The sequence below is a fragment of the Pseudomonas putida genome, from assembly GCF_002741075.1.
In the GTDB taxonomy this organism is placed as follows: Bacteria; Pseudomonadota; Gammaproteobacteria; order Pseudomonadales; family Pseudomonadaceae; genus Aquipseudomonas; species Aquipseudomonas putida_T.
Genome location: NZ_CP016634.1, coordinates 4,043,064 through 4,099,305 on the forward strand (window position 1 = coordinate 4,043,064; position 56,242 = coordinate 4,099,305).

Consider the following 56,242-nt stretch of genomic DNA (forward strand, 5'->3'; position numbering starts at 1 on the left):
ACATGGGAGTCCTTCGAGCGCAGCACGATCAACGTCAGGGCCAGGGCGAACGTACCGCCCTGCCCCAGCCCGAGCACGACGGCCCAGCCCCACAACCCCGAAATCGGTGCATACAGGCAACCGAACAACCCTGCCAGGGTGACCAGCATGACGATGACGATAGCCAGGCGCTGGTCCTTGCCGCGCGTGGCCAGCCAAGGCGCGCTAAGAGAGCTGACCAGTTGCACGATCACCGACCCGGACAACACCAGCCCTGCCTCAGTAGGACTCAGCCCACGCCCGATGAGAATCGAAGGGAGCCAGCCGAACACGATGTACGCCAGTGAAGACTGCAAGCCCATGTACAGCGTGACCTGCCAGGCCAGCGGATCGCGCCACAGGCCGCGAACCTTGTAGGCCACCTTGTGCAGGCCGTGCCCCTGGCGCGCTTGGGGCAACCACACCAGCATCGCGATCAGCGCAGGCACCAGCCAAAAGCCCAGGCCCAGGGCCCAGCTGTCATCGAAGTGGCGCGCCAGGGGTACCGTGGCACCGGCGGCCAGGGCCGCCCCCAGGCACAAGGCCATGGTATAGACACCGGTCAAGGTACCGGCATGCTGTGGGAAGTCTCGCTTGACGATGCCTGGAAGCAGTACACCGATGATGCCGATGCTCGCGCCAGCCATGACACTGCCCAGAAACACGCCTGCCACACCCAGGACACTGCGCAGCAGAATACCCAGCGCCAAGGTCAGCAAGATGCCCAGCACCACCCGTTCACTGCCAAAGCGTCGAGCCAAGACCGGTGCCAACGGAGCGAACAGGCCAAGGCACAGCACCGGCAAGGTCGTCAGCAAGCCCGCTTGGGAAGCGTTCAGCCCCAGCCCCTCGGATACCTGGCCCAGTACCGGCGCCATGCTTGACAGCGCTGGACGTAAGTTCAATGCCACCAGGACCAGACCCAGCAGCAACAGCCAGGGCCGCTGCAGCATCACCGGTTGCTGCTGGACCTGTTCGTCGTCGGCTTCGGCGTCGATCAGCAGCTCTTCGAATTCCCGCTGCTGGGGAGTGGCTTCGTGGGTCGTGGGGTCGGCCATGGGCGTCTCGTTATCAGGATTCGATGAGGGTCCGGCTCAGGTGCTTGGCACGCTCCGGATCACGTTGTTCGATGGCATCCACGATCTGCCCATGCAGGTCGAAGACCGTTTGGCAGCGCGGGGCACTGGTCATATTGAGTTCCAGCGCGTTCGCCACCACGCCGGAAAAATAGCGATAGAGCTCGCTCAACGCCGGGTTGTGGGCGGCGTCGACCAATTGCTGGTGAAAGACCAGGTCGCATTCGACGTAGGTTTTTACATCGCCATGGAAGTGCGCGGCGCTGTTCTGCAGGGCTTGGCGCAGGTCGCGCAGATCCGCGTCGGTGCGGCGCTGGGCGGCCAGGCCGATGGCTTCGGTTTCGAGGATACGGCGGGTTTCGCGGGCCTGATCCGGCGAGCAGCGCGTCATGGCCTGGACGGCCTGTAATGGGTCCTGGGCGGTGCGCAGGTAGCTGCCATCGCCTTGGCGGATCTCGACCAGGCCGCTGAAGGCGAGTACGCGCATGGCTTCGCGGACGGTGTTACGGCTGATGCCCAGCTCTTGGGCGAGTTCAGGTTCTGTGGGCAGGCGTTGGCCGATGGACCAGGTGCCGCTGGTGATGCGGGTGCGCAGTTGGTCGACGGCTTGCTCTACTAGGGAGCGTTTGATGAGTAGGGTCATGGGTAGATCCGGTCATCGGATGAATTTGGGGTAACGATAGCCGGGAAGTTGGGGGTAAGGCAAGGGTTGGGCTTGGGCCTTCAGATCATGTGAATATCCGGTGTTGGTGGGGGCGCCACCGGCGCTTTTCGCCTTTACGGCGACCTACTTTTGCTCTTGGGCAAAAGTAGGCATGGTTACTTTTGGCCAAGACCAAAAGTGACCCGCCGTAAGGGCGGAAAGGTGACTAACCGTCGCTAAATCAAACGGATAAGCCCACAAACCTCAAAACCAACAACCAACAACCAACAAAAGAGCGGAAAGGTGAATCAGCGTCAGCACATCAAACGGACAAGTCCATGCCCGTCGAACCACTAACCCCCATCCACCTACTCACTCACAGCGCATCAAGCAACGCCTGGTTCTGCTCCGGCGTGCCGATGGTAATCCGCAAGAACTGCGCAATCCGCTCTTGCTTGAAGTGTCGCACGATCACCCCCTGCTCGCGCAGGCGCGCTGCCACCTCGGCAGCATCACGCTCAGGGTGTCGGGCAAAGATGAAGTTGGCCGCCGAAGGCAATACATCAAACCCACGGGCCATCAACTGCTCGACCAACGCCTCACGACTTTCGATCACCTTGCGGCAGGTGTCGTCAAAATAGGCACGGTCATCGAATGCCGCGGCCGCACCAACGATCGCCATGCGATCGAGCGGGTAGGAGTTGAAGCTGTTCTTGATCCGCTCCAACGCCTCGATCAACGCTGGATGCCCCACCGCCAAGCCCACCCGCAGGCCGGCCAGGGAGCGCGATTTGGACAGCGTCTGGGTCACGAGCAGGTTGTCGTAGCGGTCCACCAGACTGATGGCCGTCTCACCGCCAAAGTCGATATAGGCCTCATCCACCACCACCACCGAGTCTCGGTTGGCCTGCAGCAACTGCTCGATCGCTTGCAGCGGCAACAGGCAACCGGTCGGAGCATTGGGGTTGGGGAAGATGATCCCGGCGTTGGGCTTTTTATAGTCCTCGATGCGGATCTGGAACTGCTCATCCAGTGGCACCTGCTCGAACGCGATGCCGTACAAGCCGCAGTAAACCGGGTAGAAGCTGTAGCTGATGTCCGGGAACAACAGCGGCGCATCGTGCTGGAACAGGCCGTGGAAGATGTGCGCCAGCACTTCATCCGAGCCGTTGCCGACGAACACTTGCTGGGCTGTGACGCCGTAATAGTCGGCCACCGCCTGCTTGAGCCGGTCCCCATTCGGGTCCGGGTACAGGCGCAGGTTGTCGTTCAACTCGCCCTGCATGGCCGCGAGCGCCTTGGGCGACGGGCCGTAGGGGTTCTCGTTGGTGTTCAGCTTGACCAGGCGGGTCAGCTTGGGTTGCTCACCCGGTACGTAAGGCACCAGGTCCTTGACGAAGGGGCTCCAGAAACGGCTCATGTTCAGTTCCCCTTGGTCTGGGTGAGGATGCGGTATTCAGCACTGCGGGCGTGAGCGGTCAGCGATTCGCCACGGGCCAGAACCGATGCGGTGTGCCCAAGCTCCGAGGCCGCCTGCTCGGAGCAGAAGATGATCGAGGAACGCTTCTGGAAGTCATACACCCCCAGCGGCGAAGAGAAACGCGCGGTGCCGGAGGTCGGCAGCACGTGGTTGGGGCCAGCGCAATAGTCGCCCAAGGCTTCGCTGGTGTGACGGCCCATGAAGATCGCGCCCGCATGACGGATCTGCGGCAGCCACGCCTGCGGATCGGCGACCGACAACTCCAGGTGCTCGGGAGCAATGCGGTTGGCGACGTCCATCGCCTGCTGCATGTCGCGCACTTGGATCAGCGCACCACGGCCATTGATGGATTTCTCGATGATTTCGGCACGCTCCATGGTCGGCAGCAGCTTGGCGATACTGGCGGCGACGCGATCGAGGAAGGCGGCATCAGGGCTGACGAGGATCGCCTGGGCATCCTCGTCGTGCTCGGCCTGGGAGAACAGGTCCATGGCAATCCAGTCCGGGTCGGTCTGGCCGTCGCAGACGACGAGGATTTCCGAGGGGCCGGCGATCATGTCGATACCGACCTGGCCGAACACATGGCGCTTGGCAGTGGCGACGTAGATGTTGCCCGGGCCGACGATCTTGTCCACCTGGGGCACGCTCTCGGTCCCGTAGGCCAAGGCGGCAACGGCTTGGGCGCCACCGATGGTGAAGACGCGATCGACGCCGGCGATGCACGCAGCGGCCAGCACCAGTTCGTTGACCTCACCGCGCGGGGTCGGCACCACCATCACCACTTCGGACACACCGGCGACTTTGGCCGGGATGGCGTTCATCAGCACGGACGAAGGGTACGAGGCCTTGCCGCCCGGCACATAAAGGCCGGCACGGTCCAGCGGCGTGACCTTCTGGCCCAGCACGGTGCCATCCGCCTCGGTGTATTGCCAGGAATCCTGCTTCTGCCGCTCGTGGTAGCTGCGCACGCGGCTGGCGGCCGTCTCCAACGCTTCGCGCTGGGTGGCGGTGATACGGGTCAGGGCCAGTTCCAGGCGTTCGCGTCCCAGGATCAGGTCATCGATGCTCTTGGCCTCGACGCCATCGAAACGCTGGGTGAACTCAACCAACGCAGCATCGCCTCGCTCGCGGATAGCCTTGATGATGTCGAGCACGCGCTGATTGACCGCGTCATCGGACACGCTTTCCCAGCTCAGCAGATGATCCAGATGTCGGGCGAAATCCGGATCAGCGGCGTTGAGACGGGCAATTGCAGTGGACACGGTCATGACGAGGGCCTCGTTTTATTAGCGAATGCTCAGGCGCCCTAGGCTACCAGTCCATCCGCGCGGGCACCCGAGAAAAATGGCTATGACGCGGATAGACGGGCGCGACAGAAAGTCGCGCGCAGAGGTCAGCCGCGGTGTCGCGATTCGACGGCCTGACGCAGGGTGTCGATCAGGCTCTGGATGCGGGCGTGCTGCATTTTCATGGAGGCTTTGTTGACCACCAGACGCGAACTGATGGTCGCGATCAGTTCCTGCGGCTCCAGACCATTGGCACGCAGGGTGTTGCCGGTGTCGACCACGTCGATGATCTTGTCGGCCAGACCGATCAGGGGGGCCAGCTCCATGGAGCCGTACAGCTTGATGATGTCGACCTGACGGCCCTGCTCGGCGTAATAGCGTTTGGCTACGTTGACGAACTTGGTGGCCACACGCAGACGCCCCTTGGGCTCCGGCGCACCGACCGCGCCAGCGGTCATCAGCTTGCAGCGGGCGATCTGCAGGTCCAGCGGCTCGTACAGCCCCTGGCCGCCGTACTCCATCAACACGTCCTTACCGGCCACACCGAGGTCAGCGGCACCATGCTCGACATAGGTCGGCACGTCAGTGGCGCGCACGATCAGCAGGCGCACATCGTCCTGGGTCGTGGGGATGATCAGCTTGCGGCTCTTGTCCGGATTCTCGGTCGGCACGATACCGGCCTCGGCCAGCAATGGCAGGGTATCGTCGAGGATTCGGCCCTTGGATAGCGCGATGGTCAACATGGGAAACGTCGGTCCTTAAGCGGCTACAGCCGACCGGGCAAACGCCCGGCCGCATGGAATTCGGTGGGCGCATCCTTGCGCCGAACAGACTAGCCCGGTACGCGGCGGATCTTCGCCCCGAGCATCTGCAGTTTTTCCTCGATGCACTCGTAACCACGGTCGATGTGGTAGATGCGGTCGATCAGGGTATCGCCATCGGCGACCAGGGCCGACAGCACCAGGCTGGCCGAAGCCCGCAGGTCGGTAGCCATGACCGGCGCACCCTTGAGCGCCTTGACCCCGGTCACGATGGCGGTGTTGCCTTCAACCTGGATCTGCGCACCCATGCGGTGCATTTCATAGACGTGCATGAAGCGGTTTTCGAAGATGGTCTCGATCACTGCGCCAGTGCCTTCGGCGATGGCGTTGAGCGAGATGAACTGCGCCTGCATGTCGGTCGGGAAGGCCGGGTACGGGGCGGTACGCAGGTTGACGGCCTTGGGCCGCTTGCCGTGCATGTCCAGCTCGATCCAGTCTTCGCCGGCGGTGACTTCGGCACCAGCTTCCTTGAGTTTTTCCAGTACCGCTTCAAGGATGGTCGGATCGGTGTCCTTGACCTTCACGCGACCGCCGGTGACGGCAGCGGCGACCAGGTAGGTACCGGTCTCGATACGGTCGGGCATCACGCGGTAGGTGGCCGAATGCAGGCGCTCGACGCCATCGATGGTGATGGTGTCGGTGCCGGCGCCCTGGATCTTGGCACCCATGGCGATCAGGAAGTTGGCCAGGTCGACCACTTCAGGCTCGCGAGCGGCGTTCTGCAGCACGCTACGACCCTTGGCCAGGGCAGCGGCCATCATGATGTTCTCGGTACCGGTCACGCTGACGGTATCGAAGAAGAAATGCGCACCACGCAGGCCGCCTTCTGGGGCCTTGGCCTTGATGTAGCCGCCTTCGACTTCGATCTTCGCCCCCATGGCCTCGAGGCCGCGGATGTGCAGGTCGACAGGACGCGAACCGATGGCGCAACCACCAGGCAGCGCGACTTCGGCTTCGCCGAAACGGGCGACCATCGGGCCGAGCACGAGGATCGAAGCACGCATGGTCTTGACCAGCTCGTACGGCGCGACCAGGGTCTTGATGGTGCGCGGGTCGATCTCCACCGAGAGCTTCTCGTCGATCACAGGCTCGATGCCCATGCGACCGAACAGCTCGATCATGGTGGTGATGTCGTGCAGGTGTGGCAGGTTGCCCACGGTGACCGGGCCGTCAGCCAGCAGGGTCGCCGAGAGAATCGGCAGGGCGGCGTTCTTCGCCCCGGAAATGCGGATCTCGCCATCGAGACGCGCGCCGCCAGTGATAATCAGTTTGTCCATTGCAATCTCGCCGCCAACGTTGGCTCAGGTGCGCTCAGCCCAGGCTGCGCTGCTGAAAAATTTCATGGTTACCGCATGGATGCTGCCATCGGCGATCCACGGATTCAGGTGAGCATAGATCGCCTGCTGGCGCTTGACCGGGCTCTGGCCGGCCAGCTCGTCGCTGATCACGTTCAACTGGAAGTTGCAGCCTTCGCCTTCAACTTCGACCCGGGTTCCCGGCAATTTCTCTTCAAGGAAGCTTTTAACTTCTACGGCCTGCATGCTCAACCTCAATCGGCGCCCAGTGCGCGCGGGTCGGCCATCATACAAAAAAGCCCCTCGCCTGCGAAGCCCATGGAGGGGCGCGCTGACCGAGGGGCTATCCCAGGGTGGCGAACCATCAGCCCGCCAGCACTTCATCGAGGTCATAGACCCCGGCGATATCGCGCATGTCATCGGGCATGCCCCGCAACTCCCAGCCCTTGCCTGCGGCCTGGGCATCACGGATGAAGCCCAGCAGCAGGGAGAGACCGACGCTGCTGGACTTGGCCACGGACGAGCAATCGAGCACCAGCTTCGACTCACGACAAGCCGCGATCAGAGCCTTGCCTTCCTTGCGCAGAGCCGGACCGCTGCGGTAATCCAGCACACCGGCCAGGCGCAGGACGCCCGGCTCGGCCATGCTCACGCCAGCTTCGCTCATTTCACTTCCTTGTCTGGCGAATTGTCGGCCGCTTCTTTGGCCTTGGCCACTTCGCCAGCCCAACCATCGATGGTCTTGTCCAGGTTGTTGCCGTTACGCTGCATGGCGTCGGCGAACTGATCGCGGAACAGCTTGCCGATGTTGATGCCGTTGACGATCACGTTACGCACTTTCCACTCGTCGCCGAGCTTCTGCATGGTGTACTGGACCGGATAGACCGCACCGTTGTTGCCGGTGACCTTCATGCCGACACTGGCGCGATCGCCATTTTCAGCTTTGGCCGGATCCACGGTGATGCCCTGGTTGTTGTACTCCAGCAGTGCATTGCCATAGAACTGCATCAGGCTGCGCTTGAAGTTTTCCTGGAAGCGCTGCATCTGCTCAGGCGTTGCCTTGCGCGAGTACTTCACGGTCATGATGCTCTTGGAGATGCCATCGGCATCGACCACGGGGCCGAGAATACGGTTGAGCGCATCATAGAAAGCCTGTGGATTGGTCTTGTACTGCTCCTTATTGGCCTTGAGGTCGCTCAACAGGGCATCGGTGGTGCCTTGCACCACGTCACGCGGGGCTTGCCCAGGCACCGCCAGGGCAAACAGTGGGAAGGCCGCCAAAAGGACCAGCAGGCCGCGTCGCAGGATCGAAATCATGGAAACTCCTTAATTAGCGGGTTGGGCTTCTTTGGGTTCCTTGCCCACGGAATTGAGCAGGAACTTGCCAATCAGATCTTCCAGCACCAGCGCCGACTGGGTGTCATGGATGGTAGAGCCATCCTTGAGCATGTCTTCTTCACCACCCACGCTGATGCCGATGTACTTCTCGCCGAGCAATCCGGCGGTCAGGATCGAGGCAGTGGAGTCGGTCGGCAGGTTGTCGACGCTCTTGTCCAGCTGCAGGGTCACCCGACCGGTATAGGAGTCGCGATCCAGATCGATGGCCGTGACCTTGCCGATGGTCACACCGGCCATGGTCACCTTAGCTCTGACCGTCAAACCAGCGATATTGTCGAAGTACGCATAAACTTTATAGGTGTCGCTGCTGGGGCTCGCGGACAAGCCGCTGACGCGCAGGGCCAGCAGCAGCAACGCCAGAATCCCGGCCAGCAGGAACAGGCCGACACCGATTTCCAGGGTGCGGTTTTGCATCAGAAATCTCCAAACATCAAGGCGGTCAGAATAAAGTCCAGACCCAGGACTGCCAACGAGGCGTAGACCACGGTCTTGGTAGTGGCACGGCTGATCCCTTCCGAGGTGGGTTCGCAGTCATACCCCTGGAACACGGCGATCCAGGTCACGACGAAGGCGAACACAACGCTTTTGATCAACCCGTTGAGCACGTCGTCGGTGAAGGAAACACTGTTTTGCATGTTGGCCCAGAAGGAGCCCTCGTAGACGCCCAGCCAGTCCACGGCCACCCAGGATCCACCCCAGATGCCGACCACGCTGAAGATCAGCGCCAGCATCGGCAGCGAGATGAAGCCCGCCCATAGACGTGGGGCGACGATGTACTTGAGAGGGTCGACGCCGATCATCTCCAGGCTGGACAGCTGCTCGGTCGACTTCATGTTGCCGATCTCGGCGGTCAAGGCCGAGCCCGCGCGCCCGGCGAACAGCAAGGCCGTCACGACCGGCCCCAGCTCACGCAGCAAGGTCAGGGCGATCATCTGGCCCACGGCCTGCTCCGAACCGTACTTGGTGAGAATGCTGTAGCCCTGCAGCGACAGCACCATGCCGATGAACACGCCAGAAACCACGATGATCGCCAGCGACAGCACGCCCACCGAATAGAGCTGTTTGACCAGTAACTGGAAGCCGCCACCGATGCCGCCGCGTCCACCCATGGCGTGCCCGAGGAACAGACAGGAGCGGCCGAGCACAGCCAGAACGTCGATGGCCGAGCGGCCGAACAGACGAATGCGTTCGAGTATGGATTTTCTGCGCATCACCGCGCCCCCAGCAGATCGGCGCGATAGTCAGGCGCGGGAAAATGAAATGGCACCGGGCCATCTGGATCACCCTTCATGAACTGACGGATACGCGGATTGTCCGACCCCATCAGTTCGTCGGGCGTGCCCTGCCCCAGCACCTGGCCATCGCCGACCACGTAGATATAGTCGGCGATGCTCGCGGTCTCGGCCAGGTCATGGGAAACGACGATGCTGGTAATCCCCAGGGCGTCGTTGAGCAGCCGGATCAGGCGCACGAGCACCCCCATGGCGATGGGGTCCTGGCCGACGAAAGGCTCGTCGTACATGAGGATCTGTGGATCCAGCGCGATCGCCCGGGCCAGCGCCACCCGGCGCTTCATGCCACCGGACAGCTCGTCCGGCATCAGGTCGATGGCACCCCGCAGGCCCACGGCCTGCAGTTTCATCAGGACGATGTCACGGATCATCTCGTCCGACAGTTGGGTATGCACCCGCAACGGGAAGGCGACGTTCTCGAACACGTCGAGATCGGTGAACAAGGCACCGCTCTGGAACAGAACGCCCATCTGCTTGCGCGCATCGAACAGGTCGCTGCGCGACAGGCTCGGCAGGTTCTGCCCGGCGACCCATACCTCGCCGCTGGAGGGGCGCAACTGCGCGCCCATCAGGCGCAACAGGGTTGTCTTGCCGCACCCGGAAGGTCCCATGATGCCGGTGACCTTGCCCCGAGGGATGCGTATGTCGACATTGCTGAAAATGCTGCGCGAACCGCGCTTGAAGGTAACCCCCTTCAACTCGACCGCGTAGGCGCTATCCACACTCATCTAGACTCCTTGCGATGCAGCCTCGTCTGCAATGGACGCCTACCCTCTTCATGAAGGCACACGCATCCCTGCCGGGCTGAATAGCGGCGAACTATAGCACCGCAGCAACGCCGCCCCCAAGGCCATTGCAGGGGCTGTTCAGCCCTGCGACAGCAACCCAGACAAACGAAAGATGAGGCTTTTGCACATTGCCGTTATAATCGGCACCTTTTTTACCAGACATGCTTTCCGACATGAGCCAATCCAGCGAGCTGATCCAATCCGCCCAGCGCACCCTGCGCCTGGAACTCGAAGCTGTAGAGGGCCTTTTGCCCCGTATCGACGGCAATTTCGTCAAGGCTTGTGAGCTGATTCTGAACAGCAAAGGCCGAGTCGTCGTGCTCGGCATGGGCAAGTCGGGCCATATCGGCAACAAGATTGCCGCCACCCTTGCCAGCACCGGCACCCCAGCCTTTTTCGTGCACCCGGCCGAGGCCAGCCACGGCGACATGGGCATGATCACCCGTGACGATGTCATCCTGGCCCTGTCCAACTCCGGCAGCACCGCCGAAATCGTCACCCTGCTGCCGCTGATCAAGCGTCTGGGCATCCAGATGATCAGCCTCACCGGCAACCCGGACTCCCCCCTGGCCCAGGCCGCCGAGGTCAACCTCGACGCCAGCGTCGCCCAGGAGGCCTGCCCACTCAACCTTGCACCCACCTCCTCCACCACCGCTGCGCTGGTACTGGGTGATGCCCTGGCCATCGCCCTGCTCGAAGCACGCGGCTTCACGGCCGAGGATTTCGCCTTCTCCCATCCGGGTGGCGCGCTGGGTCGTCGCCTGCTGCTGAAGGTGGAAAACGTCATGCACACCGGCGAAGCCCTGCCAATCGTGCAGCGCGGCACCCTGCTCAAGGACGCCTTGGTAGAGATGTCGCGCAAGAGCCTGGTAGGCATGACCGTGGTCCTGGAGGCCGACGGCCGCCTGGCCGGTGTGTTCACCGACGGCGACCTGCGTCGTGCGCTGGAGCGTAACATCGATGTGCACAAGACCATCATCGACCAGGTGATGACCGTTCATGGCAAGACCGCCCGCGCCGAGATGCTCGCCGCAGAGGCCTTGCGCATCATGGAAGACAACAAGATCAACGCGCTGGTGGTGGTCGACCAGAACGACCGCCCCACCGGGGCCTTGAACATGCACGACCTGCTGCGCGCAGGGGTGATGTGATGGAGTGCAATGCAATGAACCCGGATCTTCTGCAACGCGGCAAGGCCATCAAGCTGGCCGTGTTCGATGTCGACGGCGTACTGACCGACGGCCGCCTGTATTTCCTCGAGGACGGCAGCGAGTTCAAGACCTTCAACACCCTGGACGGCCACGGCATCAAGATGCTCATGGCGTCTGGCGTGACCACGGCGATCATCAGCGGGCGCAAGACCCCGGTGGTCGAACGCCGCGCGAAGAACCTCGGCATCCCGCACCTGTTCCAGGGCCGCGAGGACAAACTGGTGGTGCTCGACGGCCTGCTCGCCGAACTGGGCCTAAGCTATGAACAGGTCGCCTACCTGGGCGACGACCTGCCAGACCTGCCGGTAATCCGCCGGGTGGGCCTTGGCATGGCGGTGGCCAGCGCCGCCCCGTTCGTTCGACAGCACGCCCATGGCGTGACCCAGGCCCGCGGAGGCGATGGTGCCGCACGCGAGTTCTGTGAACTGATCATGCAGGCCCAGGGCACCCTGGACGCTGCCAACGCCAACTACCTCTAAGGCCAGACATGTTCAGCAAGAAAGCCAGAAATATCGTGCTACTCGGTGCGATCGCCGCACTGCTGGTGGCCGTCGGCTATTGGAACATCAGCCCCGAGAGCTTCCTCGAAAAGCCGGTGGCCCAGGTCGATGAAAACGCCATCGACTACTATGCGATCAACGCCCACAGCGTGCAGTACCTGCCTGATGGCAAGGTGCAATACGAAATGACCGCCGACAAGGTCGAGCACCTCAAGGCCAGCGAGATCACCTTGGTGACCACGCCGGACCTGCAGATGTACCGGGGCACCCAGTACCCCTGGCACGTGCAGAGCGTGCGCGCCGAGGTCAACCCGGACGGCAGCGAGGTCGAGCTGATCGACAAGGTCCGGGTCGCCCGCACCGATGAAAAACAGCGCGAAACGATCATCACCACCACCCGCATGACCGTCTTCCCGCAGAAGCAATATGCGCAGACCGAGCAAGCCGTTAGAATCGACGGCGCCGGTGGGACGACTACGGGCAAAGGAATGAAAGCGTATTTGAAAGACGGCAGGATGGACCTGCTGTCCAACGTAAGAGGACAGTATGAGGCTCGTTAACACCCTCCCCTTTTTGCTCAGCCTGAGCGCGGCACTGGGAAGCGCGAGCGCCTTGGCCCTGCCGAACGATCGTGACCAGCCTATCCGCATCCAGGCTGACAACGCTCACCTGGACGACAAGCAAGGCGTCGCCACCTATACCGGCGACGTGATCATCACCCAGGGCTCGATGATGATCAAAGGCAACACCGTCACCATTACCCGTGCCGCCTCCGGCGACATCGACGTGGTCACCTCGGTGGGCAACCTGGCCTATTTCGAGCAGCAGCAGAGCGCAGCCAAGCCCGACAAGATGAAGGGCTGGGGCGTGACCATCCAGTACCAGGCGCAGAAAGACATGGTGATCCTCACCGATCGCGCCAAGGTCGAAAACGAAGGCAACACCACCGAAGGCGAGAAAATCGTCTACAACACCAAGACCCAGGTGGCCACCGCCGGTCGTGGTGGCAATGTGACTTCGCCACGTCAGCGTATCGACATGGTGATCCAGCCGAAGAAGAAGGCCGAGTAAATGGCAACCCTCAAAGCCCAGCACTTGGCCAAGAGCTACAAGAGCCGCCAGGTTGTCCGCGACGTCAGCCTGTCGATCGACAGCGGTCAGATCGTCGGCCTGCTCGGCCCCAACGGCGCCGGCAAGACCACCTGCTTCTATATGATCGTAGGCCTGGTCCGTGCCGACCAGGGACGCGTGCTGATCGACAACCTCGACGTCAGCCACCAGCCCATGCACGGCCGCGCCCGCGCCGGCATCGGTTACCTGCCCCAGGAAGCTTCGATCTTCCGCAAGCTGTCGGTAGCCGACAACATCATGGCGATCCTCGAGACCCGCAAGGAACTCGATCGTGACGGCCGCAGAAAGGAGCTGGAAAGCCTGCTGCAGGAATTCCACATCAGCCACATCCGCGACAACCTCGGCATGAGCCTCTCCGGTGGCGAACGTCGCCGTGTCGAGATCGCCCGCGCCCTGGCCACTGCACCGAAGTTCATCCTGCTGGACGAACCCTTCGCCGGTGTCGACCCGATCTCCGTGGGTGACATCAAGCAGATCATTCACCACCTCAAGGCCAAGGGCATCGGTGTACTGATCACCGACCACAACGTCCGCGAAACCCTTGATATCTGTGAAACCGCCTACATCGTCAATGATGGTCAGCTGATCGCCGAGGGCGATGCCGAGACCATCCTGGCCAACGATCTGGTCAAGGAGGTTTACCTGGGCCACGAGTTCCGACTCTAAAGCCCGGAGTCTGCCTGGGGCACTGAAGGAAGTGATACAGTGCTCTAGGCAAACGCTACAGTTTCAGGCATATAACTTGCTTAAAATTGGCGCCTCGGCGCCCTACGTGTAGTGGATGGCGCATGCGCGCCGGCGAACAAGGTATTAAGCCCCAGCCATGAAACCATCGCTCGTCCTAAAAATGGGCCAGCAACTGACGATGACCCCGCAGTTGCAACAGGCCATCCGTCTGCTCCAGCTCTCCACCCTGGACCTGCAACAGGAAATCCAGGAAGCGCTGGAGTCCAATCCGATGCTCGAACGTCAGGAAGACGGCGACGACTTCGACAACAGCGACCCGATGGCCGACAACGCCGAAAGCAAGCCCGTTGCCGAAACCCAGGAGAGCAGCTTCCAGGAGAGCGCCAGCAGTGCCGAGAACCTGGAGGAAGGCGAATGGAACGAGCGCATCCCCAACGAGCTGCCCGTGGACACGGCCTGGGAAGACATCTACCAGACCAGCGCCAGCAACCTGCCTGCCAGCGATGATGACGAGTGGGACTTCACCACCCGTACCTCCGTCGGCGAGAGCTTGCAGAGCCATCTTCTATGGCAACTCAACCTGGCGCCGATGTCCGACACCGACCGGCTGATCGCCGTGACCTTGATCGACAGCATCAACGAACAGGGTTACCTGGAGGACAGCCTCGAGGAAATCTGCGCAGGCTTCGATCCCGAACTGGATATCGAGCTCGACGAAGTCGAAGCGGTACTGCACCGCATCCAGCAGTTCGAACCCGCCGGCATCGGTGCACGCAGCCTTGGCGAATGCCTCTTGCTGCAACTGCGCCAGTTACCCGCGAACACCCCATGGATGGCCGAGGCCCAGCGCCTGGTCACCGACTTCATCGACCTGCTCGGCAGCCGCGACTACAGCCAGCTGATGCGCCGCATGAAGATCAAGGAAGACGAACTTCGCCAGGTCATCGAACTGGTGCAAAGCCTCAACCCACGCCCCGGCTCGCAGATCGAATCCAGCGAGCCTGAATACGTGGTGCCGGATGTCATCGTGCGTAAGGACAGCGACCGCTGGCTGGTCGAGCTGAACCAGGAAGCGATACCACGCCTGCGGGTCAACCCACAGTACGCCGGTTTCGTGCGCCGCGCCGACACCAGTGCCGACAACACCTTCATGCGCAACCAGTTGCAAGAGGCACGTTGGTTCATCAAGAGCCTGCAAAGCCGCAACGAGACGCTGATGAAAGTCGCCACCCAGATCGTCGAGCACCAGCGAGGCTTCCTGGACCATGGTGACGAGGCGATGAAACCACTGGTGCTACACGACATCGCCGAAGCGGTGGGCATGCACGAGTCGACCATTTCCCGGGTCACCACGCAGAAATACATGCACACCCCACGTGGCATCTACGAACTGAAATACTTTTTCTCGAGCCACGTGAGCACCTCCGAAGGCGGTGAATGCTCGTCTACGGCGATCCGCGCGATCATCAAGAAACTGGTTGCGGCGGAAAATCAGAAAAAGCCATTGAGTGACAGCAAGATCGCTGGTTTACTGGAGGCACAAGGCATCCAGGTAGCCCGTCGCACCGTCGCCAAGTACCGCGAGTCCCTCGGCATCGCACCGTCGAGCGAGCGCAAGCGACTGATGTAGCCCCTGGCAGAGCCATAGCGTTTCAGTGGCAGGTGCAATACCTGCCCTTTATGCACGGGCAACAAAGGAGAAGCTGTATGCAAGTCAACATCAGTGGACAGCATGTAGAAGTCACCCAACCACTGCGCGAGTATGTCCTTGAAAAGCTCGCCCGCGTGGAGGGGCATTTCGACAAGATCACCAACGTGACGGTGATCATGAAGGTCGAAAAACTGCAGCAGAAGGTCGAGGCCACACTCCAGATTCCCGGCGGCGAAGTGGTCGCCAATGCCGAACACCAAGACATGTATGCAGCGATCGACGCTCTGGCTGACAAGCTCGACCGCCAACTGAAAAAACATAAGGAAAAACAGCAAAGCCTGCTGCAAGGTGCAGCCGCCCGCTGATCCCTCTCATCCATGATCCGACTTGAAACCATCCTGACCCCCGGCCGTTCCCTCGTGAACGTGCCGGGCGGCAGTAAAAAGCGCGTGCTCCAGGAAATCGCCACCCTGATCGCCAGGGAAGTGCCCGAACTGGAGATGGAAGACGTATTCGAAAAATTGGTTGGCCGTGAAAAGCTCGGCTCCACCGGTTTCGGCAACGGCATCGCCATTCCCCATTGCCGCCTCGAAGGTTGCACCGCACCGGTCAGCGCACTGCTGCACCTAGATGCCCCCATCGACTATGACGCCATCGATGGCGCGCCGGTGGACCTGCTGTTCGTCCTGCTTGTGCCAGAGGCCGCCACCGACGCCCACCTTGAACTGCTGCGCCAGATCGCCAGCATGCTCGATCGCAAGGAGGTCCGCGATCGCCTGCGTGCCGCCGACAGCAGCGAGGCCCTGTACCAGGTAGTCCTGGACGCACAGAACGAGCACTGAAACATGCGCCTGATCATCGTCAGCGGCCGGTCCGGCTCCGGCAAAAGCACCGCCCTCGATGTACTGGAAGACAACGGTTACTACTGTATCGACAACCTGCCCGCCGGGCTGTTGCCGCAGTTGGCAGAAAACGCGCTGATCAATACCGAACTGCTGCAACCAAAGGTGGCCGTCTCCATCGACGCCCGCAACCTGCCCAGCCATCTGACGCGCTTCCCCGAGTTGCTCGAGGACGCCCGGAGCCGGCACATCCAATGCGACGTGCTGTACCTGGATGCCGACGAGGAGACCCTGCTCAAGCGCTTCTCCGAAACCCGTCGTCGCCACCCGCTGACCAACGCCAATCGCTCCCTCGCCGAGGCGATCCGCGTCGAAAGCGAGCTGCTGGGCCCGATCGCCGACCTGGCCGACCTCAAGATCGACACCACCAACCTCAATCTTTACCAGTTGCGCGACGCGATCAAGCTTCGCCTGCTCAATCAACCCGAGCCCGGCACGGCGTTTCTAGTGGAGTCCTTCGGCTTCAAGCGCGGCATGCCCGTGGACGCCGACCTGGTGTTCGATGTGCGCTGCCTACCCAACCCGTATTGGAAGCCCGAGCTGCGCGAGCACTCCGGGCTGGACCAGCCGGTAATCGACTACCTGGCCGCCCAACCGGATGTCGAAGAGATGTTCCAGGACATCTCCAGCTATCTGCTCAAGTGGCTGCCACGTTTCGCCGCCAGCAATCGCGCCTATGTCACCATCGCGATTGGCTGCACTGGCGGCCACCACCGTTCGGTCTACCTGACCGAGCGCCTGGGCCAGCTTTTGCAACAATCCCTGAAAAACGTCCAGGTCCGCCATCGCGACCTCTAGCCCACAGGATCCGCACCCCGATGCCCGCCCGCGAAATTACCATCATCAACAAGCTGGGCCTGCACGCCCGGGCGGCAGCCAAGTTCGTTGGCGTGGCCGGGCGCTTTCCCTGCCAGGTCAGGGTGGGGCGTGCGCCCGACAAAATGGTGGACGGCAAGAGCATCATGGCCGTGATGATGCTCGCCGCAGGCAAGGGCACCCAGGTGCACCTGATGACCGAGGGCGAACAGGACAACGAGGCCATGGATGCCTTGGCCGAGCTGATCAACAACTATTTCGACGAAGGCGAGTGAATCGCCGCGATGGCCGCAGATCGAGACGACCTGACTGGCCTGGTGTGTAGCGAGCTGACTCAGAGCCCGATTTCTGAATCAATCAACTTTCGCGCCGCAGAACAGAAGCAAAGGGCCGCTGCGCGGCCCTGAGTTTCAACTATTCCTGCCAAGTGACAGGTATCAGCTCCCCGCCACCGTCATCCTCTCGATCAACACCGAGCCACTGTGAATGTTGCTCCGGGTTTCGATATCGCTACCGATCGCGACGATCTGCTGGAACATATCCTTCATGTTGCCGGCAATCGTCACTTCCTGGACAGGGAACTGGATTTCGCCATTCTCCACCCAGAAGCCCGCCGCGCCACGGGAGTAATCGCCCGTCACCATGTTCAGGCCATGCCCCATCAGCTCGGTCACCAGTAAGCCGCGCCCCATACGACGGATCAATGCGGCCTGGTCTTCCACACCGTGGGTGACGAACAGGTTATGCACACCGCCGGCATTGGCAGTGCTCGGCAGACCCAGCTTGCGTCCGGAGTAGGTGCCGAGCAGGTAGGAGACCAGCTCGCCCTTTTCCACGAACGGCTTCGCATAGGTCGCCAGGCCATCGCCGTCGAAGGCCGCGCTCCCCAAGGCTCGCGGCAGGTGAGGACGCTCATCGAGGGTCAGCCAGGTGGGGAAGAGACGCTGGCCGATAGCACCATCGAGGAACGATGATTTGCGGTACAAGTTGCCGCCGGAGATAGCCGAAAGGAAGCTGCCGAACAAGCCGCCCGCCAGTTCTGCGGAGAACAGCACCGGCACCTCGCAGGTCGGCACCGGGCGTGCACCCAGGCGGCTGGCTGCACGCAGTGCGGCGCGCTGGCCGATGCTACGCGGGTCGGCCAGCAATTGACCCTGGCGATTGACGTCATACCAGTAGTCGCGCTGCATCTGCCCTTCGCCCTCGGCGATCATCACGCAACTCAGGCTGTGACGCGTGGAGGCATAACTGCCGATGAAACCATGACTGTTGCCATAGACCCGGCAGCCTTGGTGGGTGTTCAGGGTAGTGCCATCGGCGTTGAGGATGCGTGGATCGGCATCGAAAGCTGCAGCCTCACAGGCCAATGCCATTTCGACGGCCTTTTCCGGCTCCAGGGCCCAGTCATGATAAAGATCCAGATCCGGGATCTCGCGAGCCATCAGCGCTGCGTCGGCCAGGCCTGCACACTCATCCTCGGAGGTATGCTGGGCAATGGCCAAGGCGGCCGCCACGGTCTCGCGAATCGCTTCGCAGCCGCTGGCTGAGGTACTGGCCGAGCCTTTGCGCTGGCCAACGTAGAGGGTGATGCCAAAACCTTGATCGCGGTTGAACTCGACGGTCTCGACCTCGCGCTGGCGCACTGTGGTGGACAAGCCCTGCTCCAACGACACTGCCACTTCGCAGGCGCTGGCGCCCTGGCGTCGTGCTTCGGCGATAATCGCCTCGACCTGTTCCTGCAACGCCGGCAGGTCCTTGGGGCCTACGCTCTGGACTGCACTCATGGTTCTCTCCACTCGAAATTCTGCGTACGGCTAGGGTCATTCTACGACCGGGCCGGACAAGCGGCCCCCGACTGGTTATCATGGCGGCGATTTCTAGCGGACTGCCACCATGGTTGATTCTTACGACGACGCCTTCGACGGCGAAAAAAGCAAAACCCAGATCAAGCGCGAGCTGCATGCGCTGGTCGAGCTCGGTGAGCGCCTCACCACGCTCAAGGCCGACACCCTGGCTCGCCTGCCCTTGACAGACGAACTGCGCCGGGCACTGGCCGAAGCCCACAAGCACACCGCCCACGGCGCTCGCAAACGCCACATGTCGTTCGTCGGCAAGCTGATGCGCGATCAAGACATCGATGCCATCCATGCCCTGCTCGAACAGATCGACAGTTCGAGCCGCCAGTACAACGAACGCTTCCACAACCTGGAGCGTTGGCGCGACCGCCTGGTCGATGGCAATGACGAGGACCTCGAACGTTTCGTCAACGAGTATCCCGACACCGATCGCCAGCACCTGCGCTCCCTGATCCGTCATGCCCAGCACGAGAAGGCCCGGAACAAGCCGCCGGCCGCCGCGCGCAAGGTCTTCAAATACATCCGCGACCTCGACGAAACCCAGCGCGGCCTGCGCTGAGTTTCTCGTCCTGGGGCTGCCACGCAGCCCCGATGGGAGCGACCTTGGGTCGCCACAGGACCGCACAGCGGTCCTGCAAGCCCATCACGCGCCCGTACCGCCTACGGTAATGGCATCCAGCTTCAGGGTCGGCTGGCCTACCCCCACCGGCACCGACTGCCCATCCTTGCCGCACGTCCCAACGCCGCTGTCCAACGCCAGGTCGTTGCCGACCATCGATACCCGACTCATTGCCTCCGGACCATTGCCGATCAGGGTCGCGCCCTTGACCGGTGCCGTGATTTTGCCGTCCTCGATGAGGTAGGCCTCGCTGGTCGAGAACACGAACTTGCCGCTGGTGATATCAACCTGACCGCCGCCGAGGTTGGCGCAGTAGATACCCTTTTTCACCGAGGCGATGATTTCCTGCGGATCGCTTTCGCCAGCGCGCATGTAGGTGTTGGTCATGCGTGGCATCGGCAGGTGGGCATAGGATTCGCGCCGCCCGTTGCCGGTGACCGCCATGCCCATCAGACGCGCATTGAGCTTGTCCTGCATGTAGCCCTTGAGGATGCCGTTCTCGATCAGTGTGGTGCACTCCGTCGGGGTTCCTTCGTCGTCCACGCTCAGTGAGCCGCGACGCCCTTCGAGGGTGCCATCGTCGACGATGGTGCACAGCGCCGAGGCCACTTGCTCGCCGATACGCCCGCTGTAGGCCGAACTGCCCTTGCGGTTGAAGTCGCCTTCCAGGCCATGACCTACCGCTTCATGCAGCAGCACCCCGGACCAGCCAGGGCCGAGCACGACTGGCAAGGTACCCGCCGGTGCCGGCTTGGCGTCGAGGTTGACCAGCGCCTGGCGCAGCGCCTCACGGGCATAACCCATGACACGCTCCTCGGTGAAATAGCGGTAATCGGTACGCCCGCCTCCGCCCTGGCCGCCGCGTTCGCGCCGGCCATTCTGCTCGACAATCACACTGACGTTGAAGCGCACCAGTGGGCGAATATCAGCTGCCAGGCTGCCATCGACCGCGGCCACCAGGATGCGCTCCCAGACCCCGGCCATGCTCACGGTGACCTGTTGAATGCGTGGATCCAGGGCGCGCGTAGCGGCGTCCACCCGCTTGAGCAGTTCGACTTTCTCGGCGCGGCTGAGCACGTCCAGCGGGTTGTCCGGTGCATACAGGGCCGTCACATCCTGGCTGCGGAAGGCCTGCACACGCCCCTCCTGCCCTGCGCGGGAAATCGACCGGGCCGCGCGCGCCGCCGATGTCAGGGCCTCGAGGTTGATGGCGTTGCTGTAGGCGAAGCCCGTCTTCTCACCGGACTGGGCACGTACGCCCACGCCTTGGTCGAGGTTGAAGCTGCCTTCCTTGACGATGCCGTCCTCCAGCGCCCAGGTTTCCGAAATCTGTCCCTGGAAATACAGGTCGGCGGCATCGATGCCGGGTCCCGACAACTCGCCAAGCACAGCCTGCAGGCTGTCCAGGGTCAGTCCGCCCGGGGCCAGGAGCTGTTCGCTGACGGTGGATAACATCTGGCTCATAGTCACTCCGAGGTGTGCGCAGGCCGCAAGGCGTCCTGCGAGAAAAAGCGCCGGTGCAGGGCAACCGGCATTCGCGCCCGGATGGACGCCTGTTCTTCGCTGTCGCGCTCGGCCAGCAATACGCCTTCGCCGCGCGCCTGTTCGGCGATGATCCGCCCCCAAGGGTCGATGATCGCCGCATGACCATAGGTTTCCCGTGGTCCCGGGTGGGTGCCGCCCTGAGCTGCGGCCAACAGGTAGCACTGTGTTTCGATGGCCCGCGCACGGATCAACACTTCCCAATGGGCAGCGCCGGTCACTGCGGTAAAGGCCGCCGGCGCGCTGATCAGCTCCGCTCCGGCCGCGCGCAAGGCGCTGTACAGTTCGGGGAAGCGCAGGTCATAGCACACAGTGAGCCCCAGGCGACCTACCGGTGTGTCGGCGACCACCACCTGGCTGCCGTGGGCATAGTCATCGGACTCCCGATAGCGCCCCCGGTTGTCGGCCACATCCACATCGAACAGGTGCAGCTTGTCGTAACGCGCCGCGACCTCGCCCTGCTCGTCGATCAGCAACGAGCAGGCGTGAGCCTTGGCATCAGGCTGCTCGGCCGGAGGCAGCGGCAAGGTGCCGGCCACAATCCACAACCTGAGGTCGCGGGCCGTGCGTTTCAACCAAGGCAGGATCGGGCCCTGACCAAGGGCTTCGGCGCGGCCGATCGCCGCCGCATCACGCCGCCCCATGGCGGCGAAGTTTTCCGGCAGCACGGCCAATCGGGCGCCGCCGTCGGCGGCCTGCTCCAACAGGGCCCTGGCACGCTGCAGGTTGGCCAGCACATCGTCCTGGCTGACCATCTGAATGACCGCTGACTTCATTAACGTTTCTCGAAAGGTTTCACAAAGGTCATTTTAGGCTCTTTCCAGGGCCCCTCGATGCGGTAGTTCACGCTGGCAAAGCGCGACACGCGATCGCCAATCAAACGATCCACCAGGAACAATGCGCCGCCAACGGCCGGTGCGCCGACGATCAAGGCAGCCAGCGGCAGGTTGTTGGTAACTGGCAAGGTGACCTGCAGGTTGGCATCGACACGGTCACGCACCAGGTCCAGCGTGCCATCGAGTTCGAAGTTGCTCGAAGGCCCCTTGATGGTGATCGGCTCGCGGGTCACATAGACGCCCTGGCTTGCCACCAGCAGGCCCTTGACCCGGTCATAGGCCAGGCCCTTGTCGAACAGGTCGGAGAAGTCCAGGCGCAGACGCCGGCCAATGGAGTTGAAGTTGAGCAGGCCGAATACCCGCAGCGCCTGGGCGCTGCCTTCGACTTCGACGAACTGCCCGGAGCGCAAGGCGGCATCGAGGCTACCGGAGAAACGCTTGAGTGCCACCCATGCCGGCGAGCCGGGCCAGCGGCCATCCACATCCAGGCGGAAGTCACGACTGGTGGCAGTGGGCGCAAAGCCCCAGGCCTTGAGGACATCGGCCAGGTTCTTGCCCTCCAGACGTCCTTTGTACCAACTGCCGGTATTCCCCGGTTCGCCCTCCCAGCCACCGCTACCATCGATACGCAGGCCTTTGAGGTCCAGGTCGACGTCATTGAAAGTCATACCGCGCGGCGTGGGCCTCAGCTTTACCGCCAGGCTGCCGAACAGATCGTCGCCGCGGTACAGCTTGTCGACCGTCACATCCAGGGCCGGCACTTTGCGCGGGTCGAAATCGGCCAACGGGTCCGGTGCATCCTCGGGCTGCTTGCCCGCTGGCTCCCCTGGCGGCAGGCGCAGGGTCTGCAGCCTGACCACCATCGGCGCCGACTTGGCATCGGGAAGGCGCGCGTTGCCTATGACCTCACGGCTGTCCAGGCGTACATCCCAGGCAGCGCTGCCACGCGCCAGACGCACGATAGCTTGGTTCAGATCGAGGCCGAACGCCTTGAGCCGACCGATGCTCAGGTCCACGCCCTGCAGGTTCTGCCGCGCATTGCCGCCAGGGTCCTGGCCTGCGAAGCGCTCCATTTGCGCTTGCCAGGGCGCAATGTCCAACGACTCGATTCGCCCCCGCACCCGCAGGCCCTGGCCTGACGGCACTTGGGCAGTGCCGCTGCCCAGCAGCAACTCGCCGCGCCCTTGGGCAAACGTGGCAGTTGGCGCGGCATAGGCGAAGCGGGCAAGTTCGCCGTAGCTCGCATCGATACGCCGCTCAGGCCCCTTCAACGTCATGCTGAAGCGACTGTCGCGGGTGTCCTGCGCGGCCTTGCCAAAGGGCGCTGGCAGATCGATCGCCAAGCCCTTGAGCGAGGAGTTGACGCTAAGCCGGTTATCGCGGCTGCCCAGACTGACCTGCAACTGGTAAGGAAGATCGCCTGAGACAGGCAGCGGCTGGGTGAATTTCAACCAATCGGTCAACGCCTTGGGCGTCACCTGGCCTCTGGCGTCGATGCGGGTCTGGATCTGACCGGGCTGGCCCTCGGCGAAGATCTGCGCCGTGACAGGTTTACCGAATGCCTGCAGGCTGATGCCCTTGCCGCTGAGGCCCTTGTCCAGATCGAAGCTGAAGTCGCCCTTCAAGCGGCTCAACTCCAGACTCGGCGGGGCAACCTTCAGGCGCGCATCGGCGGTGGTGAAATCGACCTGCACCTTCGGGTGCTCTCCATGCGCCAGGGGAATATCGAGCTTGACCTTGCCCTTGAGCGGCCCTTCGCCCTCCCAACCGGCAAAGACTTCGCCGGTGCCGATCGGAGCCTCCTGGAGAATCTTCAGGCCATCGCCCAGGCGACCATCGAAATTACCATCGAGGTACAGATGGCTGTGCTCGCCGGCATCAACATGGGGGATATCGACGCTGACATCAGTGACCTGGGTGTCGAGCAGCAGGCCACGCCGGGCTTTGATGCGCACGCCACTGTCCTCGATCAGCACATCGCCATCGACCTGCTGCACCTGCGGCCAGCCGGGCTGGAAGTCCAGCGCTGCGTCGTGCACCTTGAAGAACAGACTGATACTGCGCGCCTCGGGCGATGCACCATGGTTCAGCGAACCTTGGTACTGGAAGTAGCCCTCATCGACGTTACCTTTGACGATGGCGCTGCGCAGCCACTCGTCCAGGGCCGGGCTTAGCACTTCGGGCAGGTACTTGGCGGTGTAGCGCCCGTCGCCTTCGGTGAGGCCGACGCGCAGGTCCATGTAGTCCTCGCGCCCTTCTTCGAAGAGCAGGCGGATGAGGAAGTCCGCAGCGATCTTGCCTTCTTCGCCCAGTACCTTGATGTAAGGCGCGATCAGGGTGAAGCCTTCCTGGTCCAGGCGCCAGGTAAGCCGTGCATTGGCCTTCTGGTAGTGCCAGGGTTTGGCGAAGATCGGATACAAATGCAGCATGAAGGCGTCGGTATCCAGACGCAGCTCGCCTTGCCCCAGGTCCCCGCTGATACTGCCGCTCACGTTACCGGCCGCTGGCGCACCGTGATAGGCATCGAAGCCGACCTTCTCGAGATTGGCGGCGAACTGCAGTCGCTGGTCTCCCTCGGCCTTCGGGCGCACGTCCAGTCGCACATTGCGCAGCGCTCCGGTGACCTTGAGCGCGTCTACCACGGCCATGAGCTTGTCCGGCAAGGGCGCCAGCGCCTGGACCAACGGCGTCAGCGGCGTCAGGTCGAGCCGGTCGGCCTGGATCTGCCAGCTTTCCTGGGTCGAATCCTGGTCGACATGCTGCTTGAGTTGGACATGGGTTTCCCAGCGCTGTTCGCCGATACTGACAGCCAGCGAATCGACCACGCCTTCGACGCCGTCCTTTCCGCGCTGGAGCCAGGCGGTCAACGCCAGGTTATCGAGGGTGACCGCCTTGCGCTCGCTGTAGGCCCCGCGCAGCTGCGGCGCATTGAGGCGCACCACCGCACGTTGCAGCTGACCTTGGCGCCAATCGATCCAGAACTCTCCTCCCGCCCGTAAGGTATGAGCCTTCCACTGCCCCAACAGCCGGGGCGGCAACCAGCGGGCCCAATCGCTTTGCGGCAGGCTCAGGTAGGCGTCGACCTCACCGTCGCGCCAGGCCTTGGCGCTGGCGCGGGTACGCAGGCTGATGGCCAGAGGCTGGCCATCGGGCAAGGTCGCGCGCAGATCCAGCGCCTGACGAGACGCACCGGCCTGCAAGCCCAGGCTCACATAAGTGAGGGTGAGGGGGTCACGTTGCCAGGGGTGAAGGGTCACCTGGCTGTCGAAGACATCGATTCTGCCCAGTTGTCGCAGGCGTTGCAGCACCTGGGCGGGGTCCAGTGGCGTATCGTCCTTGCGCGGCAGGCCTTCGAGCGCCCAGGCGCCTTGCTCGTCCTCGCGCAGGATCAGTTGCAGCCCGCCCAACTGTATACGCGCCAAACGTAGCTCGCGGGCCTTGAGGCTGGCCCATAGGTCTGGGACGGCCTTGACTTCATCCAGGCGTAACGCCGAGGCACCCTCGCCCACTTGCAGGTCGCGCACCCGCAGTACCGGTGCAAGGCCGCTCCAGTGCCCCTCGAGGGCACCGACATGTACCGGCAGCCCCAGGGCTTGCTCAACCTTGCTTTGCACTTCGGCACGGTACTCGGCCACCAGGGGGACCAGCTCCCGACCGAGGCTGACATACAGCGCCACCAGCACCGCCAGCAGGGCGCAGAATCCCAGCCCCCAGCGGGTCAAGGCGCCTAGAACGTGGGTCAGACGTCCCATGGCCATGGCCCTCCAAGTCGTCCCTTAACTATGGCTTGGTACTGTGGCTTTGCCAGCAGGGTCGGCCACATAAAGGTTTCAGAACGAGTCAGAGCAGCACCACATCGTATTGTTCCTGGGAATACATGGATTCGACCTGGAAGCGAATGGTCCGACCAATGAAGGCCTCCAGCTCGGCAACGTTGCCGGACTCCTCATCCAGCAGGCGATCGACGACTTTCTGGTTGGCCAGGACCCGATAGCCTTCGGCTTGATAAGCCCGGGCCTCACGGAGGATCTCACGGAAAATTTCGTAACACACAGTCTCGGGCGTCTTCAGCTTGCCGCGCCCCTGGCACGCGATGCAGGGCTCGCAGAGTACTTGCTCGAGGCTTTCGCGAGTGCGCTTGCGGGTCATCTGCACCAGGCCAAGCTCGGTGATACCGATGATGTTGGTCTTGGCGTGGTCCCGCTCGAGCTGCTTCTCCAAGGTGCGCAACACCTGGCGCTGGTGCTCCTCGTCCTCCATATCGATGAAGTCGATGATGATGATTCCACCGATGTTACGCAGTCGCAGCTGCCGGGCAATGGCGGTGGCCGCTTCGAGGTTGGTCTTGAAGATGGTCTCTTCGAGATTGCGATGCCCGACGAAGGCACCGGTGTTGACGTCGATGGTGGTCATCGCTTCGGCAGGATCGACCACCAGGTAGCCGCCGGACTTGAGCGGTACCTTGCGCTCCAAGGCGCGCTGGATCTCGTCCTCGACGCCATACAGGTCGAAGATCGGCCGCTCGCCCGGATAATGCTCGAGGCGGTCGGCGATTTCAGGCATCAGCTCAGCGACGAACTGCGTGGTTTTCTGGAAGGTTTCCCGAGAATCGATGCGGATCTTCTCGATCTTTGGGTTGACCAGATCGCGCAGGGTGCGCAGGGCCAGCCCCAGGTCCTCGTAGATGACCAACGGGGCACCGCACGTCATGATCTGGCTGCCGATCTGCTCCCACAGGCGACGCAGGTAGCGGATGTCCTGGAGAATTTCGTCGGTGCGGGCGCCCTCGGCAGCAGTACGCAGGATGAAACCGCCAGCATCCTTGATGTCTTCTTTTTCCACGCAATCGCTGACCACCTGCTTGAGACGCTCACGCTCGGCCTCGTCCTCGATCTTCAGCGAAATGCCCACATGGCTGCTGCGTGGCATGTACACCAGATAGCGCGATGGGATCGACAATTGGGTGGTCAGGCGGGCGCCCTTGGTGCCGATGGGATCCTTCGTCACCTGGACCACCAGCGCCTGGCCCTCATGGACCAGGGCAGTGATGTTCTCCACCGCCGAGCCTTCGCGCTGGGAGATTTCCGAGGCATGGATGAAGGCTGCACGCTCCAGGCCGATGTCGACGAAGGCCGCCTGCATACCTGGCAGAACCCGCACTACCTTGCCCTTGTAGATGTTGCCGACGATGCCGCGACGCTGGGTGCGCTCGACATGCACCTCTTGCAGGACACCGTTTTCCACCACTGCCACACGTGATTCCATCGGGGTGATGTTGATCAGGATCTCTTCACTCATGGCAGGCTCTCGTCAAAGGTCTTCGGTAATGATGGATCGCGGTCAGGTAGCTGGCTAGCGCGGTGCTGGAACCTCGTGCTGTTGCCAGCAGGCAATGCCGAATTGACCAAGCAGATCGGCGGTTTCGCTCAGGGGAAGCCCGACCACGGCTGAATAACTGCCGACAAGCCCAGTGACGAAGATCGCGCCAAGGCCCTGGATGGCATAGCCACCGGCCTTGTCCTGCGGCTCGCCGCTGGCCCAGTAGCGCTCGGCCTCGCTTGCGCTGATCGCTCTGAAACGCACGGTGCTCGCGACGCAGGCACTCAGGCAACGCCGGCCGTCGCTCAAGGCGACGGCAGTGAGCACCTGGTGTTCGCGATCGGAAAGTTCGGCCAGCATGGCCAAGGCATGTTCACGGTTTTCGGGCTTGCCGAGGATGCGCCCCTCGAGCACTACGGCGGTGTCGGCGCCCAGCACCACCCCTGGGCCTTGGACCTGAGCAAGGCCTGCGGCCGCCTTGGCCCGAGCCAGGCGCTCGACATAATCGGCAGCGCCTTCGCCAGGCAGCGGTGTTTCATCGATGGGGGCGGCGACCTGAGTGAACGGTACGCCGATCTGGGCCAACAGTTCACGACGGCGCGGGGAGCCTGAGGCCAGGTACAGCGGGGTCATCGACATCTCCCTGTCAGATTCGGCATCGCCGTCAGTTGATATGCAAGCGTCGGCGCAAATCGCGCAGGGCAAAGCTGATCCATGGCCAGAGCAAGGCACTGATGACCGCCGACCAGACCAACGCCAGGGTGGGCAGGCGATTGCCGGTCAGCGCACTCAGCCAGAGCTGGATCAGCTGGGCAATGCCGAAGATCACCAGAATCACCAGACTCTGCTGCCACATGGGATACATGCGCAGGCGCTGCTGCAAGGACAGCACCAGGAAGGTGATCAGCGTAAGAATCAGGGCGTTCTGCCCCAGCAGGGTGCCGTACAACACGTCCTCGGCCAGGCCGAGGACGAATGCGGTGGTCATGCCGACCTTGTTCGGTACCGCCAAGGTCCAGAAGGACACCAGCATGGCCAGCCACATGGGCCGGAACACTTCCATGAACTGGGGCATGGGCGAGACGCTGAGCAACAGGCCGATGATGAATGTCAGCCAGATCACCCAGCCGTTCTTGCTGCGGGAGCGAGCCATCATTGTCTCCGGGAGGGGGGCGGCGCTGCGGGAGCCGCTGCCGGCGACGCAGGGGCAACAGCGGGAGCGGGAACGACGGGCGCGGCGGGTGCGTTCGCGGGGGCCGGTATCGCGGCTGGCGTGCCCTGCGCACCCTCGCCGGTACCCTGTCCGCTGTTGCCCGTCGCGCCTTTGCGGTCGGCCTCTTCCTGGGCAATCCCGGCATCGGTGGCGCGCTGCTCGGCCGTACGCCGATCACTGAACACCAGCAGCATGTAGCGGCTGCGGTTGAGCGCGGCGGTGGGAATGGCGCGCACGATCGCAAACGGCTGGCCGGAATCGTGGATCACTTCGTTGACCGTGGCCACCGGATAACCTGCAGGGAAGCGCTGGCCCATCCCGGAGCTGACCAGCAGGTCGCCTTCCTTGATATCGGCGGTGTCAGCCACATGACGCAGCTCCAGGCGCTCCGGATTACCAGTACCACTGGCGATGGCCCGCAGGCCGTTGCGGTTGACCTGAACCGGAATGCTGTGGGTGGTATCGGTGAGCAGCAGCACGCGCGAGGTGTAGGGCATCAGCTCGACCACCTGGCCCATCAGGCCACGAGCATCGAGTACCGGCTGGCCGAGGAACACGCCGTCACGCTCGCCCTTGTTGATGAGGATGCGATGGGTGAACGGATTGGGGTCCACACCAATGAGCTCGGCCACTTCGACCTTCTCGTTGACCAGCGCCGAGGAGTTCAGCAGTTCACGCAGTCGCACGTTCTGCTCGGTCAGGGCTGCCAGCTTCTGCAGGCGCCCCTGCAGCAACAAGGCTTCGGTCTTGAGTTTCTCGTTTTCCGCGATCAGCTCGGTACGGCTGCCGAACTGGCTGGCCACACCCTGCCACAGGCGCTGCGGCAAGTCGGTGACCCAATAGGACTCCATCAGTACCAGCCCCATCTGGCTGCGCACTGGCTTGAGCACCGCGAAGCGCGAATCGACCACCATCAGCGCGACCGACAGCACCACCAGTACCAGGAGACGAACGCCCAGCGAGGGGCCCTTGGAGAAAAGCGGTTTAATGGGCCGTTCCTCGTGGACGACGATTCAGGAGGTCATTGGACATGAAGCAATGCACCGGCCTGCTTGCGGGTTGACGGAAACGACGCCCGGACGGACGCCAGCCCAGCGCATACAGGTAGCACTGTGCGTGCTACCTGTAAACCGGGCGAACACAATCCATGCGTGCATGGACCGCGTGGGATCACTCGCTGGAGAGCAGGTCCATGGCGTGCTTGTCCATCATTTCCAGCGCACGGCCACCACCGCGGGCGACGCAGGTCAGAGGATCTTCGGCGACGATCACCGGCAGGCCGGTTTCCTGGGCCAGCAGCTTGTCGAGGTCGCGCAGCAGCGCGCCACCGCCGGTCAGCACCAAGCCACGCTCGGCGATGTCCGAGGCCAGCTCTGGCGGCGACTGTTCCAGAGCGCTCTTGACCGCCTGGACGATGGTTGCCAGGGATTCCTGCAGCGCTTCGAGCACCTCATTGGAATTGAGGGTGAAGGCACGCGGCACGCCCTCGGCCAGGTTGCGGCCACGAACGTCGACTTCGCGCACTTCGCCGCCCGGGTAGGCGGTGCCAATTTCCTGCTTGATGCGCTCGGCGGTGGATTCGCCGATCAGGCTGCCGTAGTTACGGCGCACGTAGGTCACGATGGCTTCGTCGAAGCGATCACCACCTACCCGTACGGATTCGGCATAGACCACGCCGTTGAGGGAAATCAGGGCGATCTCGGTGGTACCACCGCCGATGTCCACGACCATCGAGCCGCGGGCTTCTTCTACCGGCAGGCCGGCACCGATGGCTGCGGCCATCGGTTCTTCGATCAGGAACACCTCACGGGCACCGGCCCCCAGGGCGGACTCGCGAATGGCACGGCGCTCTACCTGGGTCGATTTGCACGGCACGCAGATCAGCACGCGCGGGCTGGGCTGCAGGAAGCTGTTTTCGTGAACCTTGTTGATGAAATACTGCAGCATTTTTTCACAAACGCTGAAATCGGCGATCACGCCGTCCTTCATCGGACGAATGGCAGCGATGTTGCCAGGCGTACGGCCCAGCATGCGCTTGGCCTCGGTACCGACCGCGACGACGCTTTTCTGGTTGCCGTGGGTACGAATGGCAACAACCGAGGGTTCATTCAGGACGATACCGCGCTCACGCACGTAGATAAGGGTGTTGGCAGTACCCAGGTCGATGGACAGATCGCTGGAAAACATGCCACGCAGTTTCTTGAACATGGGAAAGTGACCCTAGGCAAAGCGTGGGTAAAAAAGTGCGGCAAACTCTAACAATGGCGGGGATTTTGGGCAAGGAGCCAATATGTTAAATTGGCAGTTTTTCCGAGCACGCCAGCAGATGATCGCGGCCGTATGACCATCAATAGGCTGGCATGTTCCTCACCACGGACCCTATCCGTTCCGTTTTTCCTGGAGATCCCCATGGCGCTTCAACGCTGCGACGTGGAAAAGATCGCCCATCTGGCCCGCCTGGGCCTGAATGAAGGCGAACTGCCACGCATTACCGATGCCTTGAACAGTATTCTCGGGCTGGTCGACCAGATGCAAGCCGTCGACACCAACGGTATCGAACCCCTGGCCCACCCTCTGGAGGCCAGCCAGCGCCTGCGCCCCGACCAGGTTACCGAAAGCAATCAGCGTGAACGCTACCAGGCCATCGCTCCGGCGACCGAAAACGGCCTGTACCTGGTTCCTAAAGTCATCGAGTAAGGGAAAGAGCCTGCCATGCATCAATTGACCCTGGCCGAGATCACCCGTGGACTCGCCGACAAGTCGTTTTCCTCCGAAGAGCTGACCGGCGCCCTGCTGGCGCGCATCAAGCAGCTCGACCCGCAGATCAACAGTTTCATCAGCATCACCGAAGAGCAGGCCCTGCAGCAGGCCCGTGCCGCCGACGCCCGTCGCGCCGCCGGCGAGAACAGCCCCATGCTCGGCGCGCCCATCGCCCACAAGGATCTGTTCTGCACCAACGGCATCCGCACCAGCTGCGGCTCGAAGATGCTCGATAACTTCAAGGCGCCCTATGACGCCACGGTGGTCGCCAAGCTGGCCGAAGCCGGCATGGTCACCCTGGGCAAGACCAACATGGACGAGTTCGCCATGGGCTCGGCCAACGAATCCAGCCACTATGGCGCGGTCAAGAACCCCTGGAACCTCGAGCACGTGCCCGGCGGTTCGTCGGGTGGCTCCGCCGCCGCAGTCGCTGCACGCCTGCTGCCGGCCGCCACCGGCACCGACACCGGCGGTTCGATCCGCCAGCCGGCCGCACTGACCAACCTCACCGGCCTCAAGCCGACCTACGGCCGCGTCTCGCGCTGGGGCATGATCGCCTACGCCTCGAGCCTCGACCAGGGTGGCCCGATGGCACGCACCGCCGAAGACTGCGCCCTGCTGCTGCAAGGCATGGCCGGCTTCGACGCCAAGGACTCCACCAGCATCGACGAACCGGTGCCGGACTACAGCGCCAGCCTGAACGCGCCGCTCGAAGGCCTGCGCATCGGCCTGCCGAAGGAGTACTTCGGCGCCGGCCTCGATCCACGCATCGCCGACCTGATCCAGGCCAGCGTCAAGGAACTCGAAAAGCTCGGCGCAGTGATCAAGGAAATCAGCCTGCCGAACATGCAACACGCCATCCCGGCGTACTACGTGATCGCGCCGGCCGAGGCCTCCTCCAACCTGTCGCGTTTCGACGGTGTGCGCTTCGGCTACCGCTGCGAGGAGCCCAAGGACCTCACCGACCTGTACAAGCGCTCCCGTGGCGAAGGCTTCGGCATCGAAGTGCAACGACGCATCATGGTCGGTACCTACGCCCTGTCGGCTGGCTACTATGACGCCTACTACGTCAAGGCGCAGCAGATCCGCCGCCTGATCAAGAACGACTTCATGGCCGCCTTCGAGCAGGTCGACCTGATCCTCGGCCCCACCACGCCAAACCCGGCTTGGAAGCTCGGCGCCAAGAGCAGCGACCCGGTCGCCGCCTACCTGGAAGACGTCTACACCATCACCGCCAACCTGGCCGGTCTGCCGGGCCTGTCGATGCCAGCAGGCTTCGTCGAAGGTCTGCCGGTCGGCGTGCAACTGCTGGCCCCGTACTTCCAGGAAGGCCGCCTGCTCAATGTCGCGCACCGTTACCAGCAAGTCACCGACTGGCACACCCGCGCCCCTAACGGCTTCTGAGGAATTCACACATGCAATGGGAAGTTGTGATCGGGCTGGAGATTCATACCCAGCTCGCCACCCAGTCGAAGATCTTCTCCGGCAGCGCCACCACCTTCGGCTCCGAGCCAAACACCCAGGCCAGCCTGGTCGATCTCGGCATGCCCGGCGTACTGCCGGTATTGAACCAGGAAGCCGTGCGCATGGCCTGCATGTTCGGCCTGGCGATCGACGCCGAGATCGGCAAGCGCAACGTGTTCGCGCGCAAGAACTACTTCTACCCGGACCTGCCCAAGGGCTACCAGATCAGCCAGATGGACCTGCCGATCGTCGGCAAGGGCCACCTGGACATCGCCCTGGAAGACGGCACCATCAAGCGCATCGGCATCACCCGTGCGCACCTGGAAGAAGACGCCGGCAAGAGCCTGCATGAGGACTTCAGCGGCTCCACCGGCATCGACCTGAACCGCGCCGGCACGCCACTGCTGGAAATCGTCTCCGAACCGGACATGCGCAGCGCCAAGGAAGCCGTGGCCTACGTCAAAGCGATCCACGCCCTGGTGCGCTACCTGGGCATCTGCGATGGCAACATGGCCGAAGGTTCGCTGCGCTGCGACTGCAACGTCTCGGTCCGCCCGAAAGGCCAGGCCGAATTCGGCACCCGCTGCGAGATCAAGAACGTCAACTCGTTCCGCTTCATCGAGCGCGCGATCAACAGCGAGATCCAGCGTCAGATCGACCTCATCGAGGACGGCGGCAAGGTCGTTCAGGAAACCCGCCTGTACGACCCGAACAAAGACGAAACGCGCTCGATGCGCAGCAAGGAAGAAGCCAACGATTACCGTTACTTCCCCGACCCGGACCTGCTGCCGGTAGTGATCGAGGACGCCTTCCTCGAAGCTACCCGTGCCAGCCTGCCGGAGCTGCCACAGCAGAAGGTCGAGCGCTTCCAGAGCCAGTACGGCCTGTCGGCCTACGACGCCAACGTGCTGGCCGCCAGCCGCGAGCAAGCTGACTACTTCGAGGACGTCGCCCGCATCGGTGGCGACGCCAAGCTTGCCGCCAACTGGGTCATGGTCGAGCTGGGCAGCTTGCTCAATAAGCTGGGCGTGGAGATCGACCAGGCGCCGGTCACCGCCGAACAGCTTGGCGGCATGCTGCTGCGCATCCGCGACAACACCATCAGCGGCAAGATCGCCAAGACCGTGTTCGAGGCCATGGCCGCCGGTGAAGGCGACGCGGACAGCATCATCGAAAGCAAAGGCCTCAAGCAGGTCACCGACACCGGCGCGATCGACAAGATGCTCGACGAGATGCTCGCCGCCAACGCCGAGCAGGTCGAACAGTACCGCGCCGCCGATGAGGCCAAGCGCGGCAAGATGTTCGGCTTCTTCGTCGGTCAGGCGATGAAGGCGTCCAAGGGCAAGGCCAACCCTGGGCAAGTGAACCAATTGCTCAAAGCCAAGCTCGAAGGATGATTCCGTTCTGGGGCTGCTAGGCAGCCCATCGCCGGCTTCGCCAGATCCCACAGGAGGCACAGCCGCTATCCTGTAGGATCTGGCGAAGACTGCGATGGGGCGCGTAGCGCCTCAACACCGCAGTCCTGGAGCTTTCGACTTGATCAAGCGTTCCCTCGGCACCTTCGCTCTCCTCTCCCTCCTGGCCGGCTGCGCCAGCCACGACATCGATTCCCGCGGTTACGACCAGACCGGCACCGCTTCCTATTACGGCTCTCGCCACCACGGCAAACGCACCGCCAGCGGCGAACCCTTCAACCAGCATGGCCTGACCGCTGCCCACCGCAGCCTGCCCTTTGGCAGCCGCGTGCTGGTGACCAACCTGACCAACAAGCGCAGCGTCGTCGTGCGTATCAACGACCGCGGCCCGCACACCCGAGGCCGACTGATCGACCTGTCACGGGCTGCAGCAGAAAAAATCGGGATGATCCGTAGCGGAACGGCGCGAGTCCGGGTACAAGGGCTGAGCGACTGACCTGACAGGAGTCTCGACCATTTTCGACCTGGCCACCCTCCCCACCTTCAGCCTCCTGCAATTAGGACTGGGCCTGGTATTGCTCATACTCGGCGCCGAACTGCTGGTACGCGCGGCCCTGCGCCTGGCCTCGCGTTTGCACGTTCGACCATTGATCATCGGCCTGAGCCTGGTGGCCTTCGGCAGTACCGCGCCGCAACTGACCGTTAGCCTGCAAGCGGCCTACCAGGGTGCCCCGGACGTGGCCCTAGGCAGCGTGGTCGGCAGCAATATCTTCAATGTGCTGGTGATTCTTGGCCTGGCCGCGCTGATCATACCGCTGCGCGTTTCCCGGCAACTGGTTCGCCTGGATATCCCGCTGATGATCGCCGCCAGCGCCCTGGTCTACCTGCTGGCGAACAATGGGCAATTGGGACGGTTCGAAGGTCTGCTGCTGTTGCTTGGACTGCTGGGCTACCTGGCCATGCTCTGGCACCAGTCACGCCACTATGCACGCACCTACCCAGCCCCGGAGGCCGTTCACAGTAGCGCACCGCGCTTCTGGAGCGGCGCGGCGCTGCAAGTGCTTTTCGGTCTGGGCCTGCTGAGCCTGGGTGGACACCTGCTGCTGGAGGCCGCGGTCGAGGTCGCCACTGACCTGGGCCTTTCCGAGCGGATCATCGGCCTGACTGTCGTCGCGGTCTGCACATCGTTACCCGAACTGGCGGCAGCACTGATCGCCGCCCTGCGAGGTGAACGAGAGATCGCCGTGGGCACGGTGATCGGCAGCAACCTGTTCAACCTGCTGGCCGTGCTGGGCCTGACTGCCCTGGTCACTCCCACACCTCTTTCCATCTCGCCCAATGCCCTGGACTTCGATTTGCCGGTGATGCTGGGCGTCGCCGCGCTGAGCCTGCCGGTGTTCTATTCCGGCTACCGAGTCACCCGCGCCGAAGGCCTGGTGTTCCTTTGCCTGTATCTGGCCTATGGCCTGCACGTAGTGGCGTTCACCACCGGCATGCCGCTGGCGGGTCGCCTGGAACAACTCATGCTCTTCTACGTAATGCCGGTGCTTGGCCTGGTGCTGTTGTACACCACGGTGCGTGCCTGGCGCCGTCAACACTAGCCCCCAAGGAGAACCAGATGGCTGATCACGAAAAATCCGGCGAGCAGATCCGTCGCCAGGTCATGGGCGATGCCTTCGTCGACCGCGCGCTGAACAACGCCACCGACTTCACCCAACCGCTGCAGGACTTCGTCAACGAACACGCCTGGGGCAGCGTCTGGGCTCGCGACGGGTTGCCGCTAAAGACCCGCAGCCTGATCACCCTGGCTGCATTGACGGCTTTGAAATGCCCTCAGGAGCTCAAAGGCCATGTACGCGGCGCGCTGAACAATGGCTGCACCGTGGAGGAAATTCGCGAAGCGCTGTTGCACTGTGCCGTTTATGCGGGAGTGCCGGCGGCGATCGATGCGTTTCGCGCGGCACAAGAAGTGATCGACAGCTACGAAGGCTGACCGGTCGTCCACCTCCAGCCGCTTCGCGGGTAACACCACTCCCACAGGTATGGCGCCGCGTTCACTGAAGGCACGATACCTGTGGAGGATTTCTCCGCGAAAAGACCGCCGACGCGCTTATTTGGCCTGGCGAGCCTTCTTCAACTTGAAGGCCACCCACAACACCGCGATCCACAGCGGGATCAGCATCACGGAAATGCGAATCGGTGGCGTCAGGTACATCACCACCAGGATCAACACGATGAACGCCAGGCACAGGTAGTTGGACAGCGGGTGCCCCAAGCTGCGGTAGAACGGTGTGACCCCCGCTGCCAGCTTGGCCTTGCGGAACTTCAGGTGGGTGATGCTGATGCTCGCCCAGTTGATCACCAATGCCGATACCGCCAGCGCCATCAGTAAGCCGAACGCCTCGCCCGGCATCAGGTAGTTGATCAGCACGCACAGCCCTGTTGCCAGCGCAGAGACACCCAGCGCGGTCAACGGCACACCACGGCGGCTGACCTTCAGCAGTTGGCGCGGCGCATCGCCCTGGCTGGCCAGGCCGAACAACATGCGGCTGTTTGCATACACGCAGCTGTTGTACACCGAGAGCGCCGCTGTCAGCACCACCACGTTGAGGATGGTCGCCACCAGATCGCTGTCCAGCTCGTGGAAGATCATCACGAACGGGCTTCCGCCCTGAACGACTTTCTGCCAGGGATAGAGCGACAACAGCACTGCCAGGGCGCCGATGTAGAAGATCAGGATGCGATAGACCACCTGGTTGGTGGCTTTCGGGATGCTTTCACGCGGGTTGTCCGCTTCCGCAGCGGTGATCCCCACCAGTTCCAGGCCACCGAAAGAGAACATGATCACCGCCAGGGCCATGATCAACCCGGTGACACCATTGGGGAAGAACCCGCCGTACTGCCACAGGTTGGCTACACTGGCATCCGGCCCACCATGGCCACTGCCCAGCAGCCACGCGCCAAAGCCGATCATGCTGACGATGGCCACCACCTTGACCAGGGCGAACCAGAACTCCAGTTCACCGTAGACCTTTACCTGGGTCAGGTTGATGGCGTTGATCACCACGAAGAAGATCGCCGCTGTGGCCCAGGTGGGGAAATCCGGCCACCAGTACTGCACGTAGATGCCCACCGCAGTGAGCTCAGCCATGCCGACCAGTACGTACACTACCCAGTAGTTCCAGCCCGATACAAAGCCTGCGAACTCGCTCCAGTACTGGTGTGCGAAGTGACTGAAGCTGCCGGCGACAGGCTCTTCGACCACCATCTCGCCCAGTTGGCGCATGATCAGGAAAGCCATCAGGCCGGCGATGGCATAGCCCAGCAGCACGGACGGGCCGGCCAACTGGATGGTCTGGGCGATTCCCAGGAAAAGCCCGGTGCCAATGGCCCCGCCCAGCGCGATGAGCTGGATATGGCGATTCTTCAGCCCGCGCTGCAACCGCTCGGGCGTGCTCTGGTCTTGCATGAAGTGTCCTCAGTTCGGGAGGCAGTGTTGTTGGTGTTGTTTGCAGTCAAGGATCTAGATCCATCCACCCCACTGCAAGATGAAAATGCCGATATTGGTGGTGATCGCAGCAAGTAGCGTAGTGATCACGATGATCGAGGCCGCCAGCTCATGATTACCATTGGCCGCCCGCGCCATCACGTAGCTGGCAGCAGCGGTCGGGCTGCCGATGTAGAGGAACAGGATGCCCAGTTCCGCCCCTCGAAAACCCCACAACCAGGCGCCCAGGGTACCGAGCAATGGCAGCCAGACGACTTTGACCAGGCTGGCATCGATGGCCAGCTTGCCGCTGTCACGCAGCGCCGCGAGGGACAAGGTGCCGCCGATGCAGATCAGCGCCAGCGGCAAGGTCATCTGCGCCAGGTAGTCGCTGGAGGTGAGCAACCAGTTGGGCAACGGAACCTGGGCGTAGGCCATCGGTGCGGCGACCAGCACGCTGATGATCAACGGGTTGCTCAGGATGCTCTTGCAGATGCTCCAGGGATCGGATTCAAGGTCTGGGCTGTACACCGCCAGAACCACCGCCGACAGCGAGTTGTACAGAAGGATCACCAACCCTGCGAGTACCGCCCCCAAGGAAATGCCGTAATCGCCGTAGAGGCTGGCCGCCAAGGCCAAGCCAATCACACCGTTGTTGCCGCGAAAGGCGCCCTGGGTATAGATGCCGCGGTCGGCTGGCGGACAGCGCCAGATGGCCAGGCCCCAGGCCATGGCGAAGCCTGCCAGGGTGGCGACGATGAAATACACCAGAACCCCGGGTTTGACGGCCGTGGCGAGATCGGCGTGATAGATGCCCAGGAACAGCAGAGCCGGCATGCAGACGTTGAAGACCAGGGTCGAGGCGACTTTGATGAAGTTGTCGTCGATCAGACGGATGCGCTTGAGGAACACGCCCATGAACAGCATGGCGAACACCGGGGCCGTGATGTTCAGCGTCTGGATGAGGAGGGCGAGCATTGCGGGTCCTGGGAGGGTTGCCGTTAGGGGGCTAATGATACGCGAGCGGTGGGAGTTGCGGGGAATTGGCGGTGATTTAGGAAGCTTCCTGCAAGTTGGGCTTTCAGGCTGTGTGAATATCCAGGTTGGTGGGGGCGCCACCGGGGCTTTTCGCCTTTACGGCGACCTACTTTTGCTCTTGGGCAAAAATAGGCCCGCCGTAAGGGCGCAAAGGTGACTAAGCGTCACCCCAAAAACGGATAAGCCCACAAACCTCAAAACCCACAAACCACAAAGAATCACCGCCGCACAGGCCGCTTCTGCAACTTGCGCTGCAACGTCCGCCGATGCATCCCAAGCGCCCGCGCCGTCGCGGAAATGTTCCCGTCATGCTCAGCCAACACCCGCTGGATATGCTCCCACTGCAGGCGATCCACCGACATCGGGTTCTCAGGTACCAGCGAATCCAGGTCCGCATGCTCGGACAACAACGCCGCCAACACATCATCGGCGTCCGCCGGCTTGCACAAGTAGTTGCAAGCACCGCGCTTGATGGCCTCGACCGCAGTGGCAATGCTCGAGTAGCCCGTCAGGATCAACACCCGCATCTCCGGGTCCAGCTCCAGCAGCTTGGGCAGCAACGCCAACCCCGAGTCGCCGTCCATCTTCAGATCCAGGGTCGCGTAGTCAGGCACGTCCTGCTTGGCCAGCACCAACCCCTCCTCGGCAGAGGATGCGGTACTTACGCGAAATCCGCGGCGGCTCATGGCCCGCGCCATGACGCGGGTGAAGGTGGCGTCATCATCTACCAGCAACAGGTGCGGCAGCTCTTCGCCTTCGACCAGGTTTTCTTCGCTCATCGTTCATCTCCTCGCTTGCCATGGGGCAGGCGCAGCTCGGTGAGGGTGCCGCCCTGTTCATGACTATAGAGTTTCACCGAGCCGCCAGCACGGGTCACGCTGGCCTTGCTCAGGAACAGGCCCAGGCCGAAGCCTTTGCCCTTGGTGGTAAAGAAGGGTTTGCCAATCGCCTCGGCGATGGCGACGGGGACGCCAGGGCCGTGATCGCGGATCGTGATGATGATGTCCTGGGCATTCCAGTCCAAACGAACCTCCAAATCCTCGGGGCAAGCATCGGCAGCGTTGTTCAGCAGGTTCAACAGGGCCTGGGTCAGGTCCGGAGGCGGCGTCAGGCAGGGGACCTGGCCATCGCGCAGGCGCTGGAAGCGGTAGGTGGCCTCAGGGCGCATCAGGTGCCAGCGGTTGAGCGCTTCATCCAGCCAGGCGGTCACCTCCTGCTCCACCACGCTCAGTCGGCGGTTGGCTTCGGCGGCGCGGACCAGTTGCTGCAAGGTCTCCTTGCACAGCTTGACCTGGTCCTGAAGGATCTCCAGGTCTTCCTGCAATTGCGGGTCGGCGTGGTCCTGACGCATTTCGTTGAGCAGCACGCTCATGGTCGCCAAGGGGGTGCCCAGTTCGTGGGCGGCGCCGGCGGCCTGGGTGGCCACGGCGAGCAACTGCTCGTCTCGCAGGCTCTCCTCGCGGCGATCGGCACGCAGTTTCTCCTGGCGACGAAGCTCTTCGGCCATGCGTGCGGCGAAGAAGGTGATCACACCGGCGGCCAAGGCAATGCTCAGCCACATGCCGTAGACCTGCATCTTCTCCCGCGCCATGGGCAGGGTCTCGAGCGGGTAGAACTGCACCAGCAGCAGGCTATAGGCCACCAGCGCGATACCGGACAGCACCAGCGAATAGATCCACGGCAAGGTCACCGCGGCGATCGCCAGCGGCACCAGGTAATAGGAAACGAACGGGTTGGTCGAGCCGCCGGAATAATAAAGCAGAGCACTGTGGATCAGCAGGTCACAGGCCAGTTGCAGGGCATATTCGAGCTCGGTGACCGGCAGCGACAGCCGCAGCCGCAAGGCGGTGAAGGCACACAGCAACGACGACAGGGCCAAGGTCACGGCCAGCGACAGCCAGGGCAGCGGCACCAGCTCGGTCCAGTAGGCCACGCCCACGGAACCGGCCTGGGCGGCCAGGACCAGGATACGAATGAAGGTCAGACGCCAGAGGTTCTGGCGAGTAGCGGACAGCGGATGTTCGGCAGCGAGCATGAGCTCTCCTGATGAGTGCTCCAGGAAAATCGCCCGGAGTATACCGAAGCCAGACGCCCCGCTGCAGCGATGCGGCAAAGCGCCACACTTTGTCACAGGTTCATGATGGCATTTAGGAACCCACTACACTGTTCCCGGTCTGATAGGCCATGCGCGGGATGGACAACGCCCGCGCCTTCATTTGCAAAGGAGTCCTACATGCACATCCCTCGTCGTGGCACCGCGCTGATCCTGTCCTGTGGCCTGCTGGCCAGCCTGCCGGCGTTGGCGGACGATGCGCCGCGCTACAACCAGGTTTCGCTGCGCGCCGAAGTCACCAAGGAAGTGGCGCGCGACCTGATGGTCGTCACCCTGTACAGCGAAGCCCAGAACAACGACCCGGGCAAGCTGGCCAAGGAAATCACCGAGACCATGAACAAGGCCGTGCAGCAGGCACGCCAGGTCAAGGACGTGAAGATCAGCCAGGGCAGCCGCAACAGCTACCCGGTCTATGACAGCAAAGGCCAGAAGATCACCGGCTGGCGCGAACGCGCCGAGCTGCGCCTGGAAAGCGCCGATTTCCCGGCCCTGTCCAAGCTCACCGGCGAGCTGCTGCAGGATCTGAAGATGGGCGGCATGGACTTCTCCATCGCCCAAGCCACCCGCAAGAGCAACGAGGATGCCTTGCTCAAGGAAGCGGTCGACGCCTTCAAGGCACGCGCCCAACTGGTCACCGAAGCCCTCGGTGGCAAGGGCTACAAAGTGGTCAGCCTGAACCTCAACAGCAGCGGTTACCCACGCCCGTACCTGCGCAGCGCGCCGATGGCGATGAAGGCCATGGCGGCCGATGAAGCCGCCCCCGCGCCGGACATCGAAGCCGGTACCAGCGAAGTCAGCATGAACGCCGATGGCCTGATCGAAGTCCAGATGCCCTGATCGATCGCCCTGAACCGAAGCGATGGGTGCAATGCTCGTCGCTTCGATGTTGATGCGCTAACTGGAACTTACAGCCAAAAAATCCCATTCCTACAGCGCTCCAACCGCTTTCCTATTGACTTCGAGGTTTGAAAATATCTGGCAAATTGCTTTCAAAAACCACACGCAAACGTTCAACTTTTATGAAAATTATATGGATGCGACATCCATGTACGTTAGTCCCACTATTTTGACGTCAACCATCCCTCTGCCTGTTGCATTGGCAATCTACCCTGCATAAGTATCCGCAGGTCGGCTCACGAGGCCGCCTCAATCGAAAAATGACAACAATGAGGCCACCATGCTTAAACACGCAGTCATTCCGTTCCTGGTCGGCGCAGGCTTGCTCGCCGGCGCACCCTCCGCGCTTGCCGCGTCCAACCTGGTGTTCTGCTCCGAAGGCAGCCCCGCAGGCTTCGACCCAGGCCAATACACCACAGGAACCGACTTCGACGCCTCGGCCGAAACCGTCTTCAACCGCCTGACCCAGTTCGAGCGCGGCGGCACCGCCGTCATCCCAGGCCTGGCGACCAAATGGGACGTCTCCGACGACGGCAAGACCTACACCTTCCATCTACGCGAAGGCGTCAAATTCCACACAACGGACTTCTTCAAGCCGACCCGCGAGTTCAATGCCGACGACGTGTTGTTCACCTTCAATCGCATGCTCGACAAGAACCATCCGTTCCGCAAAGCCTACCCCACCGAATTCCCCTACTTCACCGACATGGGCATGGACAAGAACATCGCCCGTCTCGAGAAGATCGACGATCACACCGTGCGCTTCACCCTCAACGAAGTGGACGCCGCTTTCATCCAGAACCTGGCCATGAGCTTCGCCTCGATCCAGTCCGCCGAATATGCCGACCAGTTGCTCAAGCAAGGCAAAGCGGCCGACATCAACCAGAAGCCGATCGGCACCGGCCCATTCGTGTTCAGCAAGTACCAAAAGGACGCCCAGATCCGCTTCAAAGGCAACAAGGACTACTGGAACCCCGACGACGTGAAGATCGACAACCTGATCTTCGCCATCAGCACCGACGCCTCGGTGCGCATGCAGAAGCTCAAGAAGAACGAGTGCCAGGTCACCCTGTTCCCACGCCCGGCGGATATCGAGCCGCTGAAGAAGGATCCGAAGCTGCAGATGCCTGAACAGGCCGGCTTCAACCTCGGCTACATCGCCTACAACGTGATGGACAAGATCAAGGGCAGCAACGAAGCCAACCCGCTGTCCCAACTCAAAGTCCGCCAGGCGCTGGACATGGCGGTGAACAAGCAGCAGATCATCGAATCGGTGTACCAGGGCGCCGGCCAGCTGGCGGTCAACGCCATGCCGCCGACCCAGTGGTCCTACGACACCACCATCAAGGACGCCAAGTACGACCCGGAGAAAGCCAAGCAGCTGCTCAAGGAAGCTGGCGTCAAGGAAGGCACCGAGATCACCCTGTGGGCCATGCCCGTGCAGCGCCCGTACAACCCCAATGCCAAGCTGATGGCCGAAATGCTTCAGGCCGACTGGGCCAAGATCGGCATCAAGGCCAAGATCGTCAGCTACGAGTGGGGCGAGTACATCAAGCGTTCCAAAGGCGGCGAGCAAGGCGCCATGCTGATCGGCTGGAGCGGAGACAACGGTGACCCCGACAACTGGCTGGGCACCCTCTACGGCTGCGATGCCATGGACGGGAACAACTTCTCCAAGTGGTGCTACAAGCCCTACGACGATCTGATCAAGCAGGCCAAGGCGACTTCCGACCAGGCCAAACGCACCGAGCTGTATCAAAAGGCCCAGCACATCCTCAAAGAGCAGGTGCCGATCACGCCGATCGCCCACTCCACTGTCTACCAGCCGATGAGCGACAAGGTGAAGGGCTTCAAGATCAGCCCCTTCGCCCTGAACTCCTTCTACGGCGTCAGCGTGGAGAAATAGGGCCAGCCCCTGTGCCGTGGGCCTGAGTGCCCACGGCGACATCCCGCGCCACGAGCGCCACCCAAACACCAAGCACCCTCCCGCTGCCACCCGCAATGGGATCGGACTCCTGTTGCCGCGATTCCTACCCGGTCGCGGCACGACAGACGCAAAAGGACTAGCCATGCGCCCCGTCACCCTCTTCGGCACCTTGCTCGGCCTCGGCCTGATGACCCAGGCCCCAGACCTGCTCGCCAAGAGCCTGGTGTTCTGCTCCGAAGGCAGCCCTGCCGGCTTCGACACGGCCCAGTACACCAGCGCCACCGACAACGATGCCGCCGAACCGATCTACAACCGCCTGGTTGAATTCGAGCGAGGCGGTACCGCCGTGCACCCGGCGCTGGCGACCTTCTGGGAGATCTCCGAAGATGGCATGCGCTACACCTTCCATCTGCGCGAAGGCGTCAAGTTCCATGGCAACAAGGACTTCACGCCAAGCCGCGACTTCAATGCCGACGACGTGCTGTTCACCTTCAACCGCATGCTCGACAAGCGACACCCCTTCCGCCAGGCCTATCCCACCGAGTTCCCCTATTTCATCAGCATGGGCCTGGACAAGAACATCGCCAAGGTCGACAAGGCCGGCCCACTGACCGTGGTGTTCACCCTCAACAGCGTCGATGCCGCGTTCATCCAGAACCTGGCCATGAGCTTCGCCTCGATTCTCTCCGCCGAATACGCCGATCACCTGCTGGCCAAGGGCCGCCCCAGCGACATCAACCAGAAGCCGATCGGTACCGGCCCGTTCGTGTTCCAGCGTTACCAGAAGGACTCGCAGATCCGCTACAAGGGCAACCCGGCTTACTGGGCGCCGGAGCAGGTCAAGCTCGACAACTTGGTGTTCTCCATCAACATCGACCCGTCGGTACGCATCCAGAAACTGCGCCGCAATGAATGCCAGGTCACCCTGCACCCACGCCCGGCCGACCTGCCCGCGATCAAGGCCGACAGCAAACTGACCGTGCTGCAGAAACCGGGCTTCAACCTCGGCTACATCGCCTACAACACCCAGCATCCCCCCTTCGACCGCCTCGACGTGCGCCAGGCCATGGACATGGCCGTGAACAAGCAGGCGATCATCCAGGCCGTGTACCAAGACTCGGGCCAGCCCGCCGTCAATGCCATGCCGCCGACCCAGTGGTCCTACGACGACACCATCAAGGACGCAGGCTTCGACCCCGACAAAGCCCGCGAAATGCTCAAGGAAGCCGGCGTCAAGGAAGGTACCGAGGTCACCCTGTGGGCCATGCCCGTGCAGCGGCCCTACAACCCCAATGCCAAGCTCATGGCCGAAATGCTCCAGGCCGACTGGGCCAAGATCGGCATCAAGGCCAAGATCGTGAGCTACGAATGGGGTGAGTACCTCAAGCGCATGAAAAGCGGTGAGCATGACATCGCCCTGATCGGTTGGACCGGTGACAACGGCGACCCGGACAACTGGCTGGGCACCCTGTACAGCTGCGATGCGATCGGCAGCAACAACTATTCACTGTGGTGCGACCGTCAGTACGACACGCTGGTCAAGCAGGCCAAGCAAGTCACCGACCGCGAGCAACGCACCCGGCTTTACCAGCAAGCCCAGCAACGTCTCAAGCAACAGGTGCCGATCACCCCGGTGGCCCATTCCACGGTCAACCAGCCGATCAGCGCCAAGGTCACGGATTTTCGCGTCAGCCCCTTTGGACGCAACGACTTTTCCGGTGTGAGTGTTGATTGATTGCCAGCCTCTTCGCGGGTTGATCCGCGAAGAGGCTGGCAGCGGCAATACAACTCCCCCGAATTTGCCCGGCGATCCCGCGGCAACCCTGGCAACACCGCAGCAAAACACCCGGCCCACAAGGCCTGGGAATAACTAGAAAATAGAAAGGGAGCTTCACCTTGAGACGTACTACAACCTTTACCGCACTGGCCCTGTCGATAGGCGCATTGTCCGCCACGGCCCAGGCCGAACCCGTCAGCCAGGACTTCGTTCCGGTTACCGTCAAATCAAGCAGCGAGCAGGCCGAGGCCAAAGGCTTTCTCGAAGGCCAGAGCCTGACCGGCAGCACGCGCAACTGGTACGCCCGCGAACGCGCCACCCGCGCGCCGCTGTTCAAGTACTACAAGAGCGACGGCACCCAGCACCGGACCCACAGCCGTGACAACTGGGTGCAGGGCACCATCCTCAACTACAGCTCTGGCTTCACCGAGGGCACTGTGGGCTTCGCCGTCGAGGCCGCCGGTTACAACGCCATCGCCCTTGAACGTGGCCGCGCCGCCGTCGCCGGACCGAACAACCGCACGCTGACCCACAGCGATGGCGACGTGATCGGCCAGTGGAGCAAGATGGGCCTGGGCAACGTCAAGGCGCGTGTCTCCAACAGCACCCTTACCGTGGGCCGCCAGTCGGTGGACACGCCGATGATTTCCTACATCGGCAACCGCGCCTTGCCGTCGAGCTTCCAGGGTGCGTTTCTACACAGCGCCGAATTCGACAACCTCTCGTTCGACCTGGGGACCTTCGACCGCGTCTCCCCGCGTACCGAGCAGAGCCTGAGCAAGTTCCGCAGCGAATACGGCAATGGTGTCGAAACCGACCGTGCCAGCACTGCGGGGATCAATTACCAGCCGTTCAAGAGCCTCTCCACCAGCCTCTACACCACCAAGGTCGATGACTTCTGGAACCAGTACTACTTCGGCGCCAACCATGTGCTGGGCGACAGCGCGGTGCTGAGCCTGACCACGGGCCTGAACTACTACAAGACCGTGGATACCGGCAGCAAGAAGATGGGCGAGATCGACAACGACACCTACAGTCTGTCGTTCGGCCTCACCCATCAGGCCCACACGCTGAGCGCCTCCTGGCAGCAGGTCAACGGCAACGAGTACTTCGACTACCTGCACGAAACCAATGGCATCTATCTCGCCAACTCGCTGCTGTCGGACTTCAACGGCCCCAACGAGAAATCCCTGCAGATCTCCTACGTGCTGAACATGGCCCCGTATGGAGTGCCGGGCTTGAAGTTCAACGTCTACAACGCCCGTGGCTGGGGCATCGACGGCACTCACTACCGAGGCGATGCCTACGACGTCAAAGGCATGGACGGCGAGACCCACTACGAGTGGGGCATCGGCACCAGCTATGCCGTGCAGAGCGGGCCGCTGAAGGACACCAGCATCCGCGCCACCTACACCGCCCACCGCGCCAGCAAGGCCCAGGCCGACGGTAGCCTGGACGAGCTGCGTATCGTCACCACCATTCCATTCAACATTCTCTGATCCAAGCGTCCGGCCCGCCTCGTGCGGGCCGAAGCGCTACGCTGGAACAATCTGCAGGGAGGTTCCATGACATCGCTACCACTGCGTGCCGCCCTGGCGGCCGTCCTTCTCGGCGCCGCGACCCAGCTCGCGGCCAAGCCGCTGGTGGTGTGCACCGAGGCGAGCCCGGAAGGCTTCGACATCGTCCAGTACACCACCGCGGTCACCGCCGATGCCTCGGCCGAGACCCTTTTCAACCGCCTGGTCGACTTCAAGCCCGGCACCACCGACATCCAGCCGGCGCTGGCCAAAAGCTGGGACATCAGCCCGGATGGGCTGACCTACACCTTCCACCTGCGCGAAGGCGTCAAGTTCCACACCACCCCTTATTTCACCCCCACCCGCGCGTTCAATGCCGATGACGTGCTGTGGAGCCTCAATCGCCAACTGGACCCGAATCATCCCTGGCACGACAAGACCAGCGTCGGCTACCCCTACTTCGAGAGCATGGCCTTCAAGGACTTGCTCAAGTCAGTGGAAAAGACCGACGACCACACCGTCGTGATCACCCTGACCCGTCCGGAAGCGCCCTTCCTGCGCGACATGGCCATGGCCTTCACCTCGATCTACTCGGCCGAGTACGGCGACCAGTTGCTCAAGGCCGGCAAGACCGGCGATCTGAACAGCAAGCCGATCGGCACCGGGCCGTTCATCTTCCAGCGCTATAACAAGGATGCCCAGGTCCGCTACAAGCCCAACCCTGACTACTTCCGTGGCAAGCCACCGGCGGACGCGCTGATCTTCGCCATCGCCACCGACAGCAACGTGCGCCTGCAAAAGCTTCGCGCCAACGAGTGCCAGATTGCCCTGTACCCCAAGCCGGACGATGTGCCGGCGATCAAGGCCGACCCCAAGCTCAAGGTCGCCGAAATCGAGGCGCTGGTCACCGGCTATATCGCCATGAACACACAGCACAAATACCTGAGCGATGTTCGTGTGCGCAAAGCCATCAACATGGCCTTCGACCGCCAGCACCATATCGACCAGTTGTTCGGCAAGGGCAACGCGACCGAGGCGGTCAATCCGTACCCGCATACGATGCTGGGCAACAACGTCATGATCCAGAATCCACCGCGCGACCTCGACAAGGCCCGGGCGCTGTTGAAAGAGGCGGGCGTGCCGGACGGAACCGTGATGACCCTCTTCACTCGCAACGGCGGCGGACCGACCAATCCCAATCCACGGCTTTCCGCCGAGATGCTCCAGGCCGATCTGGCCCAGATCGGCATCAAGCTCGATATCCGTGTCATGGAATGGGCCGAAATGCTGCGCCGTGCCAAGGCCGGTGAAGCCGACATGGTCTCCACCGGGTGGGCCAGCGACAACGGTGACCCAGACAACTTCCTCGGCCCGTTACTCAGTTGCGAGGCCGCGAAGAACGGCGAGAACTATGCCCGCTGGTGCAACCCGAAATTCCAGGAACTGATCACTCGCGCCCGCACCATCAGCAGCGACGATGAGCGCCGGTGGGTCTATGCCGAAGCGATGACGGTGTACGATGAGGACCAACCGTGGATCAACATGGCCCATCCGAAGATGTTCACCGCCATGCGCCAGAACGTGGAGGGCTACGTGATCAACCCACTGACCAACAACAACTTCGCCACCACCAAGGTGAAGTGACACAACAACAACGACCGCCGGCGACCCACACGGGAACCGGCGGCACCGCCTGACCGGCTTAATGAGGTACACCCGACGATGTTGAGTTTTATTGCCCGGCGCCTCGGCTTGCTGATTCCGACCTTCTTCGGCATCACCCTGCTGACCTTCGCGCTCATACGCCTGATCCCCGGCGACCCGGTGGAAGTCATGATGGGCGAACGCAGGGTCGACCCTGAGATGCATGCCCAGGCCATGGAACGTCTGGGCCTGAACAAGCCGCTGCCGGTCCAGTACCTGGATTACATCGGCAAACTGGCCCAGGGCGACCTGGGTGAGTCCCTGCGCACGCGCGAGAGCGTGTGGAACGAGTTCCTCACGCTGTTCCCCGCCACCCTTGAACTGGCCTTCGCCGCCTTGCTGTTCGCTGGCATCGTCGGCCTGCTGGCCGGGGTGATCGCCGCGCTCAAGCGCGGTTCGCTGTTCGATCACGGGGTCATGGGCGTGTCGCTGGCCGGCTACTCCATGCCGATCTTCTGGTGGGGCCTGATCCTGATCATGTTCTTCTCGGTGAGCCTGGGCTGGACCCCGGTTTCCGGGCGCATCGACTTGCTCTATGACATCGAGCTGAAAACCGGCTTCATGTTGATCGACACGTTGCTCAGCGACGAGGAAGGCGCCTTCAAGGACGCCGTCATGCACCTTATCCTGCCGGCCATCGTGCTGGGTACCATCCCCCTGGCGGTGATCGCCCGCATGACCCGCTCCTCCATGCTCGAAGTCCTGCGCGAAGACTACATCCGCACTGCCCGCGCCAAGGGCCTGTCGCCCGCCCGCGTGGTGTTCATCCATGGCCTGCGCAACGCGCTGATTCCGGTGCTGACCGTGTTCGGCCTGCAGGTCGGCACCCTGCTCGCCGGCGCCGTGCTCACCGAAACCATCTTCTCCTGGCCGGGCATCGGCAAATGGCTGATCGAAGCCATCGGCGCCCGTGACTACCCCGTGGTCCAGAACGGCATCCTGCTCATCGCCTGCCTGGTGATCCTGGTCAACTTCGTCGTGGACATCCTCTACGGCCTGGCCAATCCACGCATCCGTCATCAGCGCTGAGGCCCAAGCCATGACAAGCCCTATTCCAAAATCCGTCACGCCGGCCAGCCCAGTGGATCAAAGCCTGCTCTACCCCTCCCCGTACAAGGAGTTCTGGCAGGCCTTCTCGCGCAACAAAGGCGCCGTGGCCGGCCTAGCCTTCATGTGTCTGATCGTGTTCTGCGCGCTGTTCGCCCCCTGGATCGCACCGCACAACCCGAGCGAGCAATACCGCGACTTCCTGCTCACCCCGCCTGTGTGGCTCGAAGGCGGTACCTGGCAGTTCATCCTCGGCACCGACGAACTCGGCCGCGACCTGCTCTCGCGCCTGATCCAGGGCGCGCGGCTGTCGCTGTTGATCGGTCTGTCGTCGGTGGTGATGTCGCTGATTCCAGGCATCCTGCTGGGTCTTCTGGCCGGGTTCTTCCCGCAGATCCTCGGCCCTTCGATCATGCGCCTGATGGACGTGATGCTGGCCCTGCCCTCGCTGCTGCTGGCCGTGGCCATCGTCGCCATCCTCGGCCCTGGCCTGATCAACACCGTGATCGCCATCGCCATCGTCTCGCTGCCTTCCTACGTGCGCCTGACCCGCGCCGCAGTGATGGGCGAGCTGAACCGCGACTACGTCACCGCCGCGCGCCTGGCTGGCGCCGGTCTGCCGCGCCTGATGTTCGTCACCGTGCTGCCCAACTGCATGGCGCCATTGATCGTCCAGGCCACCTTGAGCTTCTCCTCGGCGATCCTCGACGCTGCCGCCCTGGGCTTCCTGGGCCTGGGCGTGCAGCCGCCGACCCCTGAGTGGGGCACCATGCTGGCCTCGGCCCGTGACTACATCGAACGCGCCTGGTGGGTGGTGAGCCTGCCGGGCCTGACGATCCTGCTCAGTGTCTTGGCAATCAACCTGATGGGCGACGGCCTGCGCGATGCGCTGGACCCGAAACTCAAGAACGCCGCCTGAGGAGAACGCCATGTCACTGTTGCAGATCAACAACCTGAACGTGCGCTTCGGCGACGCCAATGCCGTGCCCGTGGTGGACGGCCTGGACCTGGCGGTGCAAGCCGGCGAAATCCTCGCGATCGTCGGCGAGTCCGGCTCCGGCAAGTCAGTCACCATGATGGCCCTGATGGGCCTGATCGACGCCCCCGGGCGCATCACCGCCGACGCGCTCAATTTCGATGGCACCGACATGCTCCGGCTCAGCGGCCGGCAACGGCGCAAGGTGGTGGGCAAGGACATCGCCATGGTCTTCCAGGACCCGATGACCGCACTCAACCCCAGCTACACCGTGGGCTACCAGATCGAGGAAGTCCTGCGCCAACACCTGGGCCTGAAGGGCAAGGCCGCGCGCCAGCGGGCCCTGGAGCTGCTCAAGAAAGTCGAGATCCCGGCCGCCGAAAGCCGCCTGGACGCCTACCCGCATCAGCTCTCCGGCGGCATGAGCCAACGTGTGGCGATCGCCATGGCGATTGCTGGCGAACCCAAGCTGCTGATCGCCGACGAACCGACCACGGCGCTGGACGTGACCATCCAGGCCCAGATCATGGAGTTGCTGGTGAACCTGCAGAAAGAGCGCAACATGGCGCTCATCCTGATCACCCACGACCTGGCCGTGGTCGCCGAGACCGCCAAGCGCGTGTGCGTGATGTATGCCGGCCAGGCCGTGGAAGTAGGCCAGGTGCCGGAGCTGTTCGACGTCCCCGCGCACCCCTACAGCGAAGCCTTGCTGGCGGCCATTCCCGAGCACAGCATCGGTGCCGAGCGCCTGGCTACCCTGCCAGGGATCGTGCCCGGGCGTTACGACCGCCCCAAAGGCTGCCTGCTCTCACCGCGCTGCCCGTACGTACAGGACAACTGCCGCCAGCAGCGTCCACCTCTCGATCCCCAGGCTCATAGCCTGGTGCGTTGCTTCTATCCGCTGAACCAGGAGGTGGCGTGATGACCGTCGTTCTGTCCGCCCGTGAGCTGACCCGCCACTATGAAGTCTCTCGCGGCCTGTTCAAGGGCCATGCGCTGGTGCGCGCCCTCAACGGCGTATCGTTCGAGCTGGAGGCCGGCAAGACCCTCGCCGTGGTCGGCGAGTCCGGCTGCGGCAAGTCCACCCTGGCCCGGGCCCTGACGCTGATCGAGGAACCCTCCTCCGGCTCCCTGCAGATCGCCGGGACCGAGGTCAAAGGCGCCAGCAAGGCCGAGCGCAAGCAACTGCGCCGCGACGTGCAGATGGTCTTCCAGAGCCCTTACGCCTCGCTCAACCCGCGGCAGAAGATCGGCGACCAGCTCGCCGAACCCCTGCTGATCAATACCGCATTGAGCAAGACCGAACGGCGCGAGAAAGTGCAGAAGATGATGGAGCAGGTCGGCCTGCGCCCGGAGCACTACCAGCGTTACCCGCACATGTTCTCCGGCGGTCAGCGCCAGCGCATCGCCCTGGCCCGGGCGATGATGCTGCAACCCAAGGTGTTGGTGGCGGACGAGCCGACATCGGCCCTGGATGTGTCGATCCAGGCACAGGTACTGAACCTGTTCATGGACCTACAGAAGGAGTTCAACACCGCCTACGTGTTCATCTCCCACAACCTCGCGGTGGTGCGCCACGTGGCCGACCAGGTGCTGGTGATGTACCTGGGCCGCCCGGCGGAGATGGGGCCCAAGGAGGACATCTACGAAAAGCCCCTGCACCCCTACACCCAGGCACTGCTGTCGGCGACTCCGGCGATCCACCCCGATCCGCTCAAGCCGAAGATCCGCATTGCCGGTGAGCTGCCCAACCCGCTCAACCCACCAGACGGCTGTGCATTCCACAAGCGCTGCCCGTATGCCACCGAACGTTGTGCCAAGGAAGTACCGGCGTTGAGGCAGGTGAGTACGCGGCAAGTGGCCTGCCACTATGCCGAGCAGTTTCTCTAGATCGGTTTAGACCCTGTTCGCGGGTAAACCCGCCTCAAAAGGATTCCCGCTTCCCCTGTGGGAGCGGGTTACCCGCGAACAGGCCGCACAGTGGCCCTGTGCCTCAATGCATGAAGAACCAGATCAAGATGATCACCGGGATCGGCACCCCAATCATCCAAAGCAGTATCGAGCGCATGGCCTTTCTCCCATTCGTTGGTGAAAAGACAGCTGCAGCGCCCATGCCAGTCTCACTGAAAAATCACCCTCAGTGGAATCAACGGGTTAGCCGACAAGCCGCTTGGCAATACCGTGCAATATGCCGGATCCATGGCCTTGCGCCAGGGTGTTCTGCAATGCACTATCACGCCCATGATCGCCACCACCCTCCCCGACGGCCCAGAGCAAACCCCGCTCACGGCCGACACCGTCCTGCGCTACCACTTATGCTGGAAGCACCGTGACCTCGACGGCGTCATGGCGCTGTACCACCCGGACATCCAGTACCACGACTTCTTCCAGAACCGCGTGCTTGGCCTCGACGAGCTGCGCGACTATGTGCGTGCTTCCCTGCCCCACCAGGCCGGCGAAGACATCGTGCACAGCGACCGCATCCGTGTGGACGGCTGCACGGCGTTCATCCAGTACCAAGTCACGGTCCAGGGCGGTGACGGACTGGTGGCGTTCCAGGCCAGCGAGGCGATCACCGTCAAAGACGGGCTGATCTGGCGCATCAACGAATACGCCACCCTGGTGCGTCGTGACGCCCAGGGCGCCAGCCGTGCCAACCCGCGCCCGGCCACCAGTCGCCTGGGCCTGTCACCCCGCCAGCTCTCCACCATGGCCCAAGACCTGGAGCACTACTTCCAGCGTCAGCGCCCCTATCTGGACCCGGAGCTGGACCTGCAACAGGTCGCTGACCACAGCGGCTACAGCCGCAACCAGATCTCCTACCTGCTCAACCAGGTGCTGGGCCAAAGCTTCTACCGCTACGTCAACCAGGCCCGCCTGCAACACCTGCTGGCCAGCCTCGACGCCCAGGACGCCGCAGCCCCGGTCGATGACCTGGCCTTCGCCGCAGGCTTCAATTCGCTGTCGGCGTTCTACAAGTGTTTCCGCGAACACACCGGCTTGTCGCCCAAGGCCTATGTGAAGCAGATTTCCCTGCGTGCACGCACGTAAGACAACCTTCCCCGCAGGCCACTAGGATCGCCCCAGACCTTTACGGATGTGGAGCGCAACCCGATGCAAGCCTGGCGTACGATCAGCCTGTGGATGGACCAACTCAAGGAGCCACTCTGCGCCCGCCCAGCCCTGGGACAAGACCTGGAAGTAGACGTATGCATCATCGGCGCCGGCTACACGGGCCTATGGACCGCCTACTATCTCAAGCGCCAGGCGCCGCAACTGAACGTCGCGGTGATCGACGCCAACATCGCAGGCTTCGGCGCCTCGGGCCGCAACGGCGGCTGGCTGATGGGCAACCTGCTCGGCGAGGACCGGATGCTCGCCAGCCTCTCGCCGCAGCAGCGCCGCGCCAGCACCGATCTGCTGCATGACATCCCCGACGAGGTCCACAGTGTCCTGCAACGCGAGGGCATCGACTGCGACTACCGTAAAGGCGGCGTGCTCTATTGCGCTGCCCGCTATCCGGAACAGGAACGCAGCCTGCGCGCCTACCTGGACGACCTCTATCGCCAAGGCATGAACGAAGACGACTACCGCTGGCTGGGGCCCGAGCAACTGGATGGCCAACTGCGGGTGAGCAATGCCTACGGCGCGATCTTCAGTCCGCACGTCGCCACCCTCCAGCCGGCCAAGCTCGTCCGTGGACTGGCCCGCGCGGTCGAACGCCTCGGCGTGCCGATCTATGAGAACACCCCGGCCATCGAGTGGCGAACCGGCGAGGTGCGCACGCCCCAGGCCACGATCCGCAGCCAGTGGATCGTGCCAGCCGTGGAAGGCTATGCCGCCAGCCTGCCCCCCCTGGGCCGCCATCAGTTGCCGGTGCAAAGCTTGCTGGTGGCCACCGAGCCGCTGCCGGAATCGACCTGGGCACAGATCGGCCTGAACCACGGTCAGGCTTTCAGCGAAGGCAGCCGCCAGGTCACCTATGGCCAACGCACCGCCGACAATCGCCTGGTGTTCGGTGCCCGCGGCGGCTACCGCTTCGGCGGCCGGCTGCGGGAAGACTTCAGCCTCACCGACAGCGAAATCGCCCTGCGCCGCTACCTGTTCGGCGACCTGTTCCCGCAGCTCAAGGACGTGCGTATCACCCACTCCTGGGGCGGCAACCTGGGCATGGCGCGGCGCTTCCACCCGCACATGCTGTGCGACCGCCAGCGCGGCATTGCGTTGTCGGGTGGCTATGGCGGCGAAGGCGTCGGCGCCACCAACCTGGGCGGACGTACCCTGGCCGCGCTGATTCTCGACCAGCACAACGCCCTCACCGCACAACCCTGGGTGTACGACAACCGCCCGCTGTCGAGCCTGGCCAGCTGGCCGCCCGAGCCCTGCCGCTGGCTGGGCTACAACGCAATCATCCGAAGCTTCGTGCACGAGGACCAGACCCTCGCCCGGCCCGGCAGCGCCCCCTGGCGACGCCGCCTGGCCAGCACGCTTGCCGACTTCATGGAAGGCTTCATGCGCTGATTCCCTTAAACCACTACACAGGATCCACGGTCATGAGCATCACCCAGTTCAAGCACACAGGCAGCGTCCCCCTGGAAAGCTCCACCCCTGTTGCCGTTCCTCTCAGTGAACCGGTCGCGGTCACTTCGGTGACCTGTGTCGAACGCAACGACGGTGTCGAAACCGGCATCTGGGAGTGCACCCCGGGGCGCTGGCGGCGGCAGATCGTACAGCAGGAGTTCTGCCACTTCATCAAGGGCCGCTGCACCTTCACCCCCGACGGTGGCGAGCCCTTGCTCATCGAAGCTGGCGACGCCGTGATGCTGCCGGCCAACAGCACCGGCACCTGGGATATCCAGGAGACAGTGCGCAAGACCTACGTTTTGATTTTTTGATGCACCGATCGCCTGCCGCCCTTCGATAACAACAAGCAAAGAAAGGTATACCGGACATGCGCACCCTCCTGCTCGCCCCCTTGATGCTCGCCACCTGCGTGGCCAACGCCGCCGACTCGGTGAAGATCTACAACTGGTCCAGCTACATCGCCCCCGACACCCTCAAGCAGTTCCAGCACGCCACAGGCATCCAGCCGACCTACGACGTGTTCGACAGCAACGAGACCCTCGACGGCAAGCTGATGACAGGCAATTCCGGCTACGACGTGGTGTTCCCCTCCAACCACTTCATGGCCCGGCAGATCCAGGGCAAAGCCCTCAAGCCGCTGGACAAGAGCCAGTTGCCCAACTGGCATAACCTCAACCCGGTGCTGCTCAAGGCACTGGAGGTGAACGACCCGGGCAATCGCTATGGTTTCCCCTACCTTTGGGGCAGCACTGGCATTGGTTACAACATCGACAAGGTCAAAGCGGTGCTGGGCGACAATGCGCCGGTGGACTCCTGGGACCTGATCTTCAAGCCCGAGAACATTTCCAAACTCAAAAGCTGCGACGTCGCCGTGCTGGACAATGGCCCGGAGCTGCTGCCGATCGCCCTGCACTACCTGGGCCTGCCACACCACAGTCAGAACCCGGCCGACTACGACAAAGCCAAGGCGCTGCTGATGCAGGTGCGCCCGTACATCAGCTACTTCCACTCCTCCAAGTACACCGGCGACCTGGCCAATGGTGACATCTGCGTGGTGGTGGGCTTCTCGGGGGATGTGCTGCAGGCGAAGAATCGCGCCGAAGAGGCGAACAATGGGGTGAAGGTGGGCTACTCGATCCCCAAGGAAGGGGCGCCG

General features: G+C 62.8%; 55 protein-coding genes (2 of these 55 only partly in view). 30 read left to right on the top strand and 25 right to left on the bottom strand.

The genetic code is table 11. The annotated features are described in order from the left end of the window. From IEC33019_RS18895 to IEC33019_RS18950, 12 genes are all read right to left on the bottom strand, one after another. On the bottom strand, positions 1-1,076 hold the 5' portion of the coding sequence (locus tag IEC33019_RS18895; protein ID WP_070092996.1) for a CynX/NimT family MFS transporter. 205 nt of this gene lie to the left of the window's left edge; 1,076 of the gene's 1,281 nt are visible here — the first part of the coding sequence; it begins with the start codon at positions 1,074-1,076; its stop codon lies off the left edge, out of view. A 13-nt stretch (positions 1,077-1,089) separates the two neighbouring features. Beyond that, positions 1,090-1,737 (bottom strand): FadR/GntR family transcriptional regulator, encoded by a 648-nt coding sequence (locus IEC33019_RS18900; RefSeq protein ID WP_070092997.1) that lies wholly within the window; start codon positions 1,735-1,737, stop codon positions 1,090-1,092. Between the two features lie 376 nt (positions 1,738-2,113). After that, positions 2,114-3,157, bottom strand: coding sequence for a histidinol-phosphate transaminase (gene hisC / locus IEC33019_RS18905; RefSeq protein WP_070092998.1), 1,044 nt, complete (start codon positions 3,155-3,157; stop codon positions 2,114-2,116). 2 nt (positions 3,158-3,159) lie between these two features. Next, positions 3,160-4,485, bottom strand: a complete 1,326-nt coding sequence (gene hisD / locus IEC33019_RS18910; RefSeq protein WP_070092999.1) for a histidinol dehydrogenase — start codon at positions 4,483-4,485, stop codon at positions 3,160-3,162. Positions 4,486-4,610: 125 nt separating this feature from the next. Continuing rightward, on the bottom strand, positions 4,611-5,246 hold the full coding sequence (gene hisG, locus IEC33019_RS18915) for an ATP phosphoribosyltransferase (RefSeq protein WP_043213301.1): 636 nt from the start codon (positions 5,244-5,246) through the stop codon (positions 4,611-4,613). An 89-nt stretch (positions 5,247-5,335) separates the two neighbouring features. Next, on the bottom strand, positions 5,336-6,601 hold the full coding sequence (gene murA / locus IEC33019_RS18920; protein WP_070093000.1) for a UDP-N-acetylglucosamine 1-carboxyvinyltransferase: 1,266 nt from the start codon (positions 6,599-6,601) through the stop codon (positions 5,336-5,338). Positions 6,602-6,625: 24 nt separating this feature from the next. After that, positions 6,626-6,865, bottom strand: coding sequence for a BolA family protein (locus tag IEC33019_RS18925; protein ID WP_029613593.1), 240 nt, complete (start codon positions 6,863-6,865; stop codon positions 6,626-6,628). A gap of 118 nt (positions 6,866-6,983) precedes the next feature. Then, positions 6,984-7,286 carry an STAS domain-containing protein gene (locus IEC33019_RS18930; RefSeq protein WP_070093001.1) on the bottom strand — a complete coding sequence of 101 codons (303 nt, stop codon included), beginning with the start codon at positions 7,284-7,286 and terminating at the stop codon, positions 6,984-6,986. Then, on the bottom strand, positions 7,283-7,936 hold the full coding sequence (locus IEC33019_RS18935; RefSeq protein WP_070093002.1) for an MlaC/ttg2D family ABC transporter substrate-binding protein: 654 nt from the start codon (positions 7,934-7,936) through the stop codon (positions 7,283-7,285). The genes IEC33019_RS18930 and IEC33019_RS18935 overlap by 4 nt, the downstream gene beginning before the upstream one ends. 9 nt (positions 7,937-7,945) lie before the next feature. Next, complete coding sequence (mlaD, locus tag IEC33019_RS18940) at positions 7,946-8,431, bottom strand: outer membrane lipid asymmetry maintenance protein MlaD (RefSeq protein ID WP_070093003.1); 486 nt, start codon at positions 8,429-8,431, stop codon at positions 7,946-7,948. Continuing rightward, a complete protein-coding gene (gene mlaE / locus IEC33019_RS18945) occupies positions 8,431-9,228 on the bottom strand; it encodes a lipid asymmetry maintenance ABC transporter permease subunit MlaE (protein ID WP_043213287.1) in 798 nt (265 codons plus the stop codon). Before mlaE ends, mlaD begins: the two co-directional genes overlap by 1 nt. Continuing rightward, positions 9,228-10,037, bottom strand: coding sequence for an ATP-binding cassette domain-containing protein (locus tag IEC33019_RS18950; protein WP_043213285.1), 810 nt, complete (start codon positions 10,035-10,037; stop codon positions 9,228-9,230). Before IEC33019_RS18950 ends, mlaE begins: the two co-directional genes overlap by 1 nt. 233 nt (positions 10,038-10,270) lie before the next feature. Here IEC33019_RS18950 and IEC33019_RS18955 point away from each other — a divergent pair, with 233 nt between their 5' ends. The 10 genes from IEC33019_RS18955 to IEC33019_RS19000 all read left to right on the top strand — a co-directional run bounded on the left by IEC33019_RS18955 (position 10,271) and on the right by IEC33019_RS19000 (position 17,270). After that, positions 10,271-11,248 carry a KpsF/GutQ family sugar-phosphate isomerase gene (locus IEC33019_RS18955; protein ID WP_070093004.1) on the top strand — a complete coding sequence of 326 codons (978 nt, stop codon included), beginning with the start codon at positions 10,271-10,273 and terminating at the stop codon, positions 11,246-11,248. 14 nt (positions 11,249-11,262) lie between these two features. After that, positions 11,263-11,787 carry a KdsC family phosphatase gene (locus IEC33019_RS18960; protein WP_070093005.1) on the top strand — a complete coding sequence of 175 codons (525 nt, stop codon included), beginning with the start codon at positions 11,263-11,265 and terminating at the stop codon, positions 11,785-11,787. An 8-nt stretch (positions 11,788-11,795) separates the two neighbouring features. Beyond that, positions 11,796-12,368: an LPS export ABC transporter periplasmic protein LptC gene (gene lptC / locus IEC33019_RS18965; protein ID WP_070093006.1), complete on the top strand. Its 573-nt coding sequence runs from the start codon at positions 11,796-11,798 to the stop codon at positions 12,366-12,368. Next, positions 12,355-12,879 (top strand): lipopolysaccharide transport periplasmic protein LptA, encoded by a 525-nt coding sequence (gene lptA / locus IEC33019_RS18970; protein ID WP_043213272.1) that lies wholly within the window; start codon positions 12,355-12,357, stop codon positions 12,877-12,879. The genes lptC and lptA overlap by 14 nt, the downstream gene beginning before the upstream one ends. Continuing rightward, complete coding sequence (gene lptB, locus IEC33019_RS18975) at positions 12,880-13,605, top strand: LPS export ABC transporter ATP-binding protein (protein ID WP_043213270.1); 726 nt, start codon at positions 12,880-12,882, stop codon at positions 13,603-13,605. Positions 13,606-13,762: 157 nt separating this feature from the next. Continuing rightward, positions 13,763-15,256 carry an RNA polymerase factor sigma-54 gene (locus IEC33019_RS18980; RefSeq protein ID WP_070093007.1) on the top strand — a complete coding sequence of 498 codons (1,494 nt, stop codon included), beginning with the start codon at positions 13,763-13,765 and terminating at the stop codon, positions 15,254-15,256. Positions 15,257-15,333: 77 nt separating this feature from the next. After that, a complete protein-coding gene (gene hpf, locus IEC33019_RS18985) occupies positions 15,334-15,642 on the top strand; it encodes a ribosome hibernation-promoting factor, HPF/YfiA family (protein ID WP_043213265.1) in 309 nt (102 codons plus the stop codon). Positions 15,643-15,654: 12 nt separating this feature from the next. Then, a complete protein-coding gene (gene ptsN, locus IEC33019_RS18990; RefSeq protein WP_070093008.1) occupies positions 15,655-16,119 on the top strand; it encodes a PTS IIA-like nitrogen regulatory protein PtsN in 465 nt (154 codons plus the stop codon). 3 nt (positions 16,120-16,122) lie between these two features. Then, the gene (rapZ, locus tag IEC33019_RS18995) at positions 16,123-16,977 is read left to right on the top strand and encodes an RNase adapter RapZ (protein WP_070093009.1); all 855 of its coding nucleotides are present in this window, start codon (positions 16,123-16,125) and stop codon (positions 16,975-16,977) included. 20 nt (positions 16,978-16,997) lie between these two features. Further along, complete coding sequence (locus IEC33019_RS19000; protein ID WP_070093010.1) at positions 16,998-17,270, top strand: HPr family phosphocarrier protein; 273 nt, start codon at positions 16,998-17,000, stop codon at positions 17,268-17,270. A 162-nt stretch (positions 17,271-17,432) separates the two neighbouring features. Here the strand turns inward: IEC33019_RS19000 and pmbA are convergent, their stop codons facing one another. After that, positions 17,433-18,779: a metalloprotease PmbA gene (pmbA, locus tag IEC33019_RS19005; RefSeq protein ID WP_070093011.1), complete on the bottom strand. Its 1,347-nt coding sequence runs from the start codon at positions 18,777-18,779 to the stop codon at positions 17,433-17,435. A gap of 109 nt (positions 18,780-18,888) precedes the next feature. Between pmbA and yjgA the strand changes: the two genes are divergently transcribed. Further along, a complete protein-coding gene (gene yjgA, locus IEC33019_RS19010; protein ID WP_043213253.1) occupies positions 18,889-19,410 on the top strand; it encodes a ribosome biogenesis factor YjgA in 522 nt (173 codons plus the stop codon). 84 nt (positions 19,411-19,494) lie between these two features. Here yjgA and tldD read toward each other — a convergent pair whose 3' ends face one another. The 8 genes from tldD to mreB form a co-directional block, all read right to left on the bottom strand. After that, complete coding sequence (gene tldD / locus IEC33019_RS19015; protein ID WP_070093012.1) at positions 19,495-20,934, bottom strand: metalloprotease TldD; 1,440 nt, start codon at positions 20,932-20,934, stop codon at positions 19,495-19,497. A 2-nt stretch (positions 20,935-20,936) separates the two neighbouring features. Then, complete coding sequence (locus IEC33019_RS19020; protein ID WP_070093013.1) at positions 20,937-21,788, bottom strand: carbon-nitrogen hydrolase family protein; 852 nt, start codon at positions 21,786-21,788, stop codon at positions 20,937-20,939. Further along, positions 21,788-25,606, bottom strand: a complete 3,819-nt coding sequence (locus IEC33019_RS19025; RefSeq protein WP_070093014.1) for a YhdP family protein — start codon at positions 25,604-25,606, stop codon at positions 21,788-21,790. The genes IEC33019_RS19020 and IEC33019_RS19025 overlap by 1 nt, the downstream gene beginning before the upstream one ends. Positions 25,607-25,688: 82 nt before the next feature. Further along, complete coding sequence (gene rng, locus IEC33019_RS19030) at positions 25,689-27,146, bottom strand: ribonuclease G (protein WP_070093015.1); 1,458 nt, start codon at positions 27,144-27,146, stop codon at positions 25,689-25,691. A gap of 54 nt (positions 27,147-27,200) precedes the next feature. Further along, positions 27,201-27,800 (bottom strand): Maf family protein, encoded by a 600-nt coding sequence (locus tag IEC33019_RS19035; RefSeq protein WP_070093016.1) that lies wholly within the window; start codon positions 27,798-27,800, stop codon positions 27,201-27,203. A 31-nt stretch (positions 27,801-27,831) separates the two neighbouring features. Then, positions 27,832-28,320 carry a rod shape-determining protein MreD gene (gene mreD / locus IEC33019_RS19040; RefSeq protein ID WP_070093017.1) on the bottom strand — a complete coding sequence of 163 codons (489 nt, stop codon included), beginning with the start codon at positions 28,318-28,320 and terminating at the stop codon, positions 27,832-27,834. After that, a complete protein-coding gene (gene mreC, locus IEC33019_RS19045) occupies positions 28,320-29,339 on the bottom strand; it encodes a rod shape-determining protein MreC (protein ID WP_244509774.1) in 1,020 nt (339 codons plus the stop codon). Before mreC ends, mreD begins: the two co-directional genes overlap by 1 nt. A 211-nt stretch (positions 29,340-29,550) precedes the next feature. Beyond that, the gene (gene mreB, locus IEC33019_RS19050; protein ID WP_003255163.1) at positions 29,551-30,588 is read right to left on the bottom strand and encodes a rod shape-determining protein MreB; all 1,038 of its coding nucleotides are present in this window, start codon (positions 30,586-30,588) and stop codon (positions 29,551-29,553) included. Between the two features lie 201 nt (positions 30,589-30,789). Between mreB and gatC the strand changes: the two genes are divergently transcribed. The 6 genes from gatC to IEC33019_RS19080 all read left to right on the top strand — a co-directional run bounded on the left by gatC (position 30,790) and on the right by IEC33019_RS19080 (position 36,012). Continuing rightward, positions 30,790-31,077 (top strand): Asp-tRNA(Asn)/Glu-tRNA(Gln) amidotransferase subunit GatC, encoded by a 288-nt coding sequence (gatC, locus tag IEC33019_RS19055; protein ID WP_070093018.1) that lies wholly within the window; start codon positions 30,790-30,792, stop codon positions 31,075-31,077. Positions 31,078-31,092: 15 nt separating this feature from the next. Next, positions 31,093-32,544, top strand: coding sequence for an Asp-tRNA(Asn)/Glu-tRNA(Gln) amidotransferase subunit GatA (gene gatA / locus IEC33019_RS19060; protein ID WP_070093019.1), 1,452 nt, complete (start codon positions 31,093-31,095; stop codon positions 32,542-32,544). An 11-nt stretch (positions 32,545-32,555) separates the two neighbouring features. After that, on the top strand, positions 32,556-34,001 hold the full coding sequence (gene gatB / locus IEC33019_RS19065; RefSeq protein WP_070093020.1) for an Asp-tRNA(Asn)/Glu-tRNA(Gln) amidotransferase subunit GatB: 1,446 nt from the start codon (positions 32,556-32,558) through the stop codon (positions 33,999-34,001). Between the two features lie 139 nt (positions 34,002-34,140). Continuing rightward, entirely contained in the window at positions 34,141-34,515 is a 375-nt protein-coding gene (locus IEC33019_RS19070; RefSeq protein WP_070093021.1) for a septal ring lytic transglycosylase RlpA family protein, read from the top strand. Between the two features lie 79 nt (positions 34,516-34,594). Further along, on the top strand, positions 34,595-35,620 hold the full coding sequence (locus IEC33019_RS19075) for a calcium/sodium antiporter (protein WP_070093022.1): 1,026 nt from the start codon (positions 34,595-34,597) through the stop codon (positions 35,618-35,620). 17 nt (positions 35,621-35,637) lie between these two features. Next, on the top strand, positions 35,638-36,012 hold the full coding sequence (locus IEC33019_RS19080) for a carboxymuconolactone decarboxylase family protein (protein WP_070093023.1): 375 nt from the start codon (positions 35,638-35,640) through the stop codon (positions 36,010-36,012). A 117-nt stretch (positions 36,013-36,129) separates the two neighbouring features. Here the strand turns inward: IEC33019_RS19080 and IEC33019_RS19085 are convergent, their stop codons facing one another. The 4 genes from IEC33019_RS19085 to IEC33019_RS19100 form a co-directional block, all read right to left on the bottom strand. Further along, complete coding sequence (locus IEC33019_RS19085) at positions 36,130-37,488, bottom strand: amino acid permease (RefSeq protein ID WP_070093024.1); 1,359 nt, start codon at positions 37,486-37,488, stop codon at positions 36,130-36,132. A gap of 54 nt (positions 37,489-37,542) precedes the next feature. Further along, positions 37,543-38,484: an AEC family transporter gene (locus IEC33019_RS19090; RefSeq protein ID WP_070093025.1), complete on the bottom strand. Its 942-nt coding sequence runs from the start codon at positions 38,482-38,484 to the stop codon at positions 37,543-37,545. 278 nt (positions 38,485-38,762) lie between these two features. Then, the gene (locus IEC33019_RS19095; protein ID WP_070093026.1) at positions 38,763-39,323 is read right to left on the bottom strand and encodes a response regulator transcription factor; all 561 of its coding nucleotides are present in this window, start codon (positions 39,321-39,323) and stop codon (positions 38,763-38,765) included. Next, positions 39,320-40,579 carry an ATP-binding protein gene (locus IEC33019_RS19100; protein ID WP_070093027.1) on the bottom strand — a complete coding sequence of 420 codons (1,260 nt, stop codon included), beginning with the start codon at positions 40,577-40,579 and terminating at the stop codon, positions 39,320-39,322. Before IEC33019_RS19100 ends, IEC33019_RS19095 begins: the two co-directional genes overlap by 4 nt. Positions 40,580-40,777: 198 nt before the next feature. Between IEC33019_RS19100 and IEC33019_RS19105 the strand changes: the two genes are divergently transcribed. The 13 genes from IEC33019_RS19105 to IEC33019_RS19165 all read left to right on the top strand — a co-directional run. Next, positions 40,778-41,494: an SIMPL domain-containing protein gene (locus IEC33019_RS19105; protein ID WP_070093028.1), complete on the top strand. Its 717-nt coding sequence runs from the start codon at positions 40,778-40,780 to the stop codon at positions 41,492-41,494. Between the two features lie 340 nt (positions 41,495-41,834). Further along, positions 41,835-43,460 carry an ABC transporter substrate-binding protein gene (locus IEC33019_RS19110; protein ID WP_070093029.1) on the top strand — a complete coding sequence of 542 codons (1,626 nt, stop codon included), beginning with the start codon at positions 41,835-41,837 and terminating at the stop codon, positions 43,458-43,460. Between the two features lie 163 nt (positions 43,461-43,623). Further along, positions 43,624-45,216, top strand: a complete 1,593-nt coding sequence (locus tag IEC33019_RS19115) for an ABC transporter substrate-binding protein (protein WP_099593844.1) — start codon at positions 43,624-43,626, stop codon at positions 45,214-45,216. A 161-nt stretch (positions 45,217-45,377) separates the two neighbouring features. Further along, positions 45,378-46,757, top strand: coding sequence for an OprD family porin (locus IEC33019_RS19120; RefSeq protein ID WP_070093031.1), 1,380 nt, complete (start codon positions 45,378-45,380; stop codon positions 46,755-46,757). 66 nt (positions 46,758-46,823) lie between these two features. Then, positions 46,824-48,419 (top strand): ABC transporter substrate-binding protein, encoded by a 1,596-nt coding sequence (locus IEC33019_RS19125; protein WP_070093032.1) that lies wholly within the window; start codon positions 46,824-46,826, stop codon positions 48,417-48,419. A gap of 78 nt (positions 48,420-48,497) precedes the next feature. Then, positions 48,498-49,508, top strand: coding sequence for an ABC transporter permease subunit (locus IEC33019_RS19130; protein ID WP_070093033.1), 1,011 nt, complete (start codon positions 48,498-48,500; stop codon positions 49,506-49,508). Between the two features lie 10 nt (positions 49,509-49,518). Continuing rightward, a complete protein-coding gene (locus tag IEC33019_RS19135; RefSeq protein ID WP_043208158.1) occupies positions 49,519-50,445 on the top strand; it encodes an ABC transporter permease subunit in 927 nt (308 codons plus the stop codon). Positions 50,446-50,455: 10 nt separating this feature from the next. Beyond that, entirely contained in the window at positions 50,456-51,424 is a 969-nt protein-coding gene (locus IEC33019_RS19140) for an ABC transporter ATP-binding protein (RefSeq protein ID WP_070093034.1), read from the top strand. After that, positions 51,424-52,392: a peptide ABC transporter ATP-binding protein gene (locus tag IEC33019_RS19145; RefSeq protein WP_070093035.1), complete on the top strand. Its 969-nt coding sequence runs from the start codon at positions 51,424-51,426 to the stop codon at positions 52,390-52,392. The genes IEC33019_RS19140 and IEC33019_RS19145 overlap by 1 nt, the downstream gene beginning before the upstream one ends. Positions 52,393-52,743: 351 nt before the next feature. After that, positions 52,744-53,553, top strand: a complete 810-nt coding sequence (locus IEC33019_RS19150; RefSeq protein WP_070093036.1) for an AraC family transcriptional regulator — start codon at positions 52,744-52,746, stop codon at positions 53,551-53,553. A gap of 63 nt (positions 53,554-53,616) precedes the next feature. Beyond that, on the top strand, positions 53,617-55,023 hold the full coding sequence (locus IEC33019_RS19155) for an NAD(P)/FAD-dependent oxidoreductase (RefSeq protein WP_070093037.1): 1,407 nt from the start codon (positions 53,617-53,619) through the stop codon (positions 55,021-55,023). A 32-nt stretch (positions 55,024-55,055) separates the two neighbouring features. Continuing rightward, on the top strand, positions 55,056-55,397 hold the full coding sequence (locus tag IEC33019_RS19160; protein ID WP_070093038.1) for a cupin domain-containing protein: 342 nt from the start codon (positions 55,056-55,058) through the stop codon (positions 55,395-55,397). 56 nt (positions 55,398-55,453) lie between these two features. Next, positions 55,454-56,242, top strand: partial view of a polyamine ABC transporter substrate-binding protein gene (locus IEC33019_RS19165; protein WP_099593846.1) — the 5' portion only. The gene runs 291 nt beyond the window's last position; 789 of the gene's 1,080 nt are visible here — the first part of the coding sequence; it begins with the start codon at positions 55,454-55,456; its stop codon lies off the right edge, out of view.

What these genes read in the sequence shown, in the direction of transcription:
- IEC33019_RS18900 (WP_070092997.1), bottom strand. Translation starts at nt 1,737, where the DNA reads ATGACCCTACTCATCAAACGCTCCCTAGTAGAGCAAGCCGTCGACCAA.
- hisC (WP_070092998.1), bottom strand. Translation starts at nt 3,157, where the DNA reads ATGAGCCGTTTCTGGAGCCCCTTCGTCAAGGACCTGGTGCCTTACGTA.
- hisD (WP_070092999.1), bottom strand. Translation starts at nt 4,485, where the DNA reads ATGACCGTGTCCACTGCAATTGCCCGTCTCAACGCCGCTGATCCGGAT.
- hisG (WP_043213301.1), bottom strand. Translation starts at nt 5,246, where the DNA reads ATGTTGACCATCGCGCTATCCAAGGGCCGAATCCTCGACGATACCCTG.
- murA (WP_070093000.1), bottom strand. Translation starts at nt 6,601, where the DNA reads ATGGACAAACTGATTATCACTGGCGGCGCGCGTCTCGATGGCGAGATC.
- IEC33019_RS18925 (WP_029613593.1), bottom strand. Translation starts at nt 6,865, where the DNA reads ATGCAGGCCGTAGAAGTTAAAAGCTTCCTTGAAGAGAAATTGCCGGGA.
- IEC33019_RS18930 (WP_070093001.1), bottom strand. Translation starts at nt 7,286, where the DNA reads ATGAGCGAAGCTGGCGTGAGCATGGCCGAGCCGGGCGTCCTGCGCCTG.
- IEC33019_RS18935 (WP_070093002.1), bottom strand. Translation starts at nt 7,936, where the DNA reads ATGATTTCGATCCTGCGACGCGGCCTGCTGGTCCTTTTGGCGGCCTTC.
- mlaD (WP_070093003.1), bottom strand. Translation starts at nt 8,431, where the DNA reads ATGCAAAACCGCACCCTGGAAATCGGTGTCGGCCTGTTCCTGCTGGCC.
- mlaE (WP_043213287.1), bottom strand. Translation starts at nt 9,228, where the DNA reads ATGCGCAGAAAATCCATACTCGAACGCATTCGTCTGTTCGGCCGCTCG.
- IEC33019_RS18950 (WP_043213285.1), bottom strand. Translation starts at nt 10,037, where the DNA reads ATGAGTGTGGATAGCGCCTACGCGGTCGAGTTGAAGGGGGTTACCTTC.
- IEC33019_RS18955 (WP_070093004.1), top strand. Translation starts at nt 10,271, where the DNA reads ATGAGCCAATCCAGCGAGCTGATCCAATCCGCCCAGCGCACCCTGCGC.
- IEC33019_RS18960 (WP_070093005.1), top strand. Translation starts at nt 11,263, where the DNA reads ATGAACCCGGATCTTCTGCAACGCGGCAAGGCCATCAAGCTGGCCGTG.
- lptC (WP_070093006.1), top strand. Translation starts at nt 11,796, where the DNA reads ATGTTCAGCAAGAAAGCCAGAAATATCGTGCTACTCGGTGCGATCGCC.
- lptA (WP_043213272.1), top strand. Translation starts at nt 12,355, where the DNA reads ATGAGGCTCGTTAACACCCTCCCCTTTTTGCTCAGCCTGAGCGCGGCA.
- lptB (WP_043213270.1), top strand. Translation starts at nt 12,880, where the DNA reads ATGGCAACCCTCAAAGCCCAGCACTTGGCCAAGAGCTACAAGAGCCGC.
- IEC33019_RS18980 (WP_070093007.1), top strand. Translation starts at nt 13,763, where the DNA reads ATGAAACCATCGCTCGTCCTAAAAATGGGCCAGCAACTGACGATGACC.
- hpf (WP_043213265.1), top strand. Translation starts at nt 15,334, where the DNA reads ATGCAAGTCAACATCAGTGGACAGCATGTAGAAGTCACCCAACCACTG.
- ptsN (WP_070093008.1), top strand. Translation starts at nt 15,655, where the DNA reads ATGATCCGACTTGAAACCATCCTGACCCCCGGCCGTTCCCTCGTGAAC.
- rapZ (WP_070093009.1), top strand. Translation starts at nt 16,123, where the DNA reads ATGCGCCTGATCATCGTCAGCGGCCGGTCCGGCTCCGGCAAAAGCACC.
- IEC33019_RS19000 (WP_070093010.1), top strand. Translation starts at nt 16,998, where the DNA reads ATGCCCGCCCGCGAAATTACCATCATCAACAAGCTGGGCCTGCACGCC.
- pmbA (WP_070093011.1), bottom strand. Translation starts at nt 18,779, where the DNA reads ATGAGTGCAGTCCAGAGCGTAGGCCCCAAGGACCTGCCGGCGTTGCAG.
- yjgA (WP_043213253.1), top strand. Translation starts at nt 18,889, where the DNA reads ATGGTTGATTCTTACGACGACGCCTTCGACGGCGAAAAAAGCAAAACC.
- tldD (WP_070093012.1), bottom strand. Translation starts at nt 20,934, where the DNA reads ATGAGCCAGATGTTATCCACCGTCAGCGAACAGCTCCTGGCCCCGGGC.
- IEC33019_RS19020 (WP_070093013.1), bottom strand. Translation starts at nt 21,788, where the DNA reads ATGAAGTCAGCGGTCATTCAGATGGTCAGCCAGGACGATGTGCTGGCC.
- IEC33019_RS19025 (WP_070093014.1), bottom strand. Translation starts at nt 25,606, where the DNA reads ATGGCCATGGGACGTCTGACCCACGTTCTAGGCGCCTTGACCCGCTGG.
- rng (WP_070093015.1), bottom strand. Translation starts at nt 27,146, where the DNA reads ATGAGTGAAGAGATCCTGATCAACATCACCCCGATGGAATCACGTGTG.
- IEC33019_RS19035 (WP_070093016.1), bottom strand. Translation starts at nt 27,800, where the DNA reads ATGACCCCGCTGTACCTGGCCTCAGGCTCCCCGCGCCGTCGTGAACTG.
- mreD (WP_070093017.1), bottom strand. Translation starts at nt 28,320, where the DNA reads ATGGCTCGCTCCCGCAGCAAGAACGGCTGGGTGATCTGGCTGACATTC.
- mreB (WP_003255163.1), bottom strand. Translation starts at nt 30,588, where the DNA reads ATGTTCAAGAAACTGCGTGGCATGTTTTCCAGCGATCTGTCCATCGAC.
- gatC (WP_070093018.1), top strand. Translation starts at nt 30,790, where the DNA reads ATGGCGCTTCAACGCTGCGACGTGGAAAAGATCGCCCATCTGGCCCGC.
- gatA (WP_070093019.1), top strand. Translation starts at nt 31,093, where the DNA reads ATGCATCAATTGACCCTGGCCGAGATCACCCGTGGACTCGCCGACAAG.
- gatB (WP_070093020.1), top strand. Translation starts at nt 32,556, where the DNA reads ATGCAATGGGAAGTTGTGATCGGGCTGGAGATTCATACCCAGCTCGCC.
- IEC33019_RS19080 (WP_070093023.1), top strand. Translation starts at nt 35,638, where the DNA reads ATGGCTGATCACGAAAAATCCGGCGAGCAGATCCGTCGCCAGGTCATG.
- IEC33019_RS19085 (WP_070093024.1), bottom strand. Translation starts at nt 37,488, where the DNA reads ATGCAAGACCAGAGCACGCCCGAGCGGTTGCAGCGCGGGCTGAAGAAT.
- IEC33019_RS19090 (WP_070093025.1), bottom strand. Translation starts at nt 38,484, where the DNA reads ATGCTCGCCCTCCTCATCCAGACGCTGAACATCACGGCCCCGGTGTTC.
- IEC33019_RS19095 (WP_070093026.1), bottom strand. Translation starts at nt 39,323, where the DNA reads ATGAGCGAAGAAAACCTGGTCGAAGGCGAAGAGCTGCCGCACCTGTTG.
- IEC33019_RS19100 (WP_070093027.1), bottom strand. Translation starts at nt 40,579, where the DNA reads ATGCTCGCTGCCGAACATCCGCTGTCCGCTACTCGCCAGAACCTCTGG.
- IEC33019_RS19105 (WP_070093028.1), top strand. Translation starts at nt 40,778, where the DNA reads ATGCACATCCCTCGTCGTGGCACCGCGCTGATCCTGTCCTGTGGCCTG.
- IEC33019_RS19110 (WP_070093029.1), top strand. Translation starts at nt 41,835, where the DNA reads ATGCTTAAACACGCAGTCATTCCGTTCCTGGTCGGCGCAGGCTTGCTC.
- IEC33019_RS19115 (WP_099593844.1), top strand. Translation starts at nt 43,624, where the DNA reads ATGCGCCCCGTCACCCTCTTCGGCACCTTGCTCGGCCTCGGCCTGATG.
- IEC33019_RS19125 (WP_070093032.1), top strand. Translation starts at nt 46,824, where the DNA reads ATGACATCGCTACCACTGCGTGCCGCCCTGGCGGCCGTCCTTCTCGGC.
- IEC33019_RS19130 (WP_070093033.1), top strand. Translation starts at nt 48,498, where the DNA reads ATGTTGAGTTTTATTGCCCGGCGCCTCGGCTTGCTGATTCCGACCTTC.
- IEC33019_RS19135 (WP_043208158.1), top strand. Translation starts at nt 49,519, where the DNA reads ATGACAAGCCCTATTCCAAAATCCGTCACGCCGGCCAGCCCAGTGGAT.
- IEC33019_RS19140 (WP_070093034.1), top strand. Translation starts at nt 50,456, where the DNA reads ATGTCACTGTTGCAGATCAACAACCTGAACGTGCGCTTCGGCGACGCC.
- IEC33019_RS19145 (WP_070093035.1), top strand. Translation starts at nt 51,424, where the DNA reads ATGACCGTCGTTCTGTCCGCCCGTGAGCTGACCCGCCACTATGAAGTC.
- IEC33019_RS19150 (WP_070093036.1), top strand. Translation starts at nt 52,744, where the DNA reads ATGATCGCCACCACCCTCCCCGACGGCCCAGAGCAAACCCCGCTCACG.
- IEC33019_RS19155 (WP_070093037.1), top strand. Translation starts at nt 53,617, where the DNA reads ATGCAAGCCTGGCGTACGATCAGCCTGTGGATGGACCAACTCAAGGAG.
- IEC33019_RS19160 (WP_070093038.1), top strand. Translation starts at nt 55,056, where the DNA reads ATGAGCATCACCCAGTTCAAGCACACAGGCAGCGTCCCCCTGGAAAGC.